This is a genomic window from Affinundibacterium fentianense, from assembly GCF_018139545.1.
In the GTDB taxonomy this organism is placed as follows: Bacteria; Pseudomonadota; Gammaproteobacteria; order Burkholderiales; family Burkholderiaceae_D; genus Undibacterium; species Undibacterium fentianense.
Map to the genome: position 1 here is coordinate 403,699 of NZ_JAGSPJ010000003.1, position 57,671 is coordinate 461,369.

Consider the following 57,671-nt stretch of genomic DNA (forward strand, 5'->3'; position numbering starts at 1 on the left):
ACTGAAATTGGCTTTTCATTTGAATCGTCATGACACCGTCGGTGTTGATTTGGTCGCTATGAGTGTTAATGACATCTTGGTACAAGGCGCAGAACCGCTTTTCTTCCTCGATTATTTTGCTTGCGGCAAATTGGATGTAGCGACCGCGACCGACGTGATCAAAGGTATCGCTTTTGGCTGCGAACAGGCTGGTTGCGCTTTGATTGGTGGTGAAACGGCTGAGATGCCTTCCATGTATCCAGAAGGTGAATACGATTTGGCTGGTTTCGCGGTGGGCGCGGTTGAAAAATCCAAGATTATCGATGGCAGCAAGATCGTTCCAGGTGACGTAATTTTAGGCTTGGCGTCTTCAGGCATTCATTCCAACGGCTTTTCTTTAGTACGTAAAATCATCGAAGTCGCGAATCCAGATTTAAACGCAGATTTCCACGGCCGTAGTTTGGCGGATGCCTTGATTGCACCAACTCGCATTTACGTTAAACCTTTATTGGCTTTGATGGCGAGCATGGAAGTCAAAGGTATGGCGCACATTACGGGCGGCGGTTTGGTAGAAAACGTACCACGCGTATTGGGCGATAAGTTGACAGCAATCTTAGATAGCAAATCTTGGGATATGCCACCATTGTTTAAATGGTTGCAACAACACGGCGGCGTAGCGGATGCAGAAATGCATCGCGTATTTAACTGCGGTATCGGTATGGTTGTGATCGTTGCCGCTGATCAAGCTGAGACTGCGATGGCGCAGTTGAAAGCGGCAGGCGAGACTGTGTTTAATATTGGAACGATTCGTGCTCGCGAAGGCGACGAGCATCAGACTCAGGTTATTTGATATTAATCACCTCTTTCAATGAAAAACGCACTTTTCGAAGTGCGTTTTTTTATTTCGATTTGAATTAATTATTGAGGTTGGTGCCGCGCGCGAACGATTTGCTTCCAGTTCTCATTCGAACTTGATCGAATTGAAGATAATTGGAAGCCTCGATCGCATTATTTTTTAATTCTGTTATGACGCCATGCTTTCGGATCGTAGTCAGTGATTGTTGATATGCCGGCACCCAACATTGGCGGTGGAGTGAATCCTGTTGGCCCACAGGTTCCTGACTTGCTGTAGCTTGCTGCATTCGCCAGCAAGCGTTCACTAAGTGAACCGAGTTCATGGTCTAGGTCGTCAATGGCAGGACAGGTTGGTGCAAATCCGTTAACGTATCCGCCATTACCTGCGTTGTTGATGCCATCGAATTCGATGGCAAAATAGGCGGTGCCACAGTTGTCTGCTTGGGTAAAGCCATATGGTTTCCCGCATGTCGTACCACCAATTGTGATGACCTGCACGAACGGGGATAGCCCATTGATAATCGACTCGCTTGCAGAACAAGTACGCGCACTCGTTAATACAAAAACCCGACTTAAATTCAATTGCGGTAAGGCTTGTCCTGATCTCGCTGTGTTGGTGAATAGAAATTTACTATTGGCGGTCCAGTCGGCATGCTTGTCGTTGTATTGCAATTGTTCGAAAACTTTGCCCTGTGCTTTGCTTCCCGCGATCATCGAGGCAACTTCGTTTGCGATATAGATATATCCACCACCGTTGTAACGGAGATCGAGGACGAGATCATCAATGCCTTGTTCTTTAAAGTTGCGGAAACTCTCAATAAGAGGCTCGGAGGCAGTTGCAATGTGGTCTGTAAAGACAACATAGCCTAGTCGTCGATTATCTGTGGTTGTGAGAATTTTATTTTGTAAAACAGGTTGCGTGATTACTGTGGTAGCACGCATTTCTACCATTCTCGTCGTATTTGAACCTAAGTCTTTGATTTCGAATCGGGTAGACGTTTGTGAACTCGATGGATAAAGCGCTGCGATTTGATTCTCGTAACTGACGAGTTCGATTGCGGTGCCATTGAGTCCCACGATTTGTGCGCCTCGTTTAATTTGTTGTAAGTCAGCAGGAGAGCCTGGTTGCACATAGGTCACTCTCAACTTGTTATTTTGATTCACGAGTTTGTATCCGAAGCTCACATCTTCTCCAGCCTCGAAATAACCGTCGATTTCATCTTTACTTGCCGTAAAACTGAAACGATCTTTGGATTTGACAAGCAAGGCATCAAAGTAGCTTTGTGGTGTACTGTAGTTAGGCGCGGGGACATCAACAATCAATCGATACCATAGATAAACATCATTGAGATGTGCGCGTACCCAATTTTTTTCAACGCTGGGCGTACAGATGTTTGCGTAGGTGCTTGGAGAGCCAATTTCCGTGCTGGAGCCGCTATTGCCGTTATTGTTGCTTGTGCCGCCGTTATTACCGATGGAGCAGACACCGATACCGTTATTGCATAAATTCATATTGGTATTGCTTTGCCCGCCGCCTCCGCAACTAGTGAGACCGATGACGAAGGTTAGGCTTGCCAATATGCGGGCGTAGCGAGAAATAAATTGAGACATAGTTGACCTCGGTTCTTTGGTTTGATTGCTTTACCAATGGGCGCGTTAGTTCGAAATTCTATTGTGGACAAGTATAATCGAAGTTCTGATGCGTAAAATTGAAACGTGTTGAAAATACAAATAGGAAAGCTCGTTGATTGGAAATTTGCAAGATGCGGCTTGTCATTGCAGTACACGGTTGGCATTGACAAAACTTTGACGGAAACTTTATGACTAAAACACGATGTGGTTGGGCCAATCCCTCTAATCCACTCTATATCGCCTATCATGATGAAGAGTGGGGCGTGCCTTGCCATGATGAGCGACGACTGTTCGAAATGCTCAATTTGGAAGGTGCGCAAGCGGGATTGAGTTGGGAGACCGTTTTAAATAAACGCAATAATTATCGATGTGCATTTGATGATTGGGATGCAGAGAAGATTGCGGCATACAACGAGTCCAAAGTTGAGGCTTTAATGCAAAATGCCGGGATTATTCGGAATCGTTTAAAAATCCAAGCGACGATTTCAAATGCGAAAGCCTATTTGCAATTGTCTGAGGAATGGGGAGGTCTCGATGCTTACCTTTGGCGGTATGTTGATGGTCACCCTATCATTAATCATGGCGAGCGGATTGTGACCTCAGAGATTTCTGATCAAATTTCAAAAGATTTGAAAAAGCGAGGCTTCAAATTTGTGGGCTCGACAATTATTTATGCATACATGCAAGCAATCGGTATGGTAAGTGACCATGCTGTAAATTGTGCTTGGCGCAAATTGACCGTCTGATTTCTATGAAAAAGAAAAATGTGAATTCATTGGAATCAAGCGCGTATCCTCAAGTGTTCGTTTCAGAATTTAGAGGCGTTCGGTCTTTGCATCTGGCCGGAGATCACTTAAGCGATGTAAGTTGTGCACCGATCCAAGGCTCAATGCGTTTGGCCGTTCCTGATCAAATTGAGCTCGAATATGTGCAGCAGATGAATGTATGGATGCTATTCAATACTTCGCCTCGACATATCGTTCAACTAGGGCTTGGTGCGGCTTCCTTGACAAAATTTTGTTACCGACAATTTCCTGATGCGCGAGTCACAGCAGTCGAACTCAATCCGTTTGTGATTGAGATTTGTCGATCCCAATTTAAGTTGCCAGACGACGATGATCGCTTGACTGTTCTTGAAATGGATGCTTTTGACTTTGTAAGAGACCAAAGGCGGCATGCGAGTGTGGATGTCTTGCAGGTTGATTTGTATGATGCAGTTGCTGAAGGTCCAGTGCTGGACAGTCCAGAGTTTTACCGTGCGTGTTCAGAATGCCTCGTGGATGACGGCATGTTGACGGTAAATTTATTTGCGAACCAGTTGCAACGAGAACGCAATATCGCGGCTATGTATGACTATTTTGATGTGGTTGTTTGGCTGCCTGAGGTGCATGATGCAAATGTCGTCGCGATAGCCTTCAAGAAGGCGCCTGAAATTGATTTCGCCGAGTTATATCGGCGCGCTGCAATTTTACGAGTTAACCACAAGATACAAGCACCTGTATGGGTGAATGGTTTGAAGGAGTGGATGTTGCGCGAAGAGTGATGTGGACCAAATTCGCCCTCGACTCATCATCCTTTCATTCTAGGATCAGAACCATTTAAGGCTCTCGTTCTAATGTTCAGAATTGCAAGAGGCAGATTCGTAATCATTTTCCTCGCGCAGTACTTCCGGTTGCAAAGTAATGTGATCGATACCATGTTTTTCCAACAGCATCTTTTTGATGCTTTCCAAAATGCGGGGCCATGCGCTGAGATCGTCAATCTCTAGATGGCCAATTAAAGCGGGTTGGCCAGGGGACATTTCCCATATGTGCAAGTCGTGGACTGATGCCACGCCAGCCGTGGTTTCTAAGTCTGTACCGATCTGTAAAAAATCGATGTGCGTTGGTACGCCTTTCATTAAGAAATGAAATGACTCCTTCAATACGCCAATTGTTGATTTTAAAATTAAAAGTGAGACAAAAATTGATAAGATGGGGTCTATCGGCATCCATCCTGTGTAGTAAATGATGGCGCCGGAAATAATCGCAGCGACCGAGCCTAGTAAGTCTCCCATGACGTGAATCAGTGCAGCTTTTGTATTCATGCTTTCTTTGTCGTGCGATAAAACCCATGCAACAATAATATTGATGAATAAGCCTATTGTGGCGACGACCATCACGACACCACCTTGCACTTTTTCAGGAGTTGCAAGGCGTTGCAGAGCTTCAAAGCTAATCCAAACGATGACCCCCAACATCACAAGTCCGTTCACGAAAGCAGCAAGTGCTTCAGATCTGCCAAAGCCAAAAGTGTGTTTTGCTGTTGGGGGACGCTTTGCAATCAGTTGTGCGAGTAATGCTAATCCGAGAGCTGCCGAGTCCGTAACCATATGGCCAGCATCGGAAATTAATGCGAGCGAATTCGACAGAACGCCAAAAATCACTTCAATCGCAGCAAAAAATAAAGTGAGTCCCAAGGCCCAAGCTAGCACGCTTTGGCTTCTATCCGCAAAATAGTGTTGATGTTCCGCATCACCATGGCGATGCGCATGCAGATGCTGTCCTTTTTCGACGGGAGTTGGTGATGTGTCGTGTGGCATTGGTCATGAATGAAATTGATTTGGAAGTGTGGATTGTAAGTGATTTACGTAAGAAATAATTGATGTGACCGAATCTACTAGAGTGTTAAGAATGTGAATAGGAGTGTTGACAGCGTATTGTCCTTGGATGGTTTCTTTCTCGATGCGTACAAAAAAGCACTTTACGAGAATCGAGTTGTTTGCTATAGTCTCGGCTCTTCGGGCGGTTAGTTCAGCTGGTTAGAATACTTGGTCGACATCCAAGGGGTCGGGGATTCGAATTCCTCACCGCCCACCAGAATTCAGTAAATGCACGTGATTGTGCATAACAATGGTAGTACTTTGTAAGAGCGAGAAAGGCATCATGGTTATGACACCGCGAACTACGGTCACATTCCTTTGTGAGCGACGCTAGTCGAGGTGTTTTTTCGTCTTGGAAGTATTCAGAAAAACGCGGCTAGTCCGCGTTTTTTTTCGTCTAATCGATTTGTTTTTTATTTTTTGTTTTTTCTTTGGCTTAGGCCCGTATGGAGATGAATATGATTTCAATTCGCTTGCCCGATGGTTCGCAACGACAATTTGAGTCCGCTGTTACAGTGGCGCAAGTCGCCGCCAGTATCGGCACGGGCCTCGCAAAAGCTGCCTTGGCTGGAAAGGTCAATGGTAAGTTGGTCGATACATCGCACTTAATCGAAGCAGATGCTGATTTGGCGATTGTGACAGACAAAGATGCGGATGGTTTGGAAGTGATTCGTCACTCAACAGCGCACTTGCTCGCGTATGCCGTAAAAGAATTATTCCCTGAGGCGCAGGTGACGATTGGTCCTGTAATTGAAAATGGTTTTTACTATGACTTCTCTTACAAGCGTCCATTTACACCGGACGACTTGATTGCCATTGAAAAGAAAATGGCAGAGTTGGCGAAAAAAGACGAGCAAGTTGTACGCAAAGTTGTGCCGCGTGATGAAGCCGTTGCTTACTTCAAGTCCATCGGCGAAAACTATAAAGCAGAAATTATTGAATCGATTCCTGCAGATCAAGACGTATCGCTTTACACAGAAGGCAGCTTCACCGATTTGTGCCGTGGCCCTCACGTGCCATCCACTGGCAAATTGAAAGTCTTCAAGTTGATGAAATTGGCAGGTGCTTACTGGCGCGGCGATTCCAAAAACGAAATGCTGCAGCGTGTGTATGGCACAGCATTCGCGAAGAAGGAAGATCAAGAGCAATACTTGCACATGCTGGAAGAAGCGGAAAAACGCGACCATCGTAAGTTGGGCAAAGCTTTAGATTTGTTCCACTTCCAAGACGAAGCACCAGGTTTGATCTTCTGGCATCCAAAAGGTTGGACTGTGTGGCAGCAAGTTGAGCAATACATGCGTAAAGTCTATCAAGACTGTGGCTACCAAGAAGTCAAAGCGCCGCAAATTTTGGATCGTACCTTGTGGGAAAAAACAGGCCACTGGGAGAACTATCGCGAGAACATGTTCAGTACCGAGTCTGAAAATCGTAACTACGCATTGAAACCAATGAACTGCCCAGGTCATGTGCAGATCTTCAATTCAAATATGCGCAGCTATCGCGAATTGCCGTTGCGTTACGGCGAGTTCGGCCAATGCCATCGTAATGAGCCTTCCGGCGCTTTGCACGGCATCATGCGCGTGCGCGGTTTTACGCAAGATGACGGCCATATTTTCTGTACCGAAGATCAAATTCAAGACGAAGTTATGGCTTTCCATCCACAGGCGATGAAAGTGTATGACGACTTTGGATTCGAAAATATTCAAATCAAGATCGCTTTGCGTCCAGATAATCGCATTGGTTCGGATGAGATTTGGGATAAAGCAGAAGACACTTTGCGTGCAGCTTTGCGTAATTGCGGCATGACATGGCAAGAGTTACCAGGTGAGGGCGCGTTCTATGGTCCTAAGATTGAATACCATTTGAAAGATAGCTTAGGTCGTCCATGGCAGGTGGGGACGATGCAAGTGGATTTCTCTATGCCTGGTCGCTTGAGCGCAGAATATGTTTCTGATGACAATTCGCGTAAAGTGCCAGTGATGCTGCACCGTGCGATTGTTGGTTCAATGGAAAGATTTATTGGTATTTTAATCGAAAATCATGCTGGTGCTTTGCCAACTTGGTTGGCTCCAGTGCAAGTCGCGGTGCTGAATATTTCTGAATCGCAGGCTGAATATGCGAAATCTGTGGCTGAAAACCTGAAAAAACAAGGGTTTAGAGTGCATACAGATTTGCGTAATGAGAAAATTACCTATAAAATACGCGAACATTCCATGCAAAAGTTGCCTTATATCATCGTAGTCGGTGATAAAGAACGGGATGCAAATACAGTGGCTGTGCGTACGCGCGGTAATCTGGATCTGGGTGTCATGACTCAGGAAGCCTTCTTGGATCGCCTTAAAAACGACTTGGAAACCAAGGCTTAACCAGCTTTTGCCCGCAGAAATGCGCAGCTTGTTGATTTAATTTTTTGAAGGAAACTGCAATAGCTACCGAAAAGTCACATCGTATCAACGGTGAAATTACAGCGCCAGAAGTGCGCTTGTCAGGTGTTGATAACGAGCCATTGGGCATCGTAAAACTGGGAGAAGCCTTTCGCTTAGCCGAAGAGGCTGAAGTGGATTTGGTGGAGATTGCGCCAACAGCGCAACCACCCGTTTGCCGATTGATGGATTACGGCAAGTTCAAATACCAAGAGCAGAAGAAGGCGCATGAAGCCAAGCTGAAGCAAAAGGTTATTTTGGTGAAGGAAGTGAAATTCCGTCCAGGTACGGATGACGGTGATTACAACATTAAGTTGCGTAATCTCGTGAAGTTCTTGGAAGACGGTGATAAAACCAAAATCACTTTACGTTTCCGTGGTCGTGAGATGGCTCACCAAGAAATTGGTATGCGTATGTTGGAACGCTTGAAGGTCGATTTGGATCCGTACGGTCAAGTTGAACAGTTTCCGAAGATGGAAGGACGCCAGATGGTTATGATTCTGGCGCCTAAGAAAAAGAAATAATTTGTGGAGCGGTTTGTTATCCGCTACGCAAATAAGAAGAATTTGTAGTAATAGCGTTTCGCAAGAATCGCAGTTGCAACAAAGGGCATTGAACTCGATTTCAAGCCCAAGCTAAGTGAGAAGTAGGCATCCAAGAGTGACGTCATTGTCACCACCTACCATCATATAAAAAGGAGCTGTCGTAAAAGACAGAGAAGTTATGCCTAAAATGAAAACAAAGAGCTCTGCGAAGAAGCGCTTTCGTGTACGCCCAGGTGGAACAGTTAAGAGTGGTCATGCTTTCAAGCGCCATATCTTGACTAAAAAAACCACTAAGAACAAACGCCAATTGCGTGGCACCCGTAACATCAACGCGTCTGACGTAACATCAGTCATGCGCATGATGCCAACAGCTTAACCTCTACTCACTATTTTAAGGAGTTATCATGCCTAGAGTAAAACGTGGGGTTACCGCTCGTGCCCGTCATAAGAAAGTTCTCGATTTAGCCAAAGGCTATCGTGGTCGTCGTAGTAAGGTATTCCGTATTGCTAAGCAAGCAGTTATGCGCGCTGGCCAATATGCATACCGTGATCGTCGTAACAAAAAACGTGTATTCCGCGCATTGTGGATTACTCGTATCAATGCTGCATCCCGTCAACACGGTATGACTTACAGCGTGTTCATGAATGGCTTGAAAAAAGCAAACATTGAACTCGACCGTAAAGTGTTGGCCGACATGGCAGTGATGGACAAACCAGCATTTGCTGCGATTGTTAATCAAGTAAAAACGACATTGGCTGCTTAATTAGTCATTGTCTGCAAATTCGCCATTCGCGAATCTGCATGATGAGCGGGGCAGAGGTTGATTCCACTGCCCCGTTTTTTTTGCTTGAGGATTTACGTGAAAGTGAGTTTTCCTTGGTCGTCGTAGAAGCTCGCTTTCGTGTAAGTCTTTACTAAATCCAATTTCAAGTTAACTTTTATCATCCACTCCTTGTGGGAAATATCGCATGAATCCCTTAGATCAAATTGTTGCTCAAGCGATTGCTGATTTTGCTGCGGCTCTTGACGCTGCTGCTTTAGAAAATGCAAAAGCGCTGTACCTCGGAAAGTCCGGTCAGATTACCGAACAAATGAAGGGCTTGGGTAAGCTGGCACCTGAAGAACGTAAAGCACAAGGCGCCGTGATTAACGTCGCCAAAGAGCAAATTGAAAATGCTTTGACAGCACGTCGTGAAGCCTTAGCAAATGCACAAATGGAAGCGCGTTTGAACGCAGAAGCGATCGATGTGAGCTTGCCAGGCCGAGGGCGTGGCATGGGTGGTATTCACCCGGTGATGCGCACCTGGCAGCGTATTGAAGAAATCTTCCGCTCTATCGGTTTCGATGTGGCAGATGGCCCAGAAATCGAAAATGATTGGACTAACTTCACTGCGCTCAATTCGCCAGAAAATCATCCCGCACGTTCAATGCAAGATACCTTCTATGTCGAAGGTAATGACACCTCGGGTAAGCCCTTGTTATTGCGTACGCACACCAGTCCAATGCAAGTGCGTTTTGCGCGTATGAACAAGCCGCCAATCAAAGTTATCGCACCTGGCCGCACTTATCGTGTCGATAGCGACGCGACGCATTCACCGATGTTCCACCAAGTGGAGGGATTGTGGATTGCTGAAAATATTAGTTTTGCAGATTTGAAGGGTGTCTACCTGAATTTCGTCAAAGCATTTTTTGAGACTGACGATTTGCAAGTACGTTTCCGTCCCTCGTATTTTCCGTTCACTGAGCCATCTGCAGAGATCGATATCGCCTTCGGTAGTGGCCCATTGAAAGGCCGTTGGCTAGAAGTGTCTGGCTCCGGCCAAGTGCATCCAACGGTGATTAAGAACATGGGGTTAGATCCAGAGAAATACATTGGATTTGCGTTTGGTTCAGGTTTGGAGCGCTTAACTATGCTGCGTTATGGCATTAGCGATTTGCGATTGTTTTATGAAGGTGATCTGCGTTTCTTAAAGCAATTTAACTAATGGAGGCAACTATAAATCCAATTTTCGGGCACATATTTTTGTTGCAAAGCCTCGATCTGCATCCCGATAATTGAATTTCTAGAAGCGCCATCTTGCAATATTAAATTAGATTAAATTTCCGTACTAAAAAAGTACAACATCAACATCACGGTTGAATTATGCAATTTTCTGAAAACTGGTTACGTACCATGGTCGATCCGAAGATGACTTCGGACGAGTTGTCTCACATGTTGACAATGGCAGGACTTGAGGTGGAAGAGGTCGAGCCTGTTGCTCCTCCATTTAGCAATGTGGTTGTCGCAGAAATCCGCGAGATCGCGAAACATCCTGATGCTGATCGTTTGAACGTCTGTCAGGTGGATGTGGGCACTGGTACTTTGTTGAACATCGTATGTGGCGCACCGAATGTACGTGTAGGAATGAAAGTACCATGCGCAATGGCAGGCGCAGTATTGCCGCCGGGTGCAGATGGTAAGCCGTTCTTGATTAAGGTCGGTAAGTTGCGCGGTGTTGAGTCGCAAGGTATGTTGTGCTCGGCGCGTGAGTTGAAACTGTCTGAAGATCACGGGGGCTTAATGGATTTACCTGCCGACGCACCGGTCGGTCAGAACTTCCGTGATTACTATCAACTCAATGATTTGAAATTCACAATCAAGCTCACACCAAACAAGGCGGACTGCCTCTCTGTATTGGGTGTAGCGCGTGAGGTTTCTGCTTTGACAGGCACACCATTGAACCTTCCAGAAGCGCATGTCGTGCCAGTTGCTTTAACCGAAAAATTACCTGTCAAAATCAGTGCGCCAGATTTGTGTGGTCGCTTTGTTGGACGCGTGATTCGCGGCGTGAATGCGAAAGCGCCAACTCCAGACTGGATGAAACAGCGTCTAGAACGCAGCGGTCAACGCTCGATTTCTGCATTGGTTGATATTTCTAACTATGTCATGTTAGAAATGGGACGTCCAAGCCATGTATTTGATCTCGAAAAAATTCATGGCGGACTCGATGTACGTTGGGGCAAGAAAGGCGAAAGCTTAAAGCTCTTAAACGGCAATACCATCGAAGTCGATGAATGGGTTGGCGTGATCGCCGATCAAAAAGAAATTGAATCTTTAGCCGGCATCATGGGCGGTGATTCGACAGCTGTGACGCTCGATACCGAAAACATTTATTTGGAATCCGCGTTCTGGTGGCCACAGGCGATTCAAGGCCGCGCACGCAAATACAATTTCTCAACAGATGCCGCACACCGTTATGAACGTGGTGTGGATTTCGCTTCTGTGATGGAGCATGTTGAACGCATTACAGCGTTGATCGTGGAGATTTGTGGTGGCCCAGAGCATGTGAAAGTTGGACCGATCGATGATCATATTGTGAATTTGCCACAACGCTTGCCGGTAAAAATGCGTACTGATCGTGCCAATAAAGTAATTGGTGTGCCTTTCACCGACGCACAGATTGCCGACATCTTCACGCGTCTTGGTTTGCAGTTCACGCAAGAGCCTGGTTTGTTTTCTGTAACGCCTCCATCCTATCGTTTCGATATCGAGATCGAAGAAGATCTGATCGAAGAAGTGGTTCGTGTGTTTGGTTTCGAGAATATTCCATCCTTGCCACCGGTTGCGCCAAACGCGATGTTGATTGCGCCAGAAAATACGCGTTCTGTGTTCACCTTGCGCCGTCAAATTGCCGACATGGATTACCAAGAAGTCGTCAACTATAGCTTCGTTGAAGAAGCTTGGGAAAAAGACTTCTGCAATAATGCGCAACCAATCAAATTGCAAAATCCAATCGCAAGTCAAATGAGTGTGATGCGTACAAGTTTGATTGCAAGCTTGGTGGCGAATACACGATATAACTTGAATCGTAAGATCAATCGTGTACGTATCTTTGAATTGGCAGCAGTTTATCTGCGTGATGCTAATGTTCAAGATGGACCATTGAGTATTGCAGGCTACGATCAACCGAAGCGTTTGGCCGCACTCGCTTATGGCCCAGTGGCTGAAGAACAATGGGGTATGCCTACACGTAATGTTGATTTCTTCGATGTCAAAGCTGACTTGGAAAATCTATTTGCGCCTAAGGTTTTGCGTTTCAATAAAATTGATCACTCAGCCTTACATCCTGGCCGTGCGGCAACAGTTGAATGTGAAGGACAGGTGATTGGTTTAATCGGCGAACTACATCCACGCTTACAACAAAAATACGATTTACCTTTAGCACCCATCGTATTCGAAGTTGCTGCCAATGCCTTGCAAGCTGTGAGTCTACCTAGCCACCGCGAAATTTCGAAATTCCAAGCCGTGACGCGCGATTTGGCTTTGGTTGTTAAGCAATCGGTAAGCGTGCAAAGTTTGCTTGATGTTTTCCATGCGGAAATAAAGAAGGCCGATTCTTGTAAAATTGTGCAAGACCTTGTTTTGTTTGATGAATATCGTGGCAAGGGTTTGGAGAATGATGAGAAAAGCCTTGCATTCCGCTTTAGCTTGCAAGATACTCAAAACACCTTGCAAGATGAGCAGGTCGAACAAGCAATGACACAATTGCTTGAGGCGGCAACCAAAGGGCTTGCTGCGCGTCTTCGGTAGTGAAGAGCGGTGTGCTGCCGCGAAAAGATTGCTGGCAGCACAGTTTTGCGCATGAGTGACGCAGTCAAATTCAAAATAGATACTGAGAGAATGGTCGATGACGATGAATGACGTAACATCTGCAGATCTTCATACTTTGTTGGACGAAGATTTGAAACGAGCTGTGCGCGAGTCGCAGGCACGTTCAAAAGCAGAAAAGGATTTACCGACCTTAACTAAAGCGGAACTTGCGGAACTATTGTTTGAGCAAGTCGGCTTAAATAAGCGTGAAGCGAAGGATATGGTCGAGACCTTTTTTGGAGAGATTCGCGATGCACTTGAGCGAGGTGCTGAAGTTAAACTCTCAGGATTTGGTAATTTTCAATTGCGGGATAAGCCGCAAAGACCTGGTCGAAATCCAAAAACTGGGGAGGAGATTCCTATCACCGCTCGTCGTGTCGTCACTTTTCATGCGAGTCAAAAACTAAAAGCGATGGTGGATGATCTACATTCATCAAACGTCTATCAGCATTCTGTCGTCGCATAACTTCTTTAAAGTGACTTCATTATGGAAACTCTTGTTTTGCCTCCTATTCCAGCAAAGCGTTATTTCACTATTGGCGAAGTGAGTGATTTGTGCGGAGTTAAACCACATGTGCTGCGGTATTGGGAGCAGGAATTTGCACAGCTAAAGCCGGTAAAACGGCGCGGCAATCGTCGCTACTATCAGCATCACGAAGTGTTGTTAATTCGTCGAATTCGCGAGCTCTTATATGAGCAAGGATTTACGATAAACGGAGCACGAAATAAATTAAATAATCAAGTGACACATGACGAGATCGACATCGGTGAAAGCAATGTAGTCGCCCCATTTAGCTATACCCAAATTCGATCAGAGTTACAATCTCTACTTAGTCTATTGAAAATTTAGACTACCCTCGTTGTCGTAAGATTGGATAGTTTAAAATGCGACGGTGGATGAAGTAAAAGATTGAAATTTCAAGGGGCGCTTATGCTAAAAACGCTTTGCTCCCTTGAAAAAGACTTGGTGCTATCACTTTAGATGATGTCGGGATTTCTCTCAAATTTGGCGATGTATATTACTGAAGTGTATTGCACATTTCGATCGAGTCGCCTTTCTTATTCCAACAAGGACTAGGTTTTTTCATTAATGGGTGAGGAATGCCCTCCGAGTTAATTTTCGCAACTCGGGTGTCCCAAGCGTGTACTCCATGTTGATTGATACGTAAGCGGACCGCCCATCCTAACGTTTGTGCTTCATTGTCAAGTGCATCCATCATAAAGTTCCCAATACTGTAAATAATGGGTTTACCTTTGTAGGTTTCAGTATCTTGGATGACGTGCGGATGTCCTCCAATAACCGCATCCGCGCCCGCATCAATCATTTTCCGTGCTAATTGTCGTTGGCGTTGATTGGCGACTTTTTCATTTTCCCAACCCCAATGCATAAAAGGAATGACGATATCCGCACGGAGCTGTGATTTCGCATTCCGAATGTCTGCAATAACTTGCTCATCTTCGCTCCAAGCCACGCCTGGTTTGTTTGTATTGGCTTCGAAACTGCGAGGCATGAATTCGTCATATCCCAGAAGCGCAATTCTTAAACCATTTTTCTCAATAATGTGTGGTCGATGGGCGTCACGTAAATTGCGTCCCCCTCCGAAATAAGAAAGGTCGTGTTGCTCTAAGATCGATAGCATTTCATTGAATGCATCCGGCCCAAAATCACCGGAATGGTTGTTCGCAATTGAGACAGCATCAAAGTATTTTTTTAGAATTGGGACGACACGGGGATGTGCTCTAAACGTAAAATTTTTTTCTGATGCTCGCCCACTTGTCGCGATTACACATTCCAGATTACCGATGCGAATATCTGCAGCGGCAAAGATGGACTTAAAGTGGTCGAATGGATCATTGCCCTGTGCGATTGTTTTTCCAGGCAGGTCATCGAGCACCATATCACCGACGAAAAGAATACTAATTTCCTTTGACTGAGGTGTTGCCTGAATTGGCGAAGAAAGGCTAAATACGCTGCAAGAAAGTAGTAATCGGGCTGTGTATCTGAAAACGATAGTTAGAAAATTCATTTGCGAGACCATATTAAGAAGCATTGATATTGCATTTCACGTTCGACTTCTCCCGCATAAAGGTAGTTCATTGGCGTCAGCAGGGTTTTGCCTTTTTTTATTGGGAAAGGCTTAAGATACGTTGCTTGATGAATGGGGATGTCGAAATCACGACCTTGAAAATAGGCATATAACTTAATGTAGTCGATATTTCCCAATTTGCCGTGCATCAGCGCTTTGAAACTAAAGCGACCACCAATGTCATGGATAGGTTCGTCGTAAAGGTTCTCAGTGAGTTTGACCTGAACTACTTCGGTGCTTCCTGCATAGCTGACATGGCACTCAAGGATGGGCGTTTCTTGAGCCTGCGTTTCGTACGGTATGAAAAAAGCTTGAATCGAAAAAAGTAAGAGAAAAATTAGATTGCGGTATTTCAATAACTTAACAGGGCGGTCTCTGCGCATAGTGGTTTTCTAAAAATAAATGTAAGAATGAATGTGAATGAATGCGTTTTAAGACGATATTTTTGTTTGGAGTTCGGATCAAAATAATAAGTTCTCGTATTGTCGAAGATTTGTTTAAAAAACAGGCAAAATCGTTTAAAACACCACGAAAAACTCTACTTTCGATTTAAAATTTACTTTCTTACGAAATTGTGCGTATAATCGGGGCTATCGTTGAGATTCTAGGTAGTAGTGCAGTATCAGTCTGTCATTTCTTGCTTGGTTGAAACGATTTATCGGGCACATGCCCACATTAACTGAAATAGGAAATTGTAATGGCAACAGGTATTGTAAAATGGTTTAATGATTCTAAAGGTTTTGGTTTCATTACTCCTGACGAAGGCGGCGAAGATTTGTTCGCACATTTCTCAGCAATCGTTTCTCAAGGCTTTAAGTCTTTGAAAGAAAACCAACGTGTTTCTTTCGACGTAACTACAGGCCCTAAAGGCAAACAAGCATCAAACATCCAAGCAATCTAATTTGATTTCTTGCATGGCTTGCTAAAGTCGCAGAAAAAAGCCCGATCGATGATCGGGCTTTTTTTTTGTTGCATTCCTATTCAAAATTGATACTTTAAATTGAGTTTCAGCAATATTCCTTTTCGATTAGACTAAAGATATCTATACTTGGCTTATGTTAAATCAAAGTTGATTTTCGGCAACTAAAGTAATCTATCATCGGTTAGAACAAAATCCTCATTCGCGAGGAACTCAATGGAGATAAGTTATGTTGAATGTAACGATTAAGTTCAGATTGATTGCAACCATGCTCACGATGGCTGTCATGCTCATTATTGGTGGAGCGATGGGAGCATTTGGTGTACGTAACAGTAATGCGGTGAATGCAGAGCTTTATGCCAATCAACTGCCTTCATTGGAAGCGCTAGCAACGTCACGCGTTGCACTACTGCGCGCACGTGTTTTGTTGGATCGTGTGATTGCCCATCCTGAGTTACCCAATACAGCCGAAACGATCAAACGAATTGAAGAGTACGAGCTTGATTCTGAAAAAGGTTGGAAAAAATATTTGGCATTGCCTATGGACCCCGGTGAAGAAAAAACTTTATCTAACGAAGTGCAAACTTTACGGGACAAATTCGTAAAGGATGCCTTCCTGCCTACGCTAGCTGCCGTCAAAGCGGGAAATAAAGAAGAGGCTGATCGCCTCAATTCAACGGTTCTTCCTGGAATGTATGAAGCTTTTTCTTCGAAGATTGTGAAGTTAGATGCGATCCAATTTGCAAGCGCTGAAAATATGCTAAAGGAAAGTCAAAAGGCGTTCAAAACCTTTGTTTGGATTGATGTAATTGGTGTCGCGGGTGGCTTGATTGCGGTATTTATTTCAGCCTACTTCTTGTTGGCGGCTATTTCACATCCTTTGCATTTTGTCCTGCAACAATTTGAAGCGATTGGAAATGGTGATTTGTCCATGCAGATCAAAGCAAGGTCAAACGATGAAATGGGACAATTGTTAACTGGTTTGGAGAACATGCGTCAGAATCTGGTGCAAACCGTCACCGTCGTTCGGCAAGGCAGTTCTTCTATCGCGGTGTCGTCTGAGGAAATTGCGAGTGGCAATATGGATTTGTCTTCGCGCACCGAAAATCAAGCTGCTAGCTTAGAGGAAACGGCTTCGTCAATGGAAGAGCTAACCTCAACTGTTCAACAAAATGCTGATAATGCGCGTCAAGCCAACACGTTGGCATTGAAGGCATCGGGTGTTGCGAGTAAAGGTGGTCAGGTTGTCGGTGACGTTGTGCATACGATGAATTCGATTAAAGATAGTTCGAAAAAAATCGTCGACATTATTGGTGTCATTGATGGCATCGCATTCCAAACGAATATTTTGGCCTTGAATGCAGCCGTGGAAGCTGCGCGTGCAGGTGAGCAAGGGCGTGGGTTTGCTGTCGTCGCGTCCGAGGTTCGTAGTTTGGCCCAGCGTTCCGCAAGCGCTGCAAAAGAAATCAAAGAATTAATTAATGATTCCGTGAACAAAGTCGACGCTGGTTCGAAATTGGTTGACGATGCTGGTCAAACGATGGATGAAATTGTCGTGTCGATTAAAGGGGTGGCGGATATCATGGCAGAGATTACCGCGGCCAGCGTGGAACAAAGTGACGGCATCGCACAAGTCAATATTGCGATTTCCAAAATGGATGAAGCGGTGCAACAGAACGCAGCTTTGGTAGAAGAAGCAGCTGCGGCGGCAGGTAGTATGCAAGAACAAGCAAATAATTTGAATCAAGCTGTGAGCATCTTTAAGTTAAATGCGAATGACCGATCACATCAGCAGCAACACGAGTCTGCGATTGTGAAAGCCGCCCCAGCTAGAAAACAGGCAACGAGAAAGGCAGCGGTCAAGTCATTGCCTCATACGCAGCCGAAGTCTGCAGATAAAGCGAGTAAACAAGAATCGTCTGAGCAGGATTGGGAAGAGTTCTAATTTATCCGTAAGTAGTTACGTACAAAAAAAGCGACCGGTGGTCGCTTTTTTTTGTGGAGAATGATGAAATCGCATTGCCTGTTTTGTTCAAATCTTGTGTTGCCAATAATTGGGTTTACTATAGGCAGCACGTAAAAAGTCTACAAACGCGCGGATTCGTAAAGGCAAATGGCGGCGCTGTGCAAAAATCGCATAGATGTCATTCCCTGGTGCATTGTATTCATCAAGCACAGTGACGAGTTTTCCGGCCTCGATTTCACTGCCCACTTCCCACATGGATCGCCATGCTAAGCCCTTACCTGAGAGCGCCCAGTCATGCAATACGGCACCATCATTACAGACCATATTGCCTTCGACCTTACGGAGAACATTCTTACCGTTTTCTTTGAAGGTCCAGCCGCGTTGGCTGCCATCGCTGCTGAATGTGAGGCAATTGTGAAAATGCAAGTCGTCCAATGTTCTGGGGCGGCCATGACGTTGAATGTATTCTGGTGATGCAACGACCACTCGTTTATTGTCGGCAAGTTTAACGCCTATTAAATTAGAATCGGTCAATGTGGCGATTCGAATTGCCACATCAACACCTTCGCCGATCAGGTCAACCACTCTATCGTTGAGGTTTAAAGTGAGTTTGACCTCTTTATGTTCGGCTAAAAACGCTGGGATCAGTGGCGCGACATGCTGACGTCCAAAACCAGCGGGAGCGGAGATCGTTAATTGGCCACTGGCCTTTGCGCTGCGTTCTGAGACAGACGTTTCCGCTTCTTCCAATTCGGCGAGAATGCGTTGGCAATCTTCCAAAAACGCCGCACCTTCAATGGTTAACGCGATTTTTCTTGTGGTGCGTTGTAAAAGTTTAACGTCGAGCCTTTCCTCTAAAGCATCAAGTCGTCTCCCTATCATCGCTGGCGCGACGCCCTCGGCACGTGCTGCGGCCGACAAACTTCCCCGTGTCGCAACTTCTGCGAAAGTTGAAATTTGTTTGAATTGATCCATGTCCCTATCTCCAGTGAGTTTTTTTTTATTTGATGTCGAATCTTGCGTGCATTGAGATCAGTTGTTATTCGACTGAAAACCAATATCTCTAAGTCTTTTTACAAATAGTAGCAATAAAACAGATTTAATTTGTTATTTGTGACTAAAAATTAAAAATACTGTGATAAAACGAAACATTATGTATGCAAGAATGTTGAATATACTTGGATTCAACTATTCAATTGAATCTTTATTGCCTCTATTTTTTTGTTTTTTTTAAATGAAATTGAATTATTTGACTGAAACAATCAAATCTACTGCGTAAAAACGATAACTCGTCAAAATTTGTGCGGTGCGGTGATTGAACCTATTTTTTATTACTTTTTGATGTATTTTTTTGGATGAGGTTACGATGACACACATAATAGTTCCTGATGGGATGCAAATCACCGGCGAGATTACGCCAGAATTTGCGCAAATTTTGACACCCGACGCACTTAATTTAGTTTTGAAATTGAGTCGTGCATTTGAATCACGACGCCAAGATTTGTTGGAGTTGCGTCGTAGTCGCGCTGCGCGTATGGACGCAGGCGAACGTCCTGATTTCTTAGCAGAAACGGCACACATTCGAGAAGGTAATTGGCACATTGCGCCATTGCCAAAAGCACTTGAATGTCGACGTGTAGAAATCACTGGCCCGGTCGAGCGCAAAATGATTATCAATGCCTTGAATTCTGGCGCAGATAGCTACATGACGGATTTTGAAGATTCGAATACACCGAATTGGCATAATCAAATGGCTGGACAAATTAACTTGCGCGATGCGGTGCGGCGTTCGATTCGCCTTGAACAAAATGGTAAAACTTACCAATTAAATGAAAAGATCGCTACCCTCGTGGTTCGTCCACGTGGTTGGCACCTCGATGAGAAACATGTATTGGTCGATGGAAAACGTATTTCTGGCGGGATCTTTGATTTTGCATTGTTCATGTTTCACAATGCGAAAGAGCAAATAGCACGCGGTGCCGGTCCTTTCTTTTATTTGCCAAAAATGGAGTCGCATTTAGAAGCCCGCCTTTGGAACGAAATCTTTGTGATGACACAGGATGAGCTCGGCTTGGCACAGGGCACGATTAAGGCCACAGTCCTGATCGAAACAATCGTCGCGGCATTTGAGATGGATGAAATCCTGTATGAACTACGCGAGCATAGTTCTGGACTGAATGCGGGACGCTGGGACTACATTTTTTCTTGCATAAAGAAATTTAAAAATGATGCTGATTTCTGCTTAGCTGATCGCGCTAAAGTGACGATGACGGCACCGTTTATGCGTTCCTATGCCTTGTTACTGCTGAAAACCTGTCACAAGCGACAGGCTCCAGCTATCGGCGGAATGGCGGCTTTGATTCCAATTAAGAATGATCCCGAGAAAAATGAGATTGCGATGGCGGGTGTTCGGAATGACAAGGCACGCGATGCAACAGATGGCTATGACGGCGGGTGGGTTGCCCATCCCGGTCTCGTTGAGCTCGCGATGACTGAATTTAAGAAAGTCTTGGGCGATGCACCAAATCAAATCGGAAAGCAACGCCCCGACGTCGTGGTGGCTGCGCAAGATCTGTTGAATTTTCAGCCTGAGACGCCTATTACTGAAGCGGGATTGCGATATAACATCAATGTCGGTATTCATTATTTAGGGGCGTGGTTGGCTGGAAATGGTTGTGTACCGATTCATAACTTAATGGAAGATGCTGCAACTGCCGAGATAAGTCGCTCACAGGTTTGGCAATGGATACGCTCTTCAAAAGGTGTGTTGGAAGACGGCCGTAAAATTACGGTAGAAATGGTTCGATCGATGACACAAGAAGAACTGTTAAAAGTAAGACACTCGGTTGGCGAAGGCGAGACCTACGTGCGCGCGGCACAAATTTTCGAAGAGATGTCGACCTCGACCGAATTCGCAGAATTTTTGACCTTACCGCTGTATGAGGAAATTTGATTCTTAGTCATTGATCGTTTGCGAAGTATCGGTAAATCGGCTTCGCAAGCTTGAATTAAATTTTTTATGCAAAGAGTAAAGATGGAGAATCTTTACTCTTTTTATTTTGCACCTTGGTTGGTCTATTGACTCTTTAGTGTGATAATTGCTCAATACAATTTTTTTATTGCACTTCGATTTACGAACAATCTTTTGGAGCAGCTAGATGACCGAAGCTAAAACTATTCCGGATCAAGAATTTTATCGTCCCGTGTTTTCTCCTTGGCTGGGCTATGGTGAGTTTCGCCAGTATTACTTGAAAGCCAGACCTGCTACATTAGTCTCTCCCGATCGCTGCTGGATGCTCTATTCACTGTGTAAGCAAGCTTTGATGCTTGAAGGTGAGTTGTGGGAATGTGGTGTGTTTCGAGGCGGCACGGCGGCGATGTTTGCGCAAATCATTGCAGATAAAGCCCCTTATAAAAAACTTCGATTATTTGACACATTTGAAGGTATGCCAGAGACGAATGCTGAACGTGATATTCATCAAAGTGGCGATTTTAAAGAGACAAGTTTGGAAGCAGTAAAATCGTTTGTTGGAAATGGCGCGGTGACTCACTATCATCAAGGATTTATTCCGGACACGTTTGTAGGCTTAGAACATTCAACAATTGCGCTTGCTCACATCGACGTTGATATTTGGCAGTCTATTTTGGATTGTTGTGAGTTTATTTTTCCTCGATTGGTACCAGGAGGATTCATGATTTTTGATGATTATGGATTTCATACTTGCCCTGGTGCGCGTGCTGCGGTTGACCTGTTCTTCAAGAATCGAGAAATCGTACCTTTGGTTTTACCGACTGGGCAGGCAATCGTATTCAAAAGTCGTTAGTGGCTTTGACGCGAAGCACGATGAATGCAACACCATCGTCGCGAAAAAAAAGCGAGCCAAATGCTCGCTTTTTTTCTTGGTGATATTACTAAGCTTATTCAGATGGTGGCACATAGCCTTGGGCAGCATCTGCGCCGTCACCAAAGAAATGTTTCTCCATTTGTGTCGCCAAATACTTGCGAGCTCGTGTGTCAGCGAGATTTAAACGATTCTCATTGACCAACATCGTTTGGTGTTTTAACCAGGCAGCCCACGCTTCTTTGGAAACATTCTCAAAAATCTTTTTACCCAATTCACCTGGATAAGTTGGAAAGTCTAAGCCTTCAGCTTCTTTATCTAATTTAATGCAGTGGACCATGCGGGCCATAATGGGAACTCCTTGAATAATTCAAAATCTAGGGTGAAATCTCGCAAGTATCGATTATACGTTTGAAATCGGATTTAAGTACGGCACGGCACTAGAGCTGCTTGATTAAAACCAAGGATTTACGTTGCCAGTTGTACATTTTCTGTCTATCTTTCGGCAAGTCATCCACGCTCGCTTGTACGAATCCGCGTTTTAAAAACCAATGTGCGGTACGAGTTGTTAATACAAACAAAGAGTGGAATCCAGCACGACGGGCGCGTTTCTCCATGTGTTTCAAAATACGTTCGCCATCGCCTTGGCTTTGTACGTCGGGATTCACCGTGAGACAGGCCATTTCGCCCATTTTGTCGAAAGGGAAGGGGTATAACGCGGCGCAGCCAAAGATCACGCCATCATGCTCAATGACGGAGAAATAATTGATTTCACGCTCGATTAATTCACGACCGCGTTTGACTAAGGTACCATCGGCTTCAAGTGGTTCGATCAACTTAATGATGCCACCCACATCTTCAATCGTCGCTTCGCGCAAGCTTTCGAGGTTTTCGGTAGAAACCATGGTACCGACGCCATCATGTGTGAACAATTCAAGCAGGGCGGAGCCATCAATCTTATAAGGCACGATGTGAATACGTGGTACTCCGCCACGCGAGGCTTTGACCGCATGTTCGAGATAAAAGCTAGCGTCAGAAGCTAAGTATTTCTTCTCAAGTTCTGCTTCCGCTTGTTTATACGATAATTCACGAATTTCATCACCGTCTTGATCGACCATCATCGGCGTTTCGGAGATAAAGATAAGTTTGTCCGCACGCAAAGCCGTTGCTGCCGAGACTGCAACATCTTCCATCGTCAAATTAAAAGCTTCACCTGTCGGAGAGAATCCTAGTGGCGACAATAACACCAGACTACCAGCATCCAAGATACGGTCTATCGTGTCATAAGCGACTTTACGGGTTGTTCCCGTCAGCTGAAAATCAACCCCGTCGACGATCCCGATCGGTTTGGCCGTAACAAAATTACCAGAAATAATCCGTATCGCCGCGTGTGCCATCGGCGTATTTGGCAAACCTTGGCTGAATGCCGCCTCAATATCTAAGCGCAATTCGCCCGCAGCTTCTTTTGAGCACTCAAGCGCAGCGGTATCAGTAATTCGTATGCCGTTATGAAAACGGCCTTCGACATTACGCAGTGCCAACTGCTCGGCGACCTGTGGACGTGAGCCATGTACGATCACGATTTTGATCCCGAGAGCATGCAGTAGCGACAAATCCTGTGCCAAAACGGGCAGGGCGCCAGCCACCACAAGTTCTCCCGGAAAGGCAACCACGAAGGTCTTTCCACGGAAGGCATGAATATACGGTGCGACCGAGCGCAGCCAATGAACGAATTGAACAGAATTTTCCATGGACGGATTATAATCGCGTCCGCTATGTCTGATAATAAAACTCCCCAAAAATCACCAAAAAAAATGCCTGCAGACTTGAAGGCTTTGCGTGATAGCCTGCGTCAAGCGGCACAACAACAAGTCAAACCCGCTGGATTTCCTAAAAAGGATAAGCAAGCCAAGCCTGCGGCACACCAAAGTTATTCAGGAAGTGGTGCTAAAAACACTAGTCAATCAGAAAATTCCTTGCCGCGGCCAGCCACGCATAAGCATCAGCAAGCGAAGTCGGCACCAGCAAAAAAGACAGAGACTCGACCAGAGCCCAGTCTGCCATTTCGTAATCCACCGCCGGTAATTACCTATCCAGAAGAATTACCTGTCTCGGGCAGACGTGACGAAATCGCCGAAGCGCTTAAAAAACATCAAGTCATCATCGTTTGCGGCGAAACGGGTTCGGGTAAAACCACGCAGTTGCCGAAGATTTGCTTGGAGTTGGGGCGCGGACAAAAGGGGTTGATCGGACATACGCAACCGCGTCGTATCGCGGCATCATCGACTGCGAAACGCATCGCGCAGGAACTCAATTCACCGATAGGCGAGCATGTCGGGTTTAAAGTCCGATTCACCGATACTCTGACCAAGGGAGCATCCGTCAAGCTGATGACCGATGGTATCTTGTTGGCAGAAACCCAGACCGATCCACTGTTACGTCAATACGACACCATCATCATCGATGAAGCGCATGAGCGTAGTTTGAATATCGATTTCTTGCTTGGCTATCTCAAACAAATTCTGCCCAAGCGTCGTGATCTCAAAGTCATCATTACTTCAGCGACGATCGATGCGCAACGCTTCGCCAATCATTTTGGTGAGCATGGCAAAGCCGCGCCTGTGATTGAAGTATCAGGACGTTTGTATCCAGTGGAAGTGCGCTATCGTCCGATCCAAGCCGATGAAAAAGATAAAGAACGTGATCTAATGGTGGCGATCACCGATGCGGTCGATGAATTATGTCGATTAGGCTCGGGTGATGTTTTGGTGTTTTTGCCGGGTGAACGTGAAATCCGCGATGCCGCCGAAGCGCTGCGTAAACACCATCCACCGCATGTAGAAATACTACCTTTGTTTGCCCGACTGTCGGCACAAGAACAAGAGCGTGTATTCAAGATTTCCAATGCGCGTCGTATCGTGTTAGCGACCAACGTGGCAGAAACCTCGCTGACCGTGCCGGGCATACGCTATGTGGTCGATGCAGGTTTGGCACGCGTCAAACGTTATAGCTATCGTAATAAAGTCGAACAACTACAAGTCGAAGCGATTGCTCAATCGGCAGCCAATCAGCGCGCGGGTCGTTGCGGTCGTGTGGCTGCAGGTGTGTGTATTCGACTGTATGACGAGCAAGAGTTTAAACAGCGTGCCGCGTTCACCGAACCCGAAATTTTGCGTTCGTCCTTGGCATCTGTCATTTTGCGAATGAAGTCTTTACGCTTGACGGATGTTGAAACTTTCCCATTCATCGAACCACCTTTGGGGCGTGCAATCGCCGATGGTTACCAACTCTTGCAAGAGTTGGGCGCGATGGATGACAGCAATCAGTTAACGGCGGTGGGTAAAGAGCTCGCCAAGTTGCCACTAGATCCACGCGTAGGTCGCATGATTTTGGCGGCACGTGATAATCAAGCTTTGAGCGAAGTTTTGATTATTGCAGCGGCTTTATCGGTACAAGATCCGCGTGATCGCCCGATGGATGCACAAAGCGCAGCCGATCTAGCGCACAAAAAATTTGCGGATGAAAAGTCAGAGTTCACGTCCTATCTCAAAATCTGGAAGTGGTTTGAAGACTCGATTGAACACAAAAAAACCAATCGTCAATTACAAGACAATTGCCGCAGCAATTTCTTAAGCCAAATGCGATTGCGTGAATGGCGCGAAGTGCATTCACAATTGCTGACTATCGTCAAAGAGCAGGGCTGGCGCGTGAATGAAGCACCTGCCACTTACGAGCAATTACACCTCTCCTTGTTGACGGGTTTGCTAGGCAATATTGGTTTTAAATCGGAAGAAGACGCACATTACTTAGGCGCGCGCGGCATCAAGTTTTATGTGTGGCCAGGTTCTTACTTGGCAAAAAAAGCCGGTAAATGGATCATGGCTGCTGAATTAGTCGATACCACACGTTTGTACGGTCGCTGCCTCGCACAGATACAACCAGAATGGTTAGAAAAAGTCGGTGGGCATTTACTCAAAAAATCTTACGGTGAACCACGTTGGGAAAAACGTACAGGGCAAGTTTCAGGCTTTGAACGCGCGACTTTGTATGGCTTAGTCGTATACAGCCAACGACGCATACAGTATGGCTTAACGCATCCCAAAGAAGCCCGTGAGATTTTTATTCGCGATGCGCTAGTCGAAGGCGATTTCGATACGCGCGCGCCATTCTTAGCCTTCAATCAAAAACTGATACGTGAGATTGAAAATATCGAGCACAAATCACGTCGACAAGACGTGTTAGTCGATGATCATTTAATCGCAGCGTTTTACGACAAACATTTACCTGCCGATGTCTACAACGCGGTCTTGTTTGAGCAATGGTATAAGGAAGCGACCAAGGGCAATCCTAAATTACTCTACTTGAATAAAGACGAGTTGATGCGGCATGAAGCGGCGGGCATTACCACCGACTTCTTCCCTAAACTGATGCAAGTTTCCGGTGTGGGTTTGCAACTGTCGTATCACTTCGAGCCGGGTAGTCCGCGTGATGGTGTGACACTTTGGATTCCTCTGTTCTCCTTAAATCAAGTTTCCGCCGAGCGTTGCGAATGGCTAGTGCCGGGCATGCTCAAAGAAAAAGTGCAGCTACTACTTAAATCACTGCCACAAAAAATCCGTCGTCATTGCGTTCCATTGCCGGATTACGCAGCAGGATTTTGTGAACGCAATGAATTCGGTAAAGGCAATTTCTTAGAAACCTTGATCGCCGATATTCGCGAACAAAAAGGCCTGCAATGCTTGAGCACGGATTTTAAATTTGAACAATTGCCCGCGCATCTGACGATGAATTTCAAAATCATCGATGAACACGGACGCCAATTAGAAATGGGACGCAACCTCGCCACGCTACGCGCCGAATTCGGCTCACAAGCGCGTGAGAGTTTTCAAAAGATTGCCAGTGCTGACAAATTAGCCTTGTTAGATAACTCTAAATCCGCAGCAACCGAATCCTTAGTTAACCGTCATTCCCGCGAAAGCGGGAATCCAGTGTCGTCAAGCTCGACAAAATCCGCTACCGCAACAAAATCCGTAGCCCCAGCAATCCAACAAGAAAACCTAAAGGAAAACCTAAGCGCATGGACCTTCGACGAACTGCCAGAGCTACTCGAAGTCCAACAAGGCAAACAAACCTTAATCGGCTACCCCGCCTTAGTCGATAAACAAACGCATTGCCACATCGAAGTCTTCGATGACCCCGATGAAGCTGCACGCGTACATCACGTGGGCTTACGGCGTTTGTTCGCCTTGCAGATGAGAGAGCAAGTTAAGTTCTTAGAAAAAAATATCCCAGGCTTGCAGCAAATGGGCATGCAATTTATGTCGCTAGGTTCACAAGAAGAGTTGCGCGAACAAATCGTCACGACCGCCTTAGATCGCGCTTTCATGCAATCGCCATTGCCGAAAAATTCTGGCGAGTTCAATAAGCGCCGTGATGAAGGCAAAGCGAGATTGAATTTATTAGCCAACGAAATCGCGCGTTTAGCAGGCTTAATTTTGGCGGAATATTACAGCCTACCGAAGAAGCTACAAGGTCTCAAAGCTCACGCGCAAGCGGCCGCTGATATGCAACAACAATTGCAAAGCCTAGTTACCAAACGCTTCATCGCCGAAGTCGATTTTGCCCAGTTAGCGCATTATCCACGTTACCTCAAAGCGATCACGGTACGCATGGACAAACTCCGCGTCGATCCTGCACGTGATGCGAAGTTGATGGCGGAGTGGAATATCGTCGCGCAGCCATGGCAACGTACGCCGCGTCGATCCGGTGTGGATGCGGATCCTAAGTTGATTGAGTTTCGTTGGTTGTTAGAGGAGTTGCGAGTGTCTTTGTTTGCACAGGAGTTGAAGACGCCTATGCCTGTGTCGGTTAAGAGATTGCAGAAGGTTTGGGAGAGTTTGTTGCGGTAGGATTTTTTAGTTCTTTGATGAGGATCTTGTTTTGCGTGAGTGAGGTTACGATTGTTAAACTTTTTTATTCATGTCGGACAGATTCATTTGCATTCTTCTCCTTTTAAATTTAAATAAGGAATTTATAAGTGTTGCTAAAAATTCCCTCAGCTATCTATGGAAATAAAGTCATTGAGTACGCTGAATTGCCGATGAAAATTTTGCCCCTCGGGTATGTTTTTCCGAAAAACGGCCAAGCTCCACTTCAGTCGACTGATCTCGTTGTCATTGCAGTTAGTGTGGATGCTCATGATGATTCAGTATATTGGGTTAGTTGCTTAAATGATCAACAGGAAGTTATTACTGGCGAGATGTACTATACCGTTGAATCTGCTCGAAACTTTCTTGAAGCTGAGTATGGTGTTAAGGATGTGAAATGGATCAAAGTGTTGTAGGGCGGGTGAAACCCACGCCGTAAGAGCATTTAAAACATCGCGACGGTAATTTGATACTGGAACAAATTTTAGAATATTAAGGTGAGCAGTTTTTTCCCCACGCGGAAACAGCCAATTTTATTCGCGATCGAGTCACCGATCTTTATCCATATATTTACCCGTAAACGCGCTCATCGTTCACAGGTCGGTGGTAGACCGACAGCTACTTACTTTCTTTGCTTCGCCAAAGAAAGTAAGCAAAGAAAGGCGACCACGCTGCCACTGGCCTTCGGCTTCCCAATTGAGCAAGACAAAAAATGGGAAAGCTTCGAAACTCGCCTTCGGCTCAAACAACGAAGCTTTCTTTATCCATTTTTTGTCCTGCACAATTGGCAGTGTCAGAAGTGGATGAACGTCAAAAGCAACGGCAACTTCAAAACAATCAGAATCAATGGTCGTATATTTTTCGAACATCAGTTGTGGGTCGTTGTTTTTGACTTTGACCTACCCCCGTTTGAGACGATGTAATTTGTGCCTGACAGAAAATGGATAAGAAAGTGTTGTTGTTTGAGGTTAAGCAGGGGTTTCGATGTGCATGCACATCGCCTGCGTACGGTCTTAGCTTGCAAGCGAAGATGCACCCTGCAAGGGTAGCGAGTTTTAACACTTTCCCATTTTTTGTGACGCACAAATTATGCTGAAGCGTAGCCTAAGCACCCGAGGGGAGATTGACGGGGTTTCGCAAAGCATGCTTTGCGCCATCAATCTCTAAGCTGCTTGCAAGCAGCGCAGTGGAGACTCTACGGGCGCCTTTTTTGGATTACCTTTTTTGGCGAAGCAAAAAAGGTAATTGGCTGTCGGGCCATCCCCGACCTGTAGACGTCAAAAAATGTGAATATGTAATTTCGACGTATATGTTCAATTCACTCAAATATTGAAGGCTTAAACAACCTCCTAGTAACTCAAGCACCCTTATTCCCAACCCTTCTCCCGTTTACGGGAGAAGGGAGCTTAGCTTTAACTTGACCTTCGACCCATTCAAGCTCACGAGAGAAGAACGCTCTCAATACTCCAACAGCGTCGCCTTACCCCAAAATATCCGATAAGCCATCACCGTGTAAGCAATGATGACGGGAAGCACGATACATGCGCCGACGAAAATAATCATCAAAGATTCTGGTGCGCTTGCGGCTTCCCAGATGGTGATTTTGTCGATGATGAGGTAGGGGAATAAGCTGTATGCCAAGCCGTGAAATGCCAAGAAAAATATTCCCACGGTGCTGGCGAATGGTGTCCAAATCCAGCGTTGGTTCGCTTGTACTAACTGCGCGGGTAGGCGTTTTAAGATTCTATCGATCCACCAAAATAAAATGGCAGTGATCATTGGGATAGGGAATAGCAATATAAAGTTAGGAAAGCTAAACCACTTTTCCGCAATGCTGGGGCTGGCGAACGGCGTGACGATGGAGATGGTGGCAATGCCGACGCCAGCTAACCATAAACTGCGTCTTGCCCAAGTTGCTGCTTTGATTTGTAGTTGCCCTTCTGATTTCATCAGTAGCCATGTTGCACCTAATAGGCAATAAGCAGCCATTAGGCATAGGCCAATTAAACTTGCGAAGGCATAGCTCCAAGTGCTGGTTTGAAATCCCACTACCAACATGCCCAACATAAAGCCCTGAGAAAAGGCGGCGAGGATGGAGCCGATATGAAAGGCGCGGTTCCATGCTGGCTTATTTTGTGCGTGGGCTTTTACTCGAAAATCGAAAGCGACTCCGCGTAAAATTAATCCTAACAACATGATCGCGACTGGAAAATATAGCGCGCCTAGTATTTGTCCATGTGCTGTCGGAAATGCGACCAATAGAATGCCGACGCCTAATACCAACCAAGTTTCGTTCGCATCCCAGAAGGGGCCGATGGAGGCGATCATGATGTCTTTTTCCGCATCATTCGCATTGCGCATCAAGATGCCGACGCCGAGATCGTAACCATCTAAAATCACGTAGGCCAACATCGCTAAGCCCATGACGACCAGAAAGGCGAGTGGTAGCCAACCTGCGGCTTGGGATAAATCTGGGTAGAGTGGGGTGATCATGTTTTACGCTCTAATTGTAGTGGTGAATGTTGGCGTTGTTGGTGTCGATACGGTCGCTGTACTGCCGTTAGACTCCGTGCGATCTGCTTTACGAGCTAGATAGAAGACGACGGAGATGTACGAAATAATCAAAAAAATATATAACGTTAAATACATTACTAGCGAACTCGCTAGCATAGGGACAGGCACCTTGGCCGCCGCCTCGGCAGTGGTGAGCACACCTTGCACCAAATATGGTTGACGGCCAATCTCGGTGGTGTACCAACCTGCCAGTAACGCAATCCAACCGGAAAAACTCATTGCAACTAAAGAGCGTGAGACGAATGCTGGTAAAGCTGGTTTGTGCCAAACAAACCAGCAAGCCAGCCAAGATATCGCCAGCATTAGCAAGCCAATACCGACCATGATGCGAAGCGCGAAAAAGACGGGTGCGACAGGTGGATGCTTGCCGACAAAATCATTGAGTCCTTTGAGTTCTCCATTGAGGTCGTGCGTGAGATAAAGCGAGGCTAGTTTTGGGATCGCAATTTCAGCTTTATTCACACGATTTTTTTGATCGGGAATCGCGAACAGGACTGCGGGGGCACCTTGCTGGGTTTCCCAAATTCCTTCCATCGCAGCGATTTTTGCTGGTTGATGTTGTAAGGTGTTCAGTCCATGTAAATCACCAACGAGGATTTGCAAAGGGATCAATACCGCCGCTAATGTGACACCGGTTTTAATACCAATCTGAATGTCGTCACTGCGTCCGCCACGTACATAGCGATAAGCACTAATACCTGCAATTAAAAATGCGACGGTTAAACCGGATGCCAGCATCATGTGCGTAAAGCGATAGGGCATCGATGGATTGAAAATAATCTGTAACCAGCTGGTTGCATGCGCTTGGCCATTGATCATCTCAAAGCCGACTGGTGTATGCATCCATGAATTTAAGGCGATGATCCAAAACACGGAGAGCGTGGTACCGCTAGCGACCAAGACCGTGGCGATGGTGTGGAGTCGATCTCCCACCCGCTTTTGGCCGAACAACATAATGCCAAGAAAAGTCGCTTCTAAGAAAAATGCTGTCAAAATTTCATAGGCGAGGAGTGGTCCGGCGATGTTGCCAACGGTTTCCATAAAACCCGGCCAGTTGGTACCAAATTGAAAGCTCATGGTGATGCCACTGACCACGCCTAACGCAAAACTGAGGGCGAAAATTTTCACCCAAAAGTAGTAAGCGCGTTGCCAATGTTCTGCCTTGGTCCGGTTATAGCGCCATTTGAAAAACACCAGTACCCAGCCAAGTGCGATGCTGATGCTGGGGAATAGAATGTGAAAGCTGATATTCGCTGCGAACTGAATGCGCGCTAACAGCATGGGGTCGAAAGTGCTTGCAAGTTCTGCTGACATGATGGGTTCTCTTCTTCTCTTCTTCTCTTGAAATAGCGAACTAGCGATTAATTTTTTGATTTACCGTCAAGACGTAGTCGATCCGTAAACTCAATCAACTTGACGACCTTGGAGCCCATTTTCATCAAGGTTTGTAGTGTCTCTGGTGAGAGTTTTTCGACGTCGTCAAACCACGCGCTAGTGAGTTCGATTAAGTCATGCATTTGTTGAATGCGTTCTAGCGCATATTTTTCACCATCCTTCGCATCCTCTTTCGCATCGTTTTTAAGTAAGGCTTCGCGCAGCATGGATAAGGTTGGCTCTACTTCGCGGCGGCGGCGCTCTTCCACTAAGTTGCGGAAAATTTCCCACACATCTTTGGGGGCTTCAAAAAATTCGCGGCGTTCGCCGGGGATGTGCACCAACTTCACTAAGCGCCAAGCTTGTAGTTCTTTCAGACTCATCCCGACATTTGAACGAGAAAAGGTTAATTGCTCGGCGATTTCATCGGCACACAGTGGTTTTTCGCTGAGAAAAATGAGTGCATAGATTTGCCCAACCGTGCGATTAATGCCCCAACGACTGCCCATTTCACCGAAATGCGAGATGAATTTTTCTTTGGTCGGACTGATGCTCATGATTTATTCCTTTTCCGTAGTTCCAGTAATATTTGAATTTCCAGTATTTTCAGGAAATATAGCACGATTATTTTTTTCGCGTTTTTTTCGCCTGATTTTGAAATGTCGCTTGTTTTCGAGATATTGCGCCGCAAGATTTAGCGCTGCGCAATGGGACGCATGGTATGTGATGGACGTCGCCGAAAGCGGTCTAGATGTAGCACGAGCTTAGCATTGGCCTCGGTACGCAACAAATTGAGATTGAGCGGAAATGAGTGGTATTAAGTGGAAACCGAATCAGACGCTGAGATCGTTTAGATGGTGCCGCGATTCTTTTCTCATCCAACCGATGTTGTCTCGATGAATCGTGTCTCAATAGCATTGTTCCACTACCCTGCTAAAAATCGTGGGGTCAGTCCGGCAGAATTTCATGTCCGAGAAATTCGATATAAAAGATGGTACCTCCTTCAGGATTCGTATCAAATCCGATTTCTCCATCCATTCTTTCGACCATCTCTTTTGCGATCGCGAGTCCGAGACCCGTGCCCTCTTTAGCACGGGTATCTGATGCATCCGCCTGAGAGAATTTCTGAAAAATGCGCTCTTTAAACTCTGCTGAAATGCCAGGTCCACGGTCGATGACTTGGATTCGAACTCGATTTGATGCGAGGAGTTGGGCTTCAATACGGACGGCTTGATCTTGCGGTGAATATTTGCAGGCATTTGACATTAAATTCGCCATCACTTGCGCAAAGCGATCCGGATCCACTCGCAAAGCCAAATTGGGGAGCGAACCTGTAATCTTGACTTCGACACCTAATTTTTGCGCGAATGCTTGATTCGATTCGATTGCGTCGCCAATGAGCTTATTCAATGGCACGCGTTGGAAATTAAAGTCCATCATATTGGCTTCGATTTTTTGCATATCGAGTAAATCATTGATGAGGCGGCCGAGCCGCTCAGCATTATTTAACGCAATTTGTCCTAGTTTTTCAGCTGCGGGTGGGAGCGTACCTGCGACACCGCCGACTAAAAGCCCAAGACCGCCTCGAATCGCGGTGAGCGGTGTGCGCAATTCATGGCTAACCGTCGAAACAAATTGGGTCTTCATTTTTTCGACGCGCTTTTGTTCTGTGACGTCGCGGACAATCAGGATAAATTTTCTTTGTCCAGCATCGGCAAATTCACTGATAGACAATTCAGCAAAAAAGGGCCGACCGTCAACCCGCAATTGTTGGACTTCCATTTCGCCGTGGCCTTTTTCGGCAAATTCGGGACTGCGAATACAAAGTGCTAAGCGCTCACTCAAATCTTCATTACATAGCTTGGCATATGGCATTCCCGCTATTTCTTCAGACGACCATCCAAATAGCTCGAGGCCTGCACGATTGCAGGTTTCAAGTGTCCAATATTCATCTGTGGTTAAAATCGCATCGGCCGCATTTTGTAAAATTGCTTGCATCCGACGTGCATTGTCGCGGTTTAATTGTTGCTGCGCCAATAACTCCTGCAAACGCGCCGCTACCAAGGTTTCAAGGCGAAGTTGGTCACGGGTTAAATGTCCAATACGCCAACGATAAATGAAAAACAGCAAAGCGGCAGCGGCAATAAACAAGAACCATTTAAACCATGTTGTTTGCCAGTATTTGGGGGGGATTGCGATACGCAGACTAGCGACCTCTTCGCTCCAGATTCCGTGATTATTTGTTGCCTTGACCAAAAACGTATACTCACCAGGATTGAGATTGGTATAGGTTGCGTTTCGGTGATCCGCGTCAGCTTCTACCCATTCACGATCAAAACCGTCTAAGCGATAGGCATAACGGTTGAGCGCAGGATCTGTAAAATGTAAGGCAGCAAATTCTAATGAAAACACGGATTCTTGTTCCGTGATTGTTAACTCACGCGGCGCCGTTACGGATCCCACCAATCGGACGCCACTAGGTAAATTTGCACTCCTGAGAGAACGATTAAATACGCTGATGTCGGTGATGGCAATTTGGGGAGGGCTAGAGTTCGAATTCACGAGAGTTGGATCGACAATTGTGAATCCTTTGGTGCCGCCAAAATAAAGTTTGCCTTCACGATCGCGATAGGATGCACCCGCAAAATTGTCGGACATACCATCGCTGGCAGTATAGCGTTTGGCTTTACCGGTTTCAGGATTAAATTGAATGAGACCATCTACCGTGGCGAGCCAGAGTTGACCACTGAGGTCGCTCTCGATCGCCACAATTTTGGCGGTTCCAACACTTCCCGCATCCGTGAAATGTTTGAATTCGATTTTACCTGTCGGTGTGGTAATAATTTCGTTCAGTCCATTGGTAGCACCGACCCAAATTCGACCTTTTGCATCTTCGTGAAGCGAGGAAATATTGTCAGCGCTAATGCTGCTACTGTCGTCGGAGCGATGGCGGAAATGGACAAATTTCCCGGTTTTTTGATCCAGTAAATCTAAGCCGCCTCCGACCCATTCGGCACCAGCCCAGACTCTCCCTCGGCTATCTTGTAGTATCGTTGTAGTGCCTTTGGCACTGCGGCTATCCGGATTTTTCGGGTCAGGAGTAAATTTTGTGTGAGTGTTAGTTTGACTATCAAATCGGATCAAACTATTTCCCGTACCTAGCCAGAGTATTCCCTCATCGCCCGGTGCGATAACATTAATATAGTCTTCGGCAATTGCCCCAAAGTGGAATACGGTAAAGGTATCATCAGGGTTGAGTCGATCTAGTCCCAATGATGTTCCCACCCATACCGTGCCATTTTTTGTTCGGTATAGACTATAAGCCAGATCGTTGCTTAAGGAACCGGGGCGATTTTTATCTGCGCGAAAGCGTTTTTTGACAGTGCCGTCGACCAAGCTGAAAAGCGCTAAACCATTATTGCCGGTTAGCCAAAGTTCTTGTGACGGCGTTCCCACAATACGTCCTATTGAATTATTCGGGCGTGGATTATCGCTATCTGCATCAAACGGTATGACACGTTTAAAGCCCTTGCTATTTAAGTTCGTTAAGGCAATCCCATCGGTAAGTGTTGCTACCCAAAGCATTCCACCGCGATCATGTAAAACGGCACGTACATCGTCGGAGGGCAAACTGTAAGGATCAATAGGCTGTTTGACGAATTGGACAAAACGTGATTGTTTTTGATCCCAACGTAATAGCCCAGCAGATAGGGTGGCTGCCCAAATTGTGCCATCTCGGTCTGCATAAATGGCGTTGACTCGACTATTGGGACTGTCAACACGCTGTCGTGTTGTCCAATCTTGTTTGGTGTCCCAACGCACCAGACCATTCTCAGTACCGATCCACATGACTTTATCTGCACCTAGATAAAGCGAACGAACAATGTTTAGTTTTGAATCCGGTGAGACATCGTCATCAATGCGGAAGTGTCGGAAACTAGTTGAGCCGGGTGCCAAATAATCGATTCCAGCTGGCCAGGTTCCCGACCAAACTCCCCCTTCAGCATCGACAGCGATAGCATTGAGGTCATTGCTCCCGAGACTATCTGGTCGGGCAGGGTCGTGGGTGTAAAGCGTGAATTTTGCCTGGCGTGGATCAAAATGTTGCAAACCACCCCAAGTCGCTAACCAAAACCCTGTTTTACCATCGGAGATGATTGCTTTGATAATACGCTGGTTTTGCGTACCGGAACTTGGTTCAAAGCGAGTGAAATTATTGGATTGCGGATTGAAGAGCGCTAGGCCATTTTGTGTACCTGCCCAAATTTGTCCGTCTTTATCCTCATACAGTGCTGATATACGATCGTGCGGCAAACTTGTCTTGTCATTTGCTTGACTTTGGTACTTTTCACTTTGGTAGCCGTTAAAACGATAGAGCCCAGCATTGTTTGTCCCTATCCAGATAAAACCTTGCTTATCTTGCAATAGTGAAAGGCTAGAAAGTTGGTCAACTCCCAGGGATGATAAACGCTGGAACCGTAATTCCGAACCAGCTGCTGCAGAGGCAAATGACGGAAAAATGCCAAATGCAATGATTAGCCATAGGAATAACTGCACAAGAGAGTGTTTGAACTTGAGAGCTAACGTCAAGATAGTATGCAACGGTTCACCTGAAATGAAAAAGCGTCAGGTAAGGATACTGACGATTTATCAGTCAACTTTGCCAAGTGGGTTGCCGACTGTCAATAGATTTCCCACCTTGCCAGTGTCATGCTTTGAGACCGGTAGCGAAAAACGCTTTTTTTACAACAGCAGATGATGGATCTAAGTCGATTTCCCTCGTTCATGACTCGTCTATGTTGTTCGATTGACTTGTCCAAGTTCATGCCAAGCACTGTATTAGTATGTCGATAACGACTTACTCTTCAGATCAAGCCACGACTCATTTCGAATGATTTTATTCAAGGTACTGGACTATTTTTAAGACGATTTTGAAATTGAAGCGGATAAATTGGTCGGTGGTGCGTCACCTGCTAACACGCCTGTACCGCCCGACAATCCTTCACCTTGCCGAATCAAATAGTCAGTACGCTCATAAACGTTTTGACAGCCTGTTTCCGAAATCAGTGCTTTGACAATAGGGACTTTCCATGCATCAACCCCCGCTGCTTGAAATTGACAGGACAAGAATCCCGCTCCGAGCGCGTGGAATTCGACGACGAGTCCAGGTAGACCGTCTTCCTCACCATTCACGAGTCTCTGGGGTTTTCCTGCGGTATTCTGCAAAGGAAGATTTTTATGCAAGGCGATATGGATGCGACGCTTAAACATTGCATGGTCAACCGCTTCATGTTCGTCGAAAGTCCAAACCCGAGCGCGAATTTGTGACTTGGGGCTCCAACCAGCGCGTGCCAAAAATTCACCCTTGGAAGATCGAACGAGGCAAGTAGCACCAGACTTTATTCTTTCATGAAATTTTCCATCGACACGCTCAATCGCGGATAAATAGATCCATGGATTGCCTGCTTTTAATGAGGTCTCTTTGCCTTGCTTAATCGTAATCGTGAGCATAGTGAGTAATGATATGAATACATTGCAAGCAATGCAAAGTAAATCTTGCGTCAGTGCAAAATGACCAAAGAAATAAAAGAACTAAGGCCGGCCAATCGGAATTGATTGGCCGAATTTAATCAAGGCTACTTCCAATGCAAGTTGCGTCGAACATTTGCCCAATGGCTTCCTGCTGACCTATCAATTGCTGCTTTTGTTGGGTTGTCAGGTGGCGCAATTGGAAGGGAGTTTGCTTTGTTTAATTGCCGCTCTGCCTGTTCTCTTATACCATCGATATGGATTTCGTCGGTGGTCATAAAAATGTAACGACTGCCGACTCTCCCTCTGTAAATACTGTACGCACCCGTTAGTTTTCGCGTGACGGCCGCAAATTGCCATGCATCTTCCATCGTACATTGGACAACTTTATTTTGGAACATTGGGTGTTTTTGGGCGCGCCCCCAGTGACGGGCGATCGTTGCATGTTCCCTTAGCGATGGCGGGATTTTGGTTTGCGCCCAGCCCCAAGCAAAGCTATTATCAATCTCATTATAAATACCAATTGTTTGAAAGTGGCTAGTACCAGTTCTCGCCCCATGAAATTGAAATACGATGACGCCAGCTTCTAGATCCGCAGTCCAAGCCTTTTCTTTTCCATAGCGCCAATTTGCTGCGTGTTCTGCTTGTTGTGCAAGCATTTCATCATTTGCAGTATCAATAAAAGCTTGTGCCTGCTCAGAGATGGTTTTCTTTGTTGAAGGGACGCTGCCGAATAATTGAAGCAAAAAAGTCTTGATCTTGTTCATGATTGATGACAAAAAACCTAGTCAAATCAAAAACTTACATTGGCTAAGGATTTATTTGGATAAGCTCCCATTATACCAGCAGCCTTAAGCAATGCACACCACTCGCCTGAGCGAGTGGATCTCATCTTTCATGTGTTTAGCCATGCGATGTTTGATCGCTGCTTGCGTACTAAAACTTTATTCGGAAATTGAAACGATTGAGCTGATGGACAACTCCGATGACTAAAAAGGCATAGAGTATTGCAGCGAGAATTCCAGCCATGCCCTCAAATTGGCGTATTGGGGAAGGTAAGTCTAAAAGTTTGAGCAGAGCTTCAACGACGAAGGGGATTAAGTAACATATCAAAGGATTGACTGCGGCAGCCTGAACAGGCTTAAACCAAACATATTGATGGCGGATATCGATCAGCCAGTACAATACGCAAAAAAATAAAACACAGATAGCCGCTGAGTAGAAACACCAAGAAGGACTTGCATAGATTTTTGAAATAGGGAAGTCCTGTCTAAGCCAGGTAGCAGCGAGAAAGAGGCAAAAGGCGAATAAGATGGCATCAATAAAGCGACGTGATTGCTTCGCTACGGTATTCTTTTCAAAGAATAGGACACTTGTGACGACGCCACATAAGACAATCGCACTATGTGCAAGATGCCCATCCAGACTAATCAGAATTCGGTACCAGATTGCATTTGCGAAGTTGGAAGTCGTAGGCATTTGATGAAGTAAAGCATAGGCAGCAATACAAACAGCAATCAAGAGAAGTAGCGCCGCAGTGCGCCCACGGCTAAGTTGATATAGCCAGCAAGACAGGAGATATGCCCATCCTATCAATCCTAGGATTCCCCACCATTGGGGCATCATCATTTCAGACCCATCATACCCACCACGATAAACGAGAAATAGGCCAGTTAATAGAGCAATGCCGAGGCAATACAGAGCCTGGTTTATCCAAACTGTTTGAAATGCATAAACACCCCATATGAGCAAAAAGGCGAAGTAAGAAATGAGTGACCATAGGTGTATTGAGAATGGCATGCTGGCGGCATGAAAATTACCCTCCGCATTGACCATAAAAAAACCCATAACGATTAGAGCTAAAGCCCGGATAGCGATATGTTGATTTAGCATGATCATCGAATCACCTTTCATAATTCGATGATTCATACTAAACGGAATCGACATACCGACGATGAATAAGAACGCCGGAAATACAATATCTGGGAAACTCATTGCATCAGCCTCAGCAGGCATGTGCTTGAGCCAGATCGAGATGCCATCAACACCAGCTAATTCATTGACGATGATCATGATGAAAAAGGTAATACCGCGAAATGCATCAATTGAGAGGACTCTCTCGTTCTTTAGAGAGTTGATGGTTGCTAGCATGTAGAAATAGCTTTCAGAGTGAAATCGATGGAGTCAAGATTGCTGATCGTTTTTGATTGAATGAAAATAATCAATGCAGCCGAAATACAAAATATTCGCTTGTTCGTTGCAATTTGATTGCGTCCGCACATAGTAGAAAATTTACCCTGAACAACAAAAAACGACAATGCATAGAAGTACTTTGTTTTCTAAGTAAATGTACTTAGCAAAATAAGCAATGATTTCAATTCAAGCTGAAATGAGGCACACTAGAAATCGTGAAATTATCTATGCCATCGACCATGAAGATCATCAATAAAACTTCTTTTTTCAAACGAATAGGGCAAGCCTATGTGCATTTTTTTGGTGCCATAATTTTCTTCGTGTGCCCACTCGCCATAGCGGCTGAACTGAATATTTGGATTATGTCGACAACTGCGCAACCGCAACAAGATATGCGAGAAATTTTACGACCATACTTGATAAAAAACCCAGGTTTACGGGTAAACGTTACTGTGTTGAATTGGGAAAGTGCGTGGAATCGTATAGTAAGTGCAGCAGCACTTGGACAAGGCCCAGATTTAGTCGAATTAGGAAGTACGTGGGTTGCTGCGATCTCAGCAAAGGATGCGTTGGAACCACTGAGTTTAGAACAGCAAAATGAGGTTGGCGGAGCACGTGCTTTTTTTCCGGCACTTTGGGTGACGACTCATCATCACAATCAAGGTCAGGTTTTTGCGATTCCGTGGTATGCGGGCGCCCGCGTAGCGTACTACAGAACAGATTTATTTGAGAAGGCAGGCATCAAGGCGAGCGATGCATTTGCAAATTGGAGTAGCTTTAAGCAAGCAATGCAGAAAATAAATGGAATCAAATTTGACGGGAAGCCAGTTGCTGCGTTGGGCTATCCTGGGAAGAGTGATTCAGATATCTTACACAACTTAGCTCCTTGGATTTGGAATGCGGGTGGTGATTTTTTGAGTCCAGATCGCCGATTGGCAACGATCAACTCTCCCGAAAGCCTGCAAGCGATTCGCTATTACACGAGTTTTGTAGAAGAAGGATTGGTCCCTTTATCGGCGCTGGAGAAAGACTCTGTACAAATAGAGTCTGGGTTTTTTACGAACCAATATACCGTGATATTTAGTGGTCCTTGGGTTTTGAAAACATTGACAACGCCAAAAGCGAAAGGAGGGCAGCTAGAGTCTGCTGCCGGACAAAATTTTGGCGTGGCTTCCTACCCAGCGGGGATCAAAGGAAACCAGACTTTTTTTTCGGGTTCCGATTTAGCATTGATGAAGTCTTCGAAAAATAAAGAAGAGGCGTGGAAGCTTCTTCGGTATTTAGTGTCACGCGATGCACAACTTAAATTTAGTAAGCTGTCAGGAATGCTTCCTGCCCGAATCGATGCCTTGAATGATCCAATATTAATGCAAGATCCTCATTATGCAGAATTTGTTGGCCAAATTAAATTGGGCCGCCACTATCCCGTAGTGAGTGCTTGGGGGCAGTTAGAAACGATATTTCGCTCCCATATTGCGAGCCTAGTGACTGCTGTCGATGGAAAAAAGAGTCTTCAAAATTCAATGGCAATTCGAAAAAATTTAGATCAAGCGACGCTTCGTGCGAACGCAATTCTTTCGAAAGAATAGGTTTCGGACCGGTAAAAAAATCATTATCTGGGAAAAAATATCATTGATCGGCGAATTAAATGCGTTCAATTGATTGGTGTCGTTCGATTTGCGTGTAAAGGATTTCTTTTTCAAATGAATGGCAACATTGCGATGAAATTTTTAGGTTTGTTGCCATAAACTGGGTGGAATGTCGCGCAATTTTGCGGCTAGTTCCATACTGGTTCTTACTTTTAGCTTCTGGCAAATATGTAAGCGGTGAGCCTCGACTGTTTTAGGGCTGATAGACAAGTGATCAGCGATCTGTTTTCCTAAATAGCCTGCAACAATCTCGGTTAAGACCATACGCTCGCGTTGAGTGAGTTCAGCAATTTCATTCAATATTTGCGCTTGTTCGAAAAAATGCAATCGGGACTTTTCATCACTTTCCAATGCTCGGTTGATAGCGTCAATGAGACTTCGATGATCAGCAGGTTTTTCTAGGAAGTCGACGGCACCTTGGCGTAAAACACGGACAACCAGAGGGATATCTCCATGTCCACTCAAAAAAATGACGGGGGGTAAGTAGTTATTTTGGAGCTTGCTTTTTCGTAGCAATTCGTCGAATAGTTCTAGACCATTCATTTCAGGAATGCGTACGTCAATCAGTAAACATTGAAATTCGACAGGATCAGCCTGTTGCAGGAAGTCATGTGCCCGTTCGAACTCACTGATACGCAAGTTACGTGTTTCGAGTAGCATACGTAAAGAATGACGAACGCTTGGGTCGTCGTCGATGATGGCAATATGTGCTGAATTGGGAAGTGTCATAATCCTAGGTACTTTGATTCGATCGAGATGAAAATTTGCGCACAGCATGCAATATATTTTTTCTCATAATGGCATATCTTTTCAATATAATTTTTCTTAAACCTGAAGTCTATCGTGCATTCCATCAGGGAGCGGTACTTGACTTTCATTCTCGCGTTCGTTCTCGCTTATGCGCGATGTTGACACTGATGCCTTTGGTATAGGCGCGAGTGGTGATAGTGGGAGCCGAAATCGAAATGCTGCGCCACCTATGGCAAGATTTTCTGCCCATATTTTTCCACCATGATTTTCGATGACGGTGCGACATATCGCCAACCCAAGTCCCATACCTTCTGATTTGGTTGTATAGAACGCCTGAAAAAGTTTTGGCAGTTCAGAAATGCCATGTCCTTGATCCACAACACTTACTGTAACGTAATTGTCTGATTGAACTAAGTCAATGTTTAAAATCGCTGATTCAATTTGGGACCTGTCAACGGTTTCCATTGCCTCCAATGCGTTGCGCATAAGATTGAATAACACTTGCTTTAACATGATACTGTCGCATTCGATGACGAGATCCTCCATATCTGAGTTGAATTGAATCGCAATATGCTGTTGTCTTGCGCGACCAGCGATTAATTCAATAGATTCGTTGATGAGTTTTGGAAGTGAATACGGTTCATGTAGGCTAGCGTTTTTTTGAATGAAATTGCGCATGCTACGCATGATCTTGCCAGCACGTCGTGATTCCTCTCCCATCTTTTCCAATGCTTCTCGAATTTTAGGGGAAGTTAGTTGTTCTCTCTCAAGCAAAGATTCGGCTGCTGCTGCGTAATTTGCGATTGCTGCGAGAGGTTGATTCAATTCGTGTGCCATCCCTGATGCGAATTCAGCCAAGCTAGATAATTTCGCGGTATGCTGTATAAGTTCGTCTCGTTCTCTTAAAGCTTTCTTCGCTGCATGTCGTTCTTTTAGCCATTGTCGAAGTAGGCGTAAGAGCCACATAATGAGTAAGCCGAACAAGATCACCGCCGTGGCGAGCGCGTAGAGTAAATGGTCGAAGTCTTGCGCTTCCCTGACGCTGGTTTTCAGCGATAGACCACTATTTACAGGACCGAAGTCGAGCCGACTCATTTTCTTACCATGCATGATCAAGCCGCCTTCGTTCGGCCAAAGTTGCTTGTCATTTTTATCGACTAAGCTTAAATCATAACGTTGCACAAACCACCAAGGCACTGCCTCGGTCAAGAGTTTGTCGAGGTCGTACGTCACCAAGATGCTGCCGCCCCGAATTTGTTCGTTGGTGGTTGGCAATGCTAGCACCCATAGGGGCGCAAATTGTTCGATCACATGACTATATGCCCCATCTTCTAGCGCTCGGCTACGTTCGATAGCATCCACGACGAGTGGGTCATTTAAAGGAGGAAGTTTGGCTGGTCGTTGCTGATATTCCGGTAAGCCGATTACACGTTGCTGTGATCGATCGACGATCTCTATCGCAAGGATGGCTCGATCATTTTTGATTAGGTCGTCGATTCTGCGTAAAAATTCATCATGTGATTTTTGTGATTCGACTTCGTAATCGAGCGCCCAATTTTGCAACATCACTTGATGCGTTCCCAATTCGTTAGTAATGAGTTGCTCCATCCAAAGCAAATCAAGTGACGATCGCCTGTCTGCAGTGTTTCGTTTTTCTGCATACCAAAGCCAACCCAAAGTGCTAGACGCAAATAGGCCGATGGTCAGGAATAGCATGCTGCCGATCCATAACCAGCGATTCTGAAAAAAACTTCGTTTGGCTAACTGCATAAAGTTCACTAAAGAAATTGAAATCAGGAAAGATCTCAAGAATGTGACGAATGAGGTTTTAAATATTCGTACATTAAAGCAAACATTAGGTCGAAATGCATCATCCATGAGATAGTTTTTTCGATGAAGAGTATGCGATGGTCGACAAGTTAATCTTGAATGGACGATTGGCGTCACGAAAAAAGACGGCAAATCTCTTGTGGAAATTTGCCGTTTGAAGCCAGTTCGCTTTACGGCATCAGTTCTTTTTAAAACTGGCTATTGCTAGTACAGCTTTCTTTACCGGTGCAATGGGGGAGACCCGGTAAATGGAACTAAGTGGTAGAACGTCCTGGGGGAAGCTCGTCAGTTTAGAATGTGGGTAACATTTAGACTGTCTTCAATATTGGTCTCAATAGTTGATTGTGGCGCGGACTCCAAACATTCTTGGTGGATTGTAGCTATTGAATGTATAACCTCCGGCATTCCCTTGGCCCATCCAATTTTTGACAATATTGTTCGTGAGGTTAGTACCCCACAATTCAACATCCCATTTCCCGTCCGCACTCGCTAATTTGAGTGCAGCGGTCCAATTTGTATAGGGATCTTGGTAGTCGCCGATCACTGGGTTATTTAAATTGCGCACGGTAAAATACATGCGGCTTTGATATCTCATACCAATTGAAGGCGTTAAGATCCAGCCATTCGCAAGTTCAATTTCGTGAGAGTAATTGATCGCATAAGAATACTTTGGGGCCATTGGAAGTTGATTTCCGACGACATCGCGAATCGCACGACCTCGTTTATTGGGATCATTGCCGAGATAGATAGGTGCACAAGGTTCGGCACCAAATTCTTGGCGGTAGCCGCACATCCAGTTGTCATCGTAAGTTGGATAAGACAGTACCTTCGAATTCAATACTGAGGCATACCCCGATAAATTACCGCCAGCCCAAGGACGTGCTTTGTATTCGATTTCCAGCCCTTGAATTCTTGAGTTGCCGATATTTTCTGTTTTCCAAGCGGCCACTACATCGCAGGCGGGGTTCCAATCAGGACAAACTTCATCGGTTCGGAGTTTGCGTTGACCGACTGCGTTCATTCCAGTGACATGCATGTCGTTGTAATTAGTATGGAAGTACACGACGCTCAAATCAAGTTTATTGTCCCAGTGGCGTCCCTTATACCCAATTTCAAAATTGGTTGTTAGCTCCGGTTTGTATTCGAGAAAGCTATATTTCTGTGTGCTTCCGTCGGTACATGTCCCACCTCCGCAAATATCGAATTTGTCGCCAAAACCACCAGGGCGGTAGCCGGTTGCCGCAGATGCAAAGACCATCGTTGTTTTATCGAGATCATATTGCAACCCCAAACGATAAGTCGGTTTGGACCAATTTGCCTTATGTGTATTGACCACAGGGTCGGGAAATACGCCAACACCAGCGAACGGCCCCATGTTGAAAGTGAGATCAGTGCCATTGTGGGGCGTGCCAGTGCCAAGCTCTTTGGGAACATATTTGCCGTTATAGTACCAAGGTGTATCGGCACTCCAAAGCCCGGCGCTGACACCACCAAGGTCTTCGCGGCTGTCTTTGCTAAATCGAAAACCAGCTGTGGCTGAGAGGCGATCGGCCAACTTGAAATCAGCTTGTGCAAAAATCGCTTTCGAATGGACCTGACGATCTGGTTGCGCGTAAAACTGTCCTTGTGGCATTCCCCATGGTGCAGCGATGAGATTGTCCTGAGCGAAATTAATCGCATTTTTTTCGGCCATGTTGAAGACACCTGCAACGTAGCGCCATTGATCGAAGTTTTGTTTGATTTGAACTTCATTTACCAAAGATTTGTAATTTGAGTCCAGTGTATAGCTTGCCCAATCCAAAGCATGTTGAGCACCCCAGTTTCCCCAAGGCTCCATTACACCCACATCTGAAGCGAGAAAAGATTGTCCGCCATCGTCATCATGAAACTGGGTACGTTTCTGTACAGCGTAAGCAACTTTGTAACCAAGCTCTGTTTGTGGTGATAGTTTCCACACAAGATTGCTTCGGTATGTGTCTATACTCATATCTAGCTTACCAGGCACATTGACTTTTGCATACCACTGACCTTGTGGACCGCAAGCGAAGCGTGTGCCTGCGGCCATCTTGCAGTCTTTTAACCCAACGTCACCCGCGCCAGAATTTTGGTAGTGCTCAAATCCGCCGGTCCATTCCAACTCATTGCTGATGCCCCAACGTGCAGTGAGTCTGGTAGCCCATTGATTCGAATTGCTGTAGTAGTCTTTGGGTGAGAGTACTCGATTTAAGCGTTGATCAACATCGGGTTTGCCATCCGGTGTGAAGTGAGCACCGCCGTTTCCTTCCGAGAGTAAAACACCTCGATCGCTGAGATCTCGCTCCTGTTGAATATAGCCGTCGCGTTTGTCGCTCATAATCGCAGCGCGTAATGCGAAATTGTCAGCCAAGCTAAAGTTGTAGACGGAGCGAATTTCTTTGCCGTTGTAATTAGCTAGGTTGAGCGAGGTCCAGCCGTAGTTATTTTTAAAATCGGGTTTGGCTGGCAGAATATTGACGACACCCGCAGTTGAATTGCGTCCAAATAAGGTTCCCTGGGCACCGCGCAGGACTTCAACCTGATCTAAGTCGAACATCAATGCGAGCGATCCTTGTGGCCTTGGTGAATAAATTCCATCGATGTGTATACCAACCGCTGGATCGCCGATCTCAGTGAAGTTGGTTGAGGTAACACCGCGAATGGATACCAAGACTCCTGAGTCGCCGTTGGATAGACCGAACTGTACGTTTGGTACCGTTCCACTCAAGTTGAGTAACTCTTTGACATTTGCCCGAAGTAAATCTTCGGCTTTCAGTGCAGTGACCGCGACCGGGGTTTTCAGCAACGAGGTCGCTTGCCGTGTGGCGCTCACAATGACTTCGGCAATTTCATCTTTCTTTTCTTCGTTACGTTGTGGTGCGTTCTTGTTATTTAAAACCTCTTGCGCGTCAGATTGGATGGCAAGCATGCTACAAACGCTTGCGATAGCCAGTTGCATAACTGTGCGCGAAGCAGTTGACCTGCTTTTCAATTGATTGATACGGGGCATTTTTTTGCTCTCTCGAAAATAGTCTAGGTGATTGAAATGCCGACGCGTTTAACTTCCCCACTGTGGTCGGCTAGTCCATTTGTTTCCAATATGAAGGAGATAAGTCTTCAATCGCTAACAGGGACGGGACGTAGTTTTATCTTTGTGTCGGTGCTCTACAATTCTGAAATTTACTCTTGTCACTAAGTAAATCTACTTAGACATATCTTTCGCCTTTAAATTGAATCACTGTCTGTTCCCGCAAAGCGGTTTAAATCGGTAACGACGATTGCATAAGTTCGCTTTGCAGACTAGGTAATTTTTGATCAAGCAATTAACTTAGTAAGACGGAGCTAAGTTGTTTGGATTTACGTGGATGGGGCTTTTGTTGACACGTAATTTATCCAAATCAATCTGTGCTTTTCTCATTTCTCCTCGGCTTTCGTGACGCAATCCTTGTGTGGATACATGGCACGCTTGTTGCTAATTTCTTTGCTAATCATTTTGTTATTGCTTGCTCTCGCTTTATTTCTGAGAAGTAGCGTTTGGGAGAACCCCAAAAAAAAGTACAAATGATTCTTATTTATTTGGAAGAGAAATGGGTGCGTTTGTCGACATAAGACGCCTTGTGTTGAAAGGTGCCGAATAGATCTTCAAAGGAATGAGTAAGTGTGAATAGCCAGTAATCGCTGAAGGTGAGGAGACATTCATGTCAACAATGGGTAACGATCAAGAAATTTTTTTGCAAATTTCGGTAGAGCTGACCGGATTTAATTCTGCCGAGCTACTTGGTACTGGGATGTTGGAAACGTATTTCGCCACCGTACAGGAGGGAACAACAAAGGAGAACTTGGGGTTGTTCCTACAGGCCTCTGCTGAAATTTTGTCTGAGACAGATGTATCCACGCGAGAAACACAGATTGCTAATTTGTTGATGCCTGATTCAAGTTATTTAGGTCTGGCGAAAAACATTATTTATATGTGGTATTCCGGCCAATGGGGGCCGACTGTAAATAGTCCCGATGCCAATTTGCAGGAGGTGCGCAATATAAGTCCTGAAGCGTATGTGCAAGGATTGATGTGGACAGCTGCGAATACACACCCTCCAGGAGCCAAACAACCAGGTTTTGGGTCTTGGGCAATGCCACCCATTCGAACATAAGGACATTGTTCGGTAAAACAGCATTCACAACGTTGCGAAAGGATGAAAATAGAATGAATAAAAATTACGACGTCGTCATCGTGGGAACTGGCATTGCTGGAGCTGTTCTCGCAAAGACGTTGACACAAGCGGGTAAATCCGTACTGATGTTAGAGGCTGGATTGGAGGCCGGTATCGCTCTGAATCCAGAACGCGCCTACAACAATTACCAACAGTATTTACAAACCTTTTATAGCAAGGCGAATAAGGCGACTAACGGACCTTATCCAGACATCAAGGACGCGGAATCGCCAGACGTTCTAGAAATTAAAGCGCAAACACCGTACGACTCTGGCTATCTGGTGCAGATGGGACCACTCCCATTCGCAAGTGATTGCCTACGTGGTGCTGGCGGGACGACATTACATTGGTTAGGTAACGTGCCGCGTATGTTGCCGAATGATTTTCGTATGCAGAGTCTATATGGACAAGGCGTCGATTGGCCAATCAGCTATCAAGACCTCATGCCTTATTACGAAATGGCGGAGAATGAAATTGGCGTGTCTGGTGATGTCGACGCACAGCTCGGACCAGATATGAATCGCAGCAATTATGGCCCAAACTATGTGTTTCCGATGCATAAAATCCCACAGAGCTATCAAGATAAAATTTGGATGCAGAACACTGAAAATTTGTCTGTGATACTTAAGGGAAAGCAGTACAACATTACGTGTGTAAGTATGCCACAAGGCCGTAATTCTGATCCAAATTTACGCTACCGATTTTCGAATGTGACATGGGATGTGTCATCGCAAAAATTAGTGCTGCAGTCGAGTAGAGTGATGTACCAAGTGACGGGATCAGTTTGGAGTCCATACAGCGGAGAACGATGCGAGGGCAACGCCAGTTGCGTGCCGATTTGCCCTGTGCAAGCAAAATACAATGCCTTAAAAACACTTAAAAAATCCGATTTTTCTAACTTGGAAATTCGTACGCAGGCGGTTGCTTCAGAATTGATTGTCGACGGCAATTCTAAGGAAATAACAGGAATCGTTTACAAACGGTACGAGCACGGCGATTCGCCGAGGTATCAAACTGAAATTGCGAACGGAAAGTTATATGTCTTAGCCGCGAGTGCCCTTGAAAATGCCAAAATCTTGTTGGCATCCAATGCTGCCAATTCTAGCGACCAAGTTGGGCGAAATTTGATGGATCACTTGGTATTGTTAACGTGGGGTTTGTTCCCAGAAAAAGTCTATCCATACCGCGGGCCTGGGTGCACCACATATATTCCAACTTTTCGCGATGGTGAGTTTCGCAAAGATTTTGCTGCTTGGATATCTCCGCTAGATAATTGGGGTTGGTCTTGGCCAACTTTTGCTCCAGGCACCGATGTACAGAATGCATTGAACCGCAATCTATTTGGCCAACAATTACGTGATTTTATTAATGATCGGGTAACACGCCAGGCATTATTGCACTTTGAATGTGAACAAGCCCCTGAGCAATCTAATCGGATGACGATTGATCCTCGTTATAAAGACCAGCTCGATAACTATCGACCAGTTATTCATTATGATGCCTCCGCATATATGCGCAAGTCATTTGAAGCGGCGAAAACCGTATCAGATCAGATTTTTGCTGCGAATCGAATCGAGGATTACACCGAGTACAAGCCAAGTGATGCTGATTATGTGATATGGGAGGGGCGAGGGTATACCTTCCGAGGTGCTGGACATATTGTCGGTACGCATCGTATGGGTAACGATCCTTCTAGCTCTGTCGTCAAGCCGACGCAACAAACTTGGGATCACCCAAATTTATATTTAGTTGGTTGTGGAAACATGCCAACACTGGGAACTTCTAATCCAACTCTGACAATGACGGCGCTTACATTTATGGCGGCCGAAAATATTCTTCAACATCTTTCGGAGACTGTATGAGTCAATCGATTTTCCAATCGCATAATCATCACAAACGCCATCAATTGTTGGCAGTTGATTTGCCGCGTGAATTCGCAGGAACAATTACGACGATTGAGTCCTTGCGTGAACATTTGCAGACCGCTGTCGAACTAGAACATTCGACAATACCGCCATACTTATGCGCACTGTATTCCCTAAAAAGTGGTAGCAATACTTTTGCCATGCAGACCATACAAAGTGTCGTGATGGAAGAAATGCTGCATATGATTCTTGCCGCGAACATTCTCAACGCCATTGGTGGAGCACCAGCGATGAATACACCTGATTTCATTCCTAAATATCCTACCTATTTGCCTCATAGTGACGATGCTTTTCTTGTATCTCTAGGAAAATTTTCACCTGCGACTGTGGATACTTTTTTACAAATTGAGCATCCTGCACCAGAAGGTGCGCCGCCTGAAGCCGATCATTACGCGACAATAGGTCAGTTTTATTCTGCTATCAAACATGCGTTGCGGTATTTGGATCACATAACACCAGGCGGCATTTTCACTGGTGATGTCCAACGCCAAATAAGTGCGCAACATTACTACGGTGGTGGCGGAAAATTGCTAGCCGTAACTTGCCTTGATGACGCGATCTTGGCGATCAACGAAATTATCGGTCAGGGCGAAGGAATCAATGGAACGATTATGGATAGCGATCACAGATTTTTTGGTGAGGAGATCGAATACGCCCATTTTTTTAAATATAAAGAACTGCAAGCAGGGCGCCGCTATTTGCCGACAGATAAAGCAAATGCGCCGCCAACTGGACCTGCTGTCGAGATCGATTGGAATGCGGTTTACGACATGCAAGATAATCCGAAAATGGGTGACTACGAAAAGGGCTCAGAAATTTGGACCAAAACATTTGCTTTCAATCGTACTTATATGCAGTTACTCAATCAATTGCATGATGCATGTAATGGCAAACCGGAAAGTTTAAGGCAAGCCATTCCTTTGATGTATGACTTGAAATATAAGGCGATGGAATTGATGCAGATTCCGACGCCGAATGGAAAGATGGCTGGACCGAGCTTCGAGTATGTTCCTTTGTGATGTTTTTCAGACGAAGTAAATTTTTGTTTTTTTACTTTCTTTAGTTTCTTAATCCATATTGGGAGTTAAGCTATGTTATCGAATGCGATTGACCTAGACAATTTACCTTTTCGTGTACAAGTCTTGAGTGAAGACAATCCAAGCACGGCTACGGCCTTAGGACCATTGGCAGGACTAGTGGGAACTTGGCAGAGCCAGTCGGGCGCTGGCTGGAACGTGATTGCGGTGCCGGCTACGTTTCCTAGTGAGCAAAATGATCAGGGCTTTTGTTTGGAAGTCATTCCTTATTTAGAAACACTGCGATTTCAAGCAGCAGTCATTGTTGCAGGTAATCGCGGGCCTGTAGTTGGAGGAGTGCAGCAAGATCAAGTGATCACTGGTTTGATTTATGAACAAACGATTACGAGTGACTGTGCAACCGACTTTTGTGCTCAACGGGGGTTTCCAAAAGGCAGCGAGATTCATAAAGAGACGGGTATGTTTCTCAATATACCCAATTTGAATGGTGGCTTTGACATCGGGCGTTTGTCGATCATTCCACATGGAAATTCTGTTTTGGCGCTTGGCAATGCATTTGTCAACGATGATGGTCCTGTCAGCATTCCATTCGGCACAGCGTCAATCGCCCCGATTGGCGGAAATTTAGGTTACGCGGAAGGACCGCAGTTTACCGTACCTCAATTTCCTGAATTTAATCAATCCAATCCTAACTCCGTTCTGTCTGATGCAGTCAAAAATCAGATTCTGAATAAAGTCACGACTTTGGTGCTATCGACAAATAATGCAACTGGGGGTATTTTGAATATCCCATTTATACAAAACAACGTGAATGCTGTGAGCATGGATTGCATTTTTTGGATAGAAGAGGTGCAAGATGGTGATGCAAGTTTCATGCAACTGCAGTATACCCAGACTGTAAATTTAGTATTTCCGCGATCGAATGATCCGCAGAAGACGCCGATTACATGGCCGCACGTCGATGTGAATACGATGCGAAAACTTGATTGAAATGTCTGTTGTTTTTTATCAGTAATTGTGTGTTAAAAGTACAGGAGTATTTGGCATAGGGGCGGTATTTTGGAGTAATGATACCGCTCCATCAACAATTCGTTTTTGTGGTTTAGTTGAATTGGCGTACGAATTCGCAGTATGCAGTTTTCACTTCTGTTCTTTGTAAGAGATTGTTGTGGCCACCTTCCTTTACCAAAACGTGTCTTTTTTCCTTGCTACCAATTGTATTGAACACTTTGAGACCAAGCGGTGCAGGCGTCGTTTGATCATTTTCACCAGTGATCACTAAGCTCTTTCCTTGGAATTCATTAACAGCTATCGTATTGTCGATTTGCGCCAAGCTCGGTACGATGTCAAAGCGTATAAATGGTTTCGCGTACCACGGCGTTCGTAAACTCAGCACATCTTCGACAGTGGATGCTGTTGTTTCTAAAATAATGCCATCGACTGTTCGTTTTTGCGCAATATAGGCAGTCATAAAGCTTCCCAATGAGTGCCCATGAACAATCAGTTTTCCACTTGTTTTTGCCCGCGCAAAGTCAAAAATTCGGAGTGCATCTTCTTTTAGATTTTCGGTATTGGGCTCCCCTTGAGTACGCCCGTATCCACGATAGTCGAACATCATAAAATTGATTGGGCAATTCCCCACCTGAGCGGCCAATTGGTGCGCCGCGTCATCGATGTGTGATCGATTTCCGCCAAAATATAAAAGTGTCACGCTTGCGTTCTCTTGTTGCACAAAAAGTCCTTGCAAAGAATGGCCATTGGGAACGAGTACTTGCAATTCATTGAGTTTTGCGTAGGGTAAGTTTTCGCGCAGTTTTAATTCGTTGAATACCTGTTTATTGGCATAAGGCGCAATGTGGTCAGGCCGTATAAACATCGACTCTTCAACGGTGACCGTTTTGCAAGCGGTTAAAACTAGCGTGAAAATGAAGGCGACGATTGAACGCATAAGATACTCCGCATAAAAATTAAGATAATGGTCTTGGCCGTTAGGATACTAAGATGTTTGTGTGAACTCCAAGGTCGTATTAATTTTGAGCGATTAGTCCTCAGCATGCGGTGTCTGAATTTAACAAACTTTGACGAATCAAATCAGCGGCTTTTTTGCCGCTTCTTACAGCAGCTTCTAAGGTTGCAGGATAGTCACCTGTCGTATAGTCACCGGCGATATATATTCCCGGAATCGATGTTTGATTTGAGGGGCGCTGCAAATTGGGGAGACAGGAAAATGTCGCGCGTTTTTCATGTATGACTTTTGACCATTGAAACTCAAGTAATTCTACGTTATTAAATTCCGAGGCGAGTTGGGCAGCGATGGCATGACTGAGTTCGGATTGCGTCAGGCTTTGCGCTGAATCCGATGCACTGATGACCACGGCAATAAGGCCTGCTTGCGCAACTTGCAAATAGCTGCGATCAAAAACGAATTGACCCCAGTGCCCGATATCTGGGCGATCAATGAGCGCGAAGAATGCTCGATTCAATCGGAATGTAGGCGCGTACTGTAAGTAACAGGTTGTGATCGATTCAAACCGTAAGGATGTATCGACAGTTCTGTCATAGTCGGTCTTAATCTGTTGACTTTGGACGCCCGCTAATAGACGGCGGCTTTGATGGAAATTGGTAGCAATAATTAATTCATCAAACTCAAGGACCTCGCCGATTTTTCGATTGAGATCGGGTAATGTCCAACGCATCGAGTTACCTGGTGATATCGCGCGCACAGTGACGCCAGTCGTCACCTTGCCTCCGTGTGTTTCAATGTGGCGCGCGGCCGCGTTTGGAATGAGATTGCTAAGATCTACTTTGGGAATCAGCATATCCGAGGCGGCACGTTTTGCGCCTAAACTGTCTCGCAGGACGTTCAGGAAAATCTGTGCAGATGCACGCTCCGGAGGCGTGTTTAGTGCCGCTAGACACAAGGGATTCCAAAGTAAGGTACAAAGGTTTTGGGTTTGTTCGTGGATGGCCAACAGTTCACTTACAGAGCAATCATGGTTCAGCTTCCAATCCATCCATCGAGCCGAGGTAGAAAATCGTGCAAGTGATAATTTGTCTTCGCCGCTGAGCCCCTCGGCGTTCCAGAGCGCAGCCAACAGATGCAGCGGAGCAGGGAGACGCGGCGCGATAAAACGCATGCCAGTTTGCTTGGGATAAACCATTTGTAATGGTAAGCGCAACATCGACTTGCCAAGATCAAGCTTTAGTTCTTTCATTAAACTTAAGCAAGCTGAATAGGCGCCCAACATGATGTGTTGACCATTGTCAATTTGCATATCATGTAAATCGATACTTCGCGCTCGTCCACCTAGTTGGTTTGCGCTCTCAATCAAGTTGATCCGATGACCAAGTTGGCTTAGTCGCACGGCAGCAGCGCAACCCGCCCATCCAGCGCCAATAACCGCGATCTGACGGGAGTGTTGCTTAGCCACGTACGTAGGTTTTCCAAGCTAGCCAAAGCTTACGAATCGGTGTCAGAGAAATTCGTTGCTTTAAGACTTGAAATTGATCGTGCTTAATTTCTTCGAGTAAGGCTTGGTAGATCGATGCCATGATTAATCCGGTTCGCTGTGAACGCCGATCCTCTGCTGGTAAGAGCGCAAAAGCTTCCGCGTACAATTGCTGTGTGCGTTCATATTGAAACTGCATTAAAGCAACAAACGCATCACTATGACGGGCATTGAGTAAATCGCTAGCCGGCACATTAAACTGTTGGAGCTCATTGACTGGTAAGTAAATTCTTCCCTTTCGCGCATCCTCGCCAACATCACGAATGATGTTGGTCATTTGAAATGCTAAGCCTAATTTTTCGGCAAATCGTTTTGTCTGTGGATTTTGAATGCCAAAAATACTTGCCGACATAATTCCAACGACACCAGCAACGTGCCAACAGTATTTTTGCAGTCCAATAAAATCCAAGTATCTATTTTGGTTCAAATCCATTTCCATACCATCAATCACAGCCAACAGATGGGCTCCCTCAATTTGGAAGCGTTGTATATGTGGTAAAAGTGCTTTGGTGACGGGATGAGTCGGGTTCGCTTTCAGCATCGATTGAATTTCTTGACGCCACCAGATCAACTTGTTGCGGGCGACAGTTTCGTCGGTACAATCATCTACGACATCATCAACTTCGCGGCAAAATGCGTAAAGTGCGGTGATCGCTTGGCGCTTCCCTTGCGGTAAAAAAAGGAAACTGTAATAAAAACTGGAGCCACTTTGCGCGGCTTTTTCTTGGCAATATTCGTCAGGGGACATGCTGGTTTTGAGTTTCTGTGCAAACAATTAAGGCGTAATCCTAACTGACTGTGCACATAAGTACAAACTGGTTTCGAGTAAAGTTTAGAAAGTGCTACAAACTTTCTTACAATATAGTGATAAAAACTCTGCTGGGCTTGTTGTACAATGCCAGCTCGATTGATAGGTTCCAGCGACAGGTTGCTAATCAGTTTCCCATTCCGCGCGTTTTAAAGGTAGGTTTATTTTGATGACATTGAATAAAAAAGTGGTGGCGTTGAGCGCTTTGTTAGTTGCCGTTTTAGTAGGCTGCGGCGGATTTGTTTACACCACAGTTGGTGGAACGGTCAAAGGTCTAACATCAACAGGTAGTTATTTGGTTTTGGTGAATGGTGCTGGCTATACACAGTCTTTGTCTGCAGATGGCAGTTTCTCTTTTCGCGTTGCGAGCAACGGGGCTTATTCGATTACTGTTGGGCAGCAACCAAATCCAGTTAATTGTACAGTGACAAACGGCTCGGGAACCATGACTAGTGAGGCTCCGGTTACCAACATTGCTGTTAATTGTGTTCCTAATGTTCCTGTTGCGGGATCGTTGACCGGCTTGACGACAGGGCAAACTTTGACGTTGAGCCTGAATAATGTGGCACAAACTGCATTGACTGCAGATGGAGTTTTTTCATTTCAAACTTATGTTGTGAACAATAAAGAGTATGTCGCAAAAGTAGCCATACCTCCGGTTGGCCAAGTTTGTAAAATCCAAAATGCGACTGGAACCGCAGTCTTGTCTAATCCGCCTAGCAATATTGCGGTTAGTTGCGCGGCCGGTATCCCAGTCGGCGGGACTCTGTCGGGCTTGAAGTCTGGTACATACGTTATTTTGAGCAATACCTTGCCAGATGGTACGACCGATTCTCGTACTTTATTGGCTGATGGTGTCTACACCTTCAATTTTAGTTTGTCGGATGGTGAAAATTACGACGTTCAAGTGACGACACAACCTTTGGGACAAAAATGTACTGTGGCAAATGGCAAGGCGAAGGCATCCATATTGACTCCTGCACCAGCAAGCAGTATCGCAGTTACCTGTGTCGCAGCCTGATTGAATTTAATTGCAAGTAAAAAGCCGGGTTAACCCCGGCTTTTTTTACAGACATATCAATTGTTTACTGTCGTTAAAATAGAAAATATCTTCGTGCTTAAATCCCCATTGCCCCCCTTTTAGACGAATAAATGGTTCAAAACTAAAGAAATTGACGCTTGATAATAAATTGTGATTGTTCGCTTGGATAAATTGCCGACTTTCGCGATTTGCCTCGAGACTATGCCCAACGTTGCTGCGAAAATCTAAATTTACAAAACCACTTTGCCTGATCCGTAAGTTTGCCCACTGATATAGCGTGTGAAAGCTGACGTCAGGTGTGAGCCAAGCTTGCATTTCACGATGCAATTGAGCTTGGAATTGCAAACCATTTTGATATTCACGTGTTTTGGGATGTTCGACATAGGTTCCGAATTCAAACGCAAAACTTCGGGAGAAGTCGCCCCAGATGTCGTCGACACAAGGACTCAAGTCAACACTGATCAAGTTTTTCCCGCCGATGGGTTCTGTCGATGGTTTATATTGACGACCCGAGATGGATAAACAACTCCTTTGTCCAGCTAAAACCAATGCTGGGCAATCATAGTACCAAGTGTTAGGCAGCCCAAATTGACAAAGTAAGGCATAGGCTTTTGACGCGATACTCTGTTCGCTATCCATTGGAGTTAGCAATCCAGGAAGTCGATGCATGACAAGTTTGGCGCGATTTTGCACATCTTGATAGGCTCGAACTAGTTCGTTATTGGGCATCGTTTCGCTCGCTCGTTGCTGGCTTTAACTGGACATTCGAATTGCACGCCAAAACATTATTGGGCCATCCAATTTTTGAATGATGGGACGGTGTCTAAATACATCCATTCCCCTTGCTTCAATTTTTTCCAAGATGCGCAGCCCGCCTTGAATCACGAGTCGGAGTTCGAAGCCAATTCTTCCAGGTAGTTGATGGCAAAGAGGACTGCCTTCTAAGATCATTGCACGGGCTCGGCTGATTTCGAATTGCATTAATCGCTGCCATTGTTCATTCAAAATTCCTTTTGCGATGAAGGCGTCATCGATGCCAAAATGTCGCATATCATCTTGTGGTAGGTAAATGCGGGATTTATCCCAGTCAATAGCAATATCTTGCCAAAAGTTAATGAGCTGCAATGCTGTGCATATGCGATTGGAATTTTCTCGGTTCTTCGAATTGTCGGCTTGATAGAGTTGAAGCATGATTTGTCCGACCGGATTCGCGGAACGGGCACAATAATCAAGCAATTCGTCAAAATCACGATATCGCACTTGTATTACATCTTGCTTAAACGCAGAAATCAGATCGAGAAACGGTTGGAACGACAATTGATGTTTCGAAATAATTTGCTCAAGATCTTTAAAAAGAGGAATTGTTGTTCCTTTTTTACTTTGAATTTTATGCAATTCTTCTTCGTAATTCGCTAAGGCAACGAGCCTCTCGGAAGGTTCGGCAGCTCCTTCGTCCGCGATGTCATCTGCGCTGCGGGCAAACGCGTAGATCACTCGAATTGCTGGCCTCAGATGCGAGGGGATAAGCCACGAAGCGACGGGAAAATTTTCATAGTGATCAACACTCATATAATCTCAGACAAAATAAATGACTCAAAAGTCATTGGCAACGAAAAGATTCCTTATTATAATAAATAACTCATGAGTCATTTATTATATTGGCGTTAGCAAATTCAAAAGTGAAAAAGTCTGTTTTTGTGTGATCATAATAGAATGTTGTTTTCATTTGTTTAAGTGTTAGTGGCCATAGTTTGCTTCATTTATCTTCTATGAATTTT

The 57,671-nt window shown here is 45.3% G+C and carries 47 protein-coding genes and 1 tRNA gene (1 of these 48 running past the window's edge); 24 read left to right on the forward strand and 24 right to left on the reverse strand.

The window, feature by feature from the left end; translation table 11 throughout:
- On the forward strand, window positions 1–829 hold the 3' portion of the coding sequence (purM, locus tag KDM90_RS09515) for a phosphoribosylformylglycinamidine cyclo-ligase (protein WP_212675357.1). The gene continues 215 nt to the left of window position 1, outside the view; 829 of the gene's 1,044 nt are visible here — the last part of the coding sequence; its start codon lies beyond the left edge, outside the window; its stop codon occupies window positions 827–829.
- Between the two features lie 158 nt (window positions 830–987).
- Here the strand turns inward: purM and KDM90_RS09520 are convergent, their stop codons facing one another.
- On the reverse strand, window positions 988–2,445 hold the full coding sequence (locus tag KDM90_RS09520; RefSeq protein ID WP_212675358.1) for a S41 family peptidase: 1,458 nt from the start codon (window positions 2,443–2,445) through the stop codon (window positions 988–990).
- Between the two features lie 209 nt (window positions 2,446–2,654).
- Here KDM90_RS09520 and KDM90_RS09525 point away from each other — a divergent pair, with 209 nt between their 5' ends.
- Both KDM90_RS09525 and KDM90_RS09530 read left to right on the forward strand, forming a co-directional pair.
- Window positions 2,655–3,212 (forward strand): DNA-3-methyladenine glycosylase I, encoded by a 558-nt coding sequence (locus KDM90_RS09525; RefSeq protein ID WP_212675359.1) that lies wholly within the window; start codon window positions 2,655–2,657, stop codon window positions 3,210–3,212.
- Window positions 3,213–3,217: 5 nt separating this feature from the next.
- On the forward strand, window positions 3,218–4,009 hold the full coding sequence (locus KDM90_RS09530; protein ID WP_212675360.1) for a spermine/spermidine synthase domain-containing protein: 792 nt from the start codon (window positions 3,218–3,220) through the stop codon (window positions 4,007–4,009).
- Between the two features lie 69 nt (window positions 4,010–4,078).
- Here the strand turns inward: KDM90_RS09530 and KDM90_RS09535 are convergent, their stop codons facing one another.
- Complete coding sequence (locus KDM90_RS09535) at window positions 4,079–5,047, reverse strand: cation diffusion facilitator family transporter (RefSeq protein WP_212675361.1); 969 nt, start codon at window positions 5,045–5,047, stop codon at window positions 4,079–4,081.
- 200 nt (window positions 5,048–5,247) lie between these two features.
- On the opposite strand from KDM90_RS09535, the gene KDM90_RS09540 reads away from it, so the two are divergent.
- The 3 genes from KDM90_RS09540 (at window position 5,248) to infC (ending at window position 8,054) form a co-directional block, all read left to right on the forward strand.
- Window positions 5,248–5,324, forward strand: a tRNA-Val gene (locus tag KDM90_RS09540).
- 241 nt (window positions 5,325–5,565) lie between these two features.
- Entirely contained in the window at window positions 5,566–7,473 is a 1,908-nt protein-coding gene (thrS, locus tag KDM90_RS09545; protein ID WP_212675362.1) for a threonine--tRNA ligase, read from the forward strand.
- Between the two features lie 44 nt (window positions 7,474–7,517).
- The gene (gene infC / locus KDM90_RS09550; protein ID WP_186915149.1) at window positions 7,518–8,054 is read left to right on the forward strand and encodes a translation initiation factor IF-3; all 537 of its coding nucleotides are present in this window, start codon (window positions 7,518–7,520) and stop codon (window positions 8,052–8,054) included.
- 23 nt (window positions 8,055–8,077) lie between these two features.
- Here infC and KDM90_RS18150 read toward each other — a convergent pair whose 3' ends face one another.
- Entirely contained in the window at window positions 8,078–8,200 is a 123-nt protein-coding gene (locus KDM90_RS18150; RefSeq protein ID WP_268977740.1) for a hypothetical protein, read from the reverse strand.
- Window positions 8,201–8,253: 53 nt separating this feature from the next.
- Here KDM90_RS18150 and rpmI point away from each other — a divergent pair, with 53 nt between their 5' ends.
- The 6 genes from rpmI to KDM90_RS09580 all read left to right on the forward strand — a co-directional run bounded on the left by rpmI (window position 8,254) and on the right by KDM90_RS09580 (window position 13,556).
- On the forward strand, window positions 8,254–8,451 hold the full coding sequence (gene rpmI / locus KDM90_RS09555; protein ID WP_038493025.1) for a 50S ribosomal protein L35: 198 nt from the start codon (window positions 8,254–8,256) through the stop codon (window positions 8,449–8,451).
- 28 nt (window positions 8,452–8,479) lie between these two features.
- Window positions 8,480–8,839: a 50S ribosomal protein L20 gene (gene rplT, locus KDM90_RS09560; RefSeq protein WP_189346649.1), complete on the forward strand. Its 360-nt coding sequence runs from the start codon at window positions 8,480–8,482 to the stop codon at window positions 8,837–8,839.
- 205 nt (window positions 8,840–9,044) lie between these two features.
- Window positions 9,045–10,061, forward strand: a complete 1,017-nt coding sequence (gene pheS, locus KDM90_RS09565) for a phenylalanine--tRNA ligase subunit alpha (RefSeq protein WP_212675363.1) — start codon at window positions 9,045–9,047, stop codon at window positions 10,059–10,061.
- Window positions 10,062–10,219: 158 nt separating this feature from the next.
- Entirely contained in the window at window positions 10,220–12,646 is a 2,427-nt protein-coding gene (gene pheT / locus KDM90_RS09570; RefSeq protein ID WP_212675364.1) for a phenylalanine--tRNA ligase subunit beta, read from the forward strand.
- A gap of 103 nt (window positions 12,647–12,749) precedes the next feature.
- Window positions 12,750–13,172 (forward strand): integration host factor subunit alpha, encoded by a 423-nt coding sequence (locus KDM90_RS09575; RefSeq protein ID WP_212675457.1) that lies wholly within the window; start codon window positions 12,750–12,752, stop codon window positions 13,170–13,172.
- Between the two features lie 21 nt (window positions 13,173–13,193).
- Entirely contained in the window at window positions 13,194–13,556 is a 363-nt protein-coding gene (locus KDM90_RS09580; RefSeq protein ID WP_212675365.1) for a MerR family transcriptional regulator, read from the forward strand.
- Between the two features lie 169 nt (window positions 13,557–13,725).
- On the opposite strand, the gene KDM90_RS09585 is transcribed toward KDM90_RS09580, so the two are convergent.
- Entirely contained in the window at window positions 13,726–14,733 is a 1,008-nt protein-coding gene (locus KDM90_RS09585) for a CapA family protein (RefSeq protein WP_212675366.1), read from the reverse strand.
- Window positions 14,730–15,176: a hypothetical protein gene (locus KDM90_RS09590; protein WP_212675367.1), complete on the reverse strand. Its 447-nt coding sequence runs from the start codon at window positions 15,174–15,176 to the stop codon at window positions 14,730–14,732. The genes KDM90_RS09585 and KDM90_RS09590 overlap by 4 nt, the downstream gene beginning before the upstream one ends.
- 314 nt (window positions 15,177–15,490) lie before the next feature.
- On the opposite strand from KDM90_RS09590, the gene KDM90_RS09595 reads away from it, so the two are divergent.
- Window positions 15,491–15,694, forward strand: a complete 204-nt coding sequence (locus KDM90_RS09595; protein ID WP_186916917.1) for a cold-shock protein — start codon at window positions 15,491–15,493, stop codon at window positions 15,692–15,694.
- Between the two features lie 247 nt (window positions 15,695–15,941).
- Window positions 15,942–17,657, forward strand: a complete 1,716-nt coding sequence (locus tag KDM90_RS18300) for a methyl-accepting chemotaxis protein (protein WP_212675368.1) — start codon at window positions 15,942–15,944, stop codon at window positions 17,655–17,657.
- Between the two features lie 87 nt (window positions 17,658–17,744).
- On the opposite strand, the gene KDM90_RS09605 is transcribed toward KDM90_RS18300, so the two are convergent.
- Window positions 17,745–18,653, reverse strand: a complete 909-nt coding sequence (locus tag KDM90_RS09605) for a LysR family transcriptional regulator (protein WP_212675369.1) — start codon at window positions 18,651–18,653, stop codon at window positions 17,745–17,747.
- A 391-nt stretch (window positions 18,654–19,044) separates the two neighbouring features.
- On the opposite strand from KDM90_RS09605, the gene aceB reads away from it, so the two are divergent.
- Both aceB and KDM90_RS09615 read left to right on the forward strand, forming a co-directional pair.
- Window positions 19,045–20,631: a malate synthase A gene (gene aceB, locus KDM90_RS09610; RefSeq protein ID WP_212675370.1), complete on the forward strand. Its 1,587-nt coding sequence runs from the start codon at window positions 19,045–19,047 to the stop codon at window positions 20,629–20,631.
- 205 nt (window positions 20,632–20,836) lie between these two features.
- Complete coding sequence (locus KDM90_RS09615; RefSeq protein ID WP_212675371.1) at window positions 20,837–21,502, forward strand: TylF/MycF/NovP-related O-methyltransferase; 666 nt, start codon at window positions 20,837–20,839, stop codon at window positions 21,500–21,502.
- A gap of 94 nt (window positions 21,503–21,596) precedes the next feature.
- Here KDM90_RS09615 and KDM90_RS09620 read toward each other — a convergent pair whose 3' ends face one another.
- The gene (locus tag KDM90_RS09620; RefSeq protein ID WP_189346622.1) at window positions 21,597–21,869 is read right to left on the reverse strand and encodes an oxidative damage protection protein; all 273 of its coding nucleotides are present in this window, start codon (window positions 21,867–21,869) and stop codon (window positions 21,597–21,599) included.
- 91 nt (window positions 21,870–21,960) lie between these two features.
- Entirely contained in the window at window positions 21,961–23,271 is a 1,311-nt protein-coding gene (gene argA, locus KDM90_RS09625) for an amino-acid N-acetyltransferase (protein ID WP_212675372.1), read from the reverse strand.
- A gap of 24 nt (window positions 23,272–23,295) precedes the next feature.
- Between argA and hrpA the strand changes: the two genes are divergently transcribed.
- Window positions 23,296–27,429 (forward strand): ATP-dependent RNA helicase HrpA, encoded by a 4,134-nt coding sequence (gene hrpA, locus KDM90_RS09630; RefSeq protein WP_230409707.1) that lies wholly within the window; start codon window positions 23,296–23,298, stop codon window positions 27,427–27,429.
- 128 nt (window positions 27,430–27,557) lie between these two features.
- The gene (locus tag KDM90_RS09635; protein ID WP_212675373.1) at window positions 27,558–27,863 is read left to right on the forward strand and encodes a hypothetical protein; all 306 of its coding nucleotides are present in this window, start codon (window positions 27,558–27,560) and stop codon (window positions 27,861–27,863) included.
- Window positions 27,864–28,040: 177 nt separating this feature from the next.
- On the opposite strand, the gene KDM90_RS09640 is transcribed toward KDM90_RS09635, so the two are convergent.
- The 8 genes from KDM90_RS09640 to KDM90_RS09675 all read right to left on the reverse strand — a co-directional run bounded on the left by KDM90_RS09640 (window position 28,041) and on the right by KDM90_RS09675 (window position 39,075).
- A complete protein-coding gene (locus tag KDM90_RS09640; protein ID WP_212675374.1) occupies window positions 28,041–28,316 on the reverse strand; it encodes a hypothetical protein in 276 nt (91 codons plus the stop codon).
- Between the two features lie 589 nt (window positions 28,317–28,905).
- Window positions 28,906–29,940: a cytochrome d ubiquinol oxidase subunit II gene (locus KDM90_RS09645; RefSeq protein ID WP_212675375.1), complete on the reverse strand. Its 1,035-nt coding sequence runs from the start codon at window positions 29,938–29,940 to the stop codon at window positions 28,906–28,908.
- A 3-nt stretch (window positions 29,941–29,943) separates the two neighbouring features.
- Window positions 29,944–31,335 carry a cytochrome ubiquinol oxidase subunit I gene (locus KDM90_RS09650; protein ID WP_212675376.1) on the reverse strand — a complete coding sequence of 464 codons (1,392 nt, stop codon included), beginning with the start codon at window positions 31,333–31,335 and terminating at the stop codon, window positions 29,944–29,946.
- 47 nt (window positions 31,336–31,382) lie between these two features.
- Window positions 31,383–31,952, reverse strand: coding sequence for a GbsR/MarR family transcriptional regulator (locus tag KDM90_RS09655; RefSeq protein ID WP_212675377.1), 570 nt, complete (start codon window positions 31,950–31,952; stop codon window positions 31,383–31,385).
- Window positions 31,953–32,343: 391 nt separating this feature from the next.
- Window positions 32,344–35,952, reverse strand: coding sequence for a two-component regulator propeller domain-containing protein (locus KDM90_RS09660; RefSeq protein ID WP_212675378.1), 3,609 nt, complete (start codon window positions 35,950–35,952; stop codon window positions 32,344–32,346).
- A gap of 363 nt (window positions 35,953–36,315) precedes the next feature.
- Window positions 36,316–36,906 carry an SAM-dependent methyltransferase gene (locus KDM90_RS09665; RefSeq protein WP_212675379.1) on the reverse strand — a complete coding sequence of 197 codons (591 nt, stop codon included), beginning with the start codon at window positions 36,904–36,906 and terminating at the stop codon, window positions 36,316–36,318.
- Between the two features lie 125 nt (window positions 36,907–37,031).
- Window positions 37,032–37,691 (reverse strand): DUF6882 domain-containing protein, encoded by a 660-nt coding sequence (locus tag KDM90_RS09670; RefSeq protein ID WP_212675380.1) that lies wholly within the window; start codon window positions 37,689–37,691, stop codon window positions 37,032–37,034.
- A 169-nt stretch (window positions 37,692–37,860) separates the two neighbouring features.
- The gene (locus KDM90_RS09675) at window positions 37,861–39,075 is read right to left on the reverse strand and encodes a DUF5009 domain-containing protein (protein ID WP_212675381.1); all 1,215 of its coding nucleotides are present in this window, start codon (window positions 39,073–39,075) and stop codon (window positions 37,861–37,863) included.
- A 269-nt stretch (window positions 39,076–39,344) separates the two neighbouring features.
- Between KDM90_RS09675 and KDM90_RS09680 the strand changes: the two genes are divergently transcribed.
- A complete protein-coding gene (locus KDM90_RS09680; protein ID WP_212675382.1) occupies window positions 39,345–40,706 on the forward strand; it encodes a sugar ABC transporter substrate-binding protein in 1,362 nt (453 codons plus the stop codon).
- Window positions 40,707–40,847: 141 nt separating this feature from the next.
- Here the strand turns inward: KDM90_RS09680 and KDM90_RS09685 are convergent, their stop codons facing one another.
- From KDM90_RS09685 to KDM90_RS09695, 3 genes are all read right to left on the reverse strand, one after another.
- Window positions 40,848–41,495, reverse strand: a complete 648-nt coding sequence (locus tag KDM90_RS09685) for a response regulator transcription factor (protein WP_212675383.1) — start codon at window positions 41,493–41,495, stop codon at window positions 40,848–40,850.
- A 96-nt stretch (window positions 41,496–41,591) separates the two neighbouring features.
- The gene (locus tag KDM90_RS09690; RefSeq protein WP_212675384.1) at window positions 41,592–43,232 is read right to left on the reverse strand and encodes a sensor histidine kinase; all 1,641 of its coding nucleotides are present in this window, start codon (window positions 43,230–43,232) and stop codon (window positions 41,592–41,594) included.
- 445 nt (window positions 43,233–43,677) lie between these two features.
- Window positions 43,678–46,290 carry a TonB-dependent receptor gene (locus KDM90_RS09695; protein ID WP_212675385.1) on the reverse strand — a complete coding sequence of 871 codons (2,613 nt, stop codon included), beginning with the start codon at window positions 46,288–46,290 and terminating at the stop codon, window positions 43,678–43,680.
- Window positions 46,291–47,059: 769 nt separating this feature from the next.
- On the opposite strand from KDM90_RS09695, the gene KDM90_RS09700 reads away from it, so the two are divergent.
- The 4 genes from KDM90_RS09700 to KDM90_RS09715 all read left to right on the forward strand — a co-directional run bounded on the left by KDM90_RS09700 (window position 47,060) and on the right by KDM90_RS09715 (window position 51,524).
- Window positions 47,060–47,512: a hypothetical protein gene (locus KDM90_RS09700; RefSeq protein ID WP_212675386.1), complete on the forward strand. Its 453-nt coding sequence runs from the start codon at window positions 47,060–47,062 to the stop codon at window positions 47,510–47,512.
- A gap of 53 nt (window positions 47,513–47,565) precedes the next feature.
- Complete coding sequence (locus KDM90_RS09705) at window positions 47,566–49,434, forward strand: GMC family oxidoreductase (protein ID WP_212675387.1); 1,869 nt, start codon at window positions 47,566–47,568, stop codon at window positions 49,432–49,434.
- Window positions 49,431–50,516, forward strand: a complete 1,086-nt coding sequence (locus KDM90_RS09710; protein WP_212675388.1) for a ferritin-like domain-containing protein — start codon at window positions 49,431–49,433, stop codon at window positions 50,514–50,516. Before KDM90_RS09705 ends, KDM90_RS09710 begins: the two co-directional genes overlap by 4 nt.
- Before the next feature lie 72 nt (window positions 50,517–50,588).
- Entirely contained in the window at window positions 50,589–51,524 is a 936-nt protein-coding gene (locus tag KDM90_RS09715) for a heme-binding protein (protein WP_212675389.1), read from the forward strand.
- Between the two features lie 112 nt (window positions 51,525–51,636).
- Here the strand turns inward: KDM90_RS09715 and KDM90_RS09720 are convergent, their stop codons facing one another.
- The 3 genes from KDM90_RS09720 to hpnD form a co-directional block, all read right to left on the reverse strand.
- Entirely contained in the window at window positions 51,637–52,482 is an 846-nt protein-coding gene (locus KDM90_RS09720; protein ID WP_212675390.1) for an alpha/beta hydrolase, read from the reverse strand.
- Window positions 52,483–52,582: 100 nt separating this feature from the next.
- Entirely contained in the window at window positions 52,583–53,965 is a 1,383-nt protein-coding gene (hpnE, locus tag KDM90_RS09725) for a hydroxysqualene dehydroxylase HpnE (protein ID WP_329605315.1), read from the reverse strand.
- Window positions 53,958–54,791, reverse strand: a complete 834-nt coding sequence (hpnD, locus tag KDM90_RS09730) for a presqualene diphosphate synthase HpnD (protein WP_212675391.1) — start codon at window positions 54,789–54,791, stop codon at window positions 53,958–53,960. The genes hpnE and hpnD overlap by 8 nt, the downstream gene beginning before the upstream one ends.
- Before the next feature lie 229 nt (window positions 54,792–55,020).
- Between hpnD and KDM90_RS09735 the strand changes: the two genes are divergently transcribed.
- Window positions 55,021–55,872, forward strand: coding sequence for a hypothetical protein (locus tag KDM90_RS09735; protein ID WP_212675392.1), 852 nt, complete (start codon window positions 55,021–55,023; stop codon window positions 55,870–55,872).
- 45 nt (window positions 55,873–55,917) lie between these two features.
- Here KDM90_RS09735 and KDM90_RS09740 read toward each other — a convergent pair whose 3' ends face one another.
- Together KDM90_RS09740 and hpnC are read right to left on the reverse strand one after the other, a co-directional pair.
- Entirely contained in the window at window positions 55,918–56,622 is a 705-nt protein-coding gene (locus KDM90_RS09740; protein ID WP_212675393.1) for a M24 family metallopeptidase, read from the reverse strand.
- Between the two features lie 24 nt (window positions 56,623–56,646).
- The gene (hpnC, locus tag KDM90_RS09745; protein WP_212675394.1) at window positions 56,647–57,462 is read right to left on the reverse strand and encodes a squalene synthase HpnC; all 816 of its coding nucleotides are present in this window, start codon (window positions 57,460–57,462) and stop codon (window positions 56,647–56,649) included.
- Between the last annotated feature and the right edge of the window lie 209 nt (window positions 57,463–57,671).

Bases quoted from the DNA above. Each gene is read 5' to 3' on its own strand.
- KDM90_RS09520 (WP_212675358.1), bottom strand. From the start codon at position 2,445: ATGTCTCAATTTATTTCTCGCTACGCCCGCATATTGGCAAGCCTAACC.
- KDM90_RS09525 (WP_212675359.1), top strand. From the start codon at position 2,655: ATGACTAAAACACGATGTGGTTGGGCCAATCCCTCTAATCCACTCTAT.
- KDM90_RS09530 (WP_212675360.1), top strand. From the start codon at position 3,218: ATGAAAAAGAAAAATGTGAATTCATTGGAATCAAGCGCGTATCCTCAA.
- KDM90_RS09535 (WP_212675361.1), bottom strand. From the start codon at position 5,047: ATGCCACACGACACATCACCAACTCCCGTCGAAAAAGGACAGCATCTG.
- thrS (WP_212675362.1), top strand. From the start codon at position 5,566: ATGATTTCAATTCGCTTGCCCGATGGTTCGCAACGACAATTTGAGTCC.
- KDM90_RS18150 (WP_268977740.1), bottom strand. From the start codon at position 8,200: ATGACGTCACTCTTGGATGCCTACTTCTCACTTAGCTTGGGCTTGAAA.
- rpmI (WP_038493025.1), top strand. From the start codon at position 8,254: ATGCCTAAAATGAAAACAAAGAGCTCTGCGAAGAAGCGCTTTCGTGTA.
- rplT (WP_189346649.1), top strand. From the start codon at position 8,480: ATGCCTAGAGTAAAACGTGGGGTTACCGCTCGTGCCCGTCATAAGAAA.
- pheS (WP_212675363.1), top strand. From the start codon at position 9,045: ATGAATCCCTTAGATCAAATTGTTGCTCAAGCGATTGCTGATTTTGCT.
- pheT (WP_212675364.1), top strand. From the start codon at position 10,220: ATGCAATTTTCTGAAAACTGGTTACGTACCATGGTCGATCCGAAGATG.
- KDM90_RS09575 (WP_212675457.1), top strand. From the start codon at position 12,750: ATGAATGACGTAACATCTGCAGATCTTCATACTTTGTTGGACGAAGAT.
- KDM90_RS09580 (WP_212675365.1), top strand. From the start codon at position 13,194: ATGGAAACTCTTGTTTTGCCTCCTATTCCAGCAAAGCGTTATTTCACT.
- KDM90_RS09585 (WP_212675366.1), bottom strand. From the start codon at position 14,733: ATGAATTTTCTAACTATCGTTTTCAGATACACAGCCCGATTACTACTT.
- KDM90_RS09590 (WP_212675367.1), bottom strand. From the start codon at position 15,176: ATGCGCAGAGACCGCCCTGTTAAGTTATTGAAATACCGCAATCTAATT.
- KDM90_RS09595 (WP_186916917.1), top strand. From the start codon at position 15,491: ATGGCAACAGGTATTGTAAAATGGTTTAATGATTCTAAAGGTTTTGGT.
- KDM90_RS18300 (WP_212675368.1), top strand. From the start codon at position 15,942: ATGTTGAATGTAACGATTAAGTTCAGATTGATTGCAACCATGCTCACG.
- KDM90_RS09605 (WP_212675369.1), bottom strand. From the start codon at position 18,653: ATGGATCAATTCAAACAAATTTCAACTTTCGCAGAAGTTGCGACACGG.
- aceB (WP_212675370.1), top strand. From the start codon at position 19,045: ATGACACACATAATAGTTCCTGATGGGATGCAAATCACCGGCGAGATT.
- KDM90_RS09615 (WP_212675371.1), top strand. From the start codon at position 20,837: ATGACCGAAGCTAAAACTATTCCGGATCAAGAATTTTATCGTCCCGTG.
- KDM90_RS09620 (WP_189346622.1), bottom strand. From the start codon at position 21,869: ATGGCCCGCATGGTCCACTGCATTAAATTAGATAAAGAAGCTGAAGGC.
- argA (WP_212675372.1), bottom strand. From the start codon at position 23,271: ATGGAAAATTCTGTTCAATTCGTTCATTGGCTGCGCTCGGTCGCACCG.
- hrpA (WP_230409707.1), top strand. From the start codon at position 23,296: ATGTCTGATAATAAAACTCCCCAAAAATCACCAAAAAAAATGCCTGCA.
- KDM90_RS09640 (WP_212675374.1), bottom strand. From the start codon at position 28,316: ATGTTCGAAAAATATACGACCATTGATTCTGATTGTTTTGAAGTTGCC.
- KDM90_RS09645 (WP_212675375.1), bottom strand. From the start codon at position 29,940: ATGATCACCCCACTCTACCCAGATTTATCCCAAGCCGCAGGTTGGCTA.
- KDM90_RS09650 (WP_212675376.1), bottom strand. From the start codon at position 31,335: ATGTCAGCAGAACTTGCAAGCACTTTCGACCCCATGCTGTTAGCGCGC.
- KDM90_RS09655 (WP_212675377.1), bottom strand. From the start codon at position 31,952: ATGAGCATCAGTCCGACCAAAGAAAAATTCATCTCGCATTTCGGTGAA.
- KDM90_RS09665 (WP_212675379.1), bottom strand. From the start codon at position 36,906: ATGCTCACGATTACGATTAAGCAAGGCAAAGAGACCTCATTAAAAGCA.
- KDM90_RS09670 (WP_212675380.1), bottom strand. From the start codon at position 37,691: ATGAACAAGATCAAGACTTTTTTGCTTCAATTATTCGGCAGCGTCCCT.
- KDM90_RS09675 (WP_212675381.1), bottom strand. From the start codon at position 39,075: ATGCTAGCAACCATCAACTCTCTAAAGAACGAGAGAGTCCTCTCAATT.
- KDM90_RS09680 (WP_212675382.1), top strand. From the start codon at position 39,345: ATGCCATCGACCATGAAGATCATCAATAAAACTTCTTTTTTCAAACGA.
- KDM90_RS09685 (WP_212675383.1), bottom strand. From the start codon at position 41,495: ATGACACTTCCCAATTCAGCACATATTGCCATCATCGACGACGACCCA.
- KDM90_RS09690 (WP_212675384.1), bottom strand. From the start codon at position 43,232: ATGCTATTCCTGACCATCGGCCTATTTGCGTCTAGCACTTTGGGTTGG.
- KDM90_RS09695 (WP_212675385.1), bottom strand. From the start codon at position 46,290: ATGCTTGCCATCCAATCTGACGCGCAAGAGGTTTTAAATAACAAGAAC.
- KDM90_RS09700 (WP_212675386.1), top strand. From the start codon at position 47,060: ATGTCAACAATGGGTAACGATCAAGAAATTTTTTTGCAAATTTCGGTA.
- KDM90_RS09705 (WP_212675387.1), top strand. From the start codon at position 47,566: ATGAATAAAAATTACGACGTCGTCATCGTGGGAACTGGCATTGCTGGA.
- KDM90_RS09710 (WP_212675388.1), top strand. From the start codon at position 49,431: ATGAGTCAATCGATTTTCCAATCGCATAATCATCACAAACGCCATCAA.
- KDM90_RS09715 (WP_212675389.1), top strand. From the start codon at position 50,589: ATGTTATCGAATGCGATTGACCTAGACAATTTACCTTTTCGTGTACAA.
- KDM90_RS09720 (WP_212675390.1), bottom strand. From the start codon at position 52,482: ATGCGTTCAATCGTCGCCTTCATTTTCACGCTAGTTTTAACCGCTTGC.
- hpnD (WP_212675391.1), bottom strand. From the start codon at position 54,791: ATGTCCCCTGACGAATATTGCCAAGAAAAAGCCGCGCAAAGTGGCTCC.
- KDM90_RS09735 (WP_212675392.1), top strand. From the start codon at position 55,021: ATGACATTGAATAAAAAAGTGGTGGCGTTGAGCGCTTTGTTAGTTGCC.
- KDM90_RS09740 (WP_212675393.1), bottom strand. From the start codon at position 56,622: ATGCCCAATAACGAACTAGTTCGAGCCTATCAAGATGTGCAAAATCGC.
- hpnC (WP_212675394.1), bottom strand. From the start codon at position 57,462: ATGAGTGTTGATCACTATGAAAATTTTCCCGTCGCTTCGTGGCTTATC.